Annotated in this window: 63 protein-coding genes (2 of these 63 only partly in view); 36 read left to right on the forward strand and 27 right to left on the reverse strand. The window is 62.6% G+C overall.

Translation table 11 applies throughout. The features are described from left to right. The 7 genes from CKO42_RS01620 to CKO42_RS01650 all read left to right on the forward strand — a co-directional run. Positions 1–477, forward strand: the final stretch of a protein-coding gene (locus CKO42_RS01620) for an AAA family ATPase (RefSeq protein WP_200237412.1). It extends 714 nt beyond the left edge of the window; only the last 477 of its 1,191 coding nucleotides appear in the window; its start codon lies beyond the left edge, outside the window; the stop codon is at positions 475–477. Next, positions 474–1,037, forward strand: coding sequence for a DUF4276 family protein (locus CKO42_RS01625; protein WP_200237418.1), 564 nt, complete (start codon positions 474–476; stop codon positions 1,035–1,037). Before CKO42_RS01620 ends, CKO42_RS01625 begins: the two co-directional genes overlap by 4 nt. Next, on the forward strand, positions 1,034–2,344 hold the full coding sequence (locus tag CKO42_RS01630; RefSeq protein ID WP_200237422.1) for an AAA family ATPase: 1,311 nt from the start codon (positions 1,034–1,036) through the stop codon (positions 2,342–2,344). The genes CKO42_RS01625 and CKO42_RS01630 overlap by 4 nt, the downstream gene beginning before the upstream one ends. A gap of 162 nt (positions 2,345–2,506) precedes the next feature. Beyond that, positions 2,507–2,752: a CopG family antitoxin gene (locus CKO42_RS01635; RefSeq protein ID WP_200237427.1), complete on the forward strand. Its 246-nt coding sequence runs from the start codon at positions 2,507–2,509 to the stop codon at positions 2,750–2,752. After that, positions 2,749–3,174, forward strand: a complete 426-nt coding sequence (locus CKO42_RS01640; protein WP_200237431.1) for an ATP-binding protein — start codon at positions 2,749–2,751, stop codon at positions 3,172–3,174. Before CKO42_RS01635 ends, CKO42_RS01640 begins: the two co-directional genes overlap by 4 nt. Further along, positions 3,147–3,500, forward strand: a complete 354-nt coding sequence (locus CKO42_RS01645; protein ID WP_200237435.1) for a hypothetical protein — start codon at positions 3,147–3,149, stop codon at positions 3,498–3,500. Before CKO42_RS01640 ends, CKO42_RS01645 begins: the two co-directional genes overlap by 28 nt. Further along, complete coding sequence (locus CKO42_RS01650; RefSeq protein WP_200237438.1) at positions 3,475–3,660, forward strand: hypothetical protein; 186 nt, start codon at positions 3,475–3,477, stop codon at positions 3,658–3,660. Before CKO42_RS01645 ends, CKO42_RS01650 begins: the two co-directional genes overlap by 26 nt. A 65-nt stretch (positions 3,661–3,725) precedes the next feature. On the opposite strand, the gene CKO42_RS01655 is transcribed toward CKO42_RS01650, so the two are convergent. From CKO42_RS01655 to gatC, 3 genes are all read right to left on the reverse strand, one after another. Continuing rightward, positions 3,726–5,174, reverse strand: coding sequence for a sensor domain-containing diguanylate cyclase (locus CKO42_RS01655; RefSeq protein ID WP_200237441.1), 1,449 nt, complete (start codon positions 5,172–5,174; stop codon positions 3,726–3,728). 170 nt (positions 5,175–5,344) lie between these two features. After that, positions 5,345–6,802, reverse strand: coding sequence for an Asp-tRNA(Asn)/Glu-tRNA(Gln) amidotransferase subunit GatA (gene gatA / locus CKO42_RS01660; RefSeq protein ID WP_200237445.1), 1,458 nt, complete (start codon positions 6,800–6,802; stop codon positions 5,345–5,347). Between the two features lie 5 nt (positions 6,803–6,807). Beyond that, a complete protein-coding gene (gatC, locus tag CKO42_RS01665) occupies positions 6,808–7,095 on the reverse strand; it encodes an Asp-tRNA(Asn)/Glu-tRNA(Gln) amidotransferase subunit GatC (protein WP_200237448.1) in 288 nt (95 codons plus the stop codon). Between the two features lie 640 nt (positions 7,096–7,735). On the opposite strand from gatC, the gene CKO42_RS01670 reads away from it, so the two are divergent. The 11 genes from CKO42_RS01670 to lipB all read left to right on the forward strand — a co-directional run bounded on the left by CKO42_RS01670 (position 7,736) and on the right by lipB (position 18,409). Next, entirely contained in the window at positions 7,736–8,782 is a 1,047-nt protein-coding gene (locus CKO42_RS01670; protein ID WP_200237453.1) for a rod shape-determining protein, read from the forward strand. Positions 8,783–8,839: 57 nt separating this feature from the next. Next, positions 8,840–9,757, forward strand: coding sequence for a rod shape-determining protein MreC (mreC, locus tag CKO42_RS01675; protein WP_207148630.1), 918 nt, complete (start codon positions 8,840–8,842; stop codon positions 9,755–9,757). Beyond that, positions 9,754–10,239, forward strand: coding sequence for a rod shape-determining protein MreD (gene mreD / locus CKO42_RS01680; protein WP_200237457.1), 486 nt, complete (start codon positions 9,754–9,756; stop codon positions 10,237–10,239). Before mreC ends, mreD begins: the two co-directional genes overlap by 4 nt. Before the next feature lie 96 nt (positions 10,240–10,335). After that, positions 10,336–12,201, forward strand: a complete 1,866-nt coding sequence (mrdA, locus tag CKO42_RS01685) for a penicillin-binding protein 2 (RefSeq protein ID WP_420844253.1) — start codon at positions 10,336–10,338, stop codon at positions 12,199–12,201. 15 nt (positions 12,202–12,216) lie between these two features. After that, on the forward strand, positions 12,217–13,353 hold the full coding sequence (gene rodA / locus CKO42_RS01690) for a rod shape-determining protein RodA (RefSeq protein WP_200237465.1): 1,137 nt from the start codon (positions 12,217–12,219) through the stop codon (positions 13,351–13,353). A gap of 51 nt (positions 13,354–13,404) precedes the next feature. Beyond that, positions 13,405–14,436 (forward strand): lytic murein transglycosylase B, encoded by a 1,032-nt coding sequence (gene mltB, locus CKO42_RS01695; RefSeq protein WP_200237466.1) that lies wholly within the window; start codon positions 13,405–13,407, stop codon positions 14,434–14,436. A 61-nt stretch (positions 14,437–14,497) separates the two neighbouring features. Beyond that, entirely contained in the window at positions 14,498–15,355 is an 858-nt protein-coding gene (locus CKO42_RS27830) for a septal ring lytic transglycosylase RlpA family protein (protein WP_338034828.1), read from the forward strand. A 49-nt stretch (positions 15,356–15,404) separates the two neighbouring features. After that, entirely contained in the window at positions 15,405–16,526 is a 1,122-nt protein-coding gene (locus tag CKO42_RS01705; RefSeq protein ID WP_200237468.1) for a D-alanyl-D-alanine carboxypeptidase family protein, read from the forward strand. Beyond that, the gene (locus tag CKO42_RS01710) at positions 16,526–17,386 is read left to right on the forward strand and encodes an aminotransferase class IV (protein ID WP_200237469.1); all 861 of its coding nucleotides are present in this window, start codon (positions 16,526–16,528) and stop codon (positions 17,384–17,386) included. The genes CKO42_RS01705 and CKO42_RS01710 overlap by 1 nt, the downstream gene beginning before the upstream one ends. 32 nt (positions 17,387–17,418) lie before the next feature. Next, positions 17,419–17,700 (forward strand): YbeD family protein, encoded by a 282-nt coding sequence (locus CKO42_RS01715; protein ID WP_200237470.1) that lies wholly within the window; start codon positions 17,419–17,421, stop codon positions 17,698–17,700. A 70-nt stretch (positions 17,701–17,770) separates the two neighbouring features. Beyond that, a complete protein-coding gene (lipB, locus tag CKO42_RS01720; RefSeq protein WP_420844254.1) occupies positions 17,771–18,409 on the forward strand; it encodes a lipoyl(octanoyl) transferase LipB in 639 nt (212 codons plus the stop codon). On the opposite strand, the gene CKO42_RS01725 is transcribed toward lipB, so the two are convergent. Next, on the reverse strand, positions 18,400–18,987 hold the full coding sequence (locus CKO42_RS01725) for a chorismate--pyruvate lyase family protein (RefSeq protein WP_200237474.1): 588 nt from the start codon (positions 18,985–18,987) through the stop codon (positions 18,400–18,402). The genes lipB and CKO42_RS01725 overlap by 10 nt on opposite strands. 272 nt (positions 18,988–19,259) lie before the next feature. Between CKO42_RS01725 and CKO42_RS01730 the strand changes: the two genes are divergently transcribed. After that, complete coding sequence (locus tag CKO42_RS01730; RefSeq protein ID WP_200237476.1) at positions 19,260–19,457, forward strand: alanine-zipper protein; 198 nt, start codon at positions 19,260–19,262, stop codon at positions 19,455–19,457. Here CKO42_RS01730 and CKO42_RS01735 read toward each other — a convergent pair. Beyond that, positions 19,436–20,434, reverse strand: coding sequence for a L,D-transpeptidase family protein (locus CKO42_RS01735; protein ID WP_242479044.1), 999 nt, complete (start codon positions 20,432–20,434; stop codon positions 19,436–19,438). The two genes, CKO42_RS01730 and CKO42_RS01735, sit on opposite strands and share 22 nt — an antisense overlap. 84 nt (positions 20,435–20,518) lie before the next feature. On the opposite strand from CKO42_RS01735, the gene CKO42_RS01740 reads away from it, so the two are divergent. Beyond that, entirely contained in the window at positions 20,519–22,621 is a 2,103-nt protein-coding gene (locus CKO42_RS01740; protein ID WP_200237478.1) for an elongation factor G, read from the forward strand. 22 nt (positions 22,622–22,643) lie between these two features. Here CKO42_RS01740 and CKO42_RS01745 read toward each other — a convergent pair whose 3' ends face one another. From CKO42_RS01745 to CKO42_RS01760, 4 genes are all read right to left on the reverse strand, one after another. Further along, positions 22,644–23,369, reverse strand: a complete 726-nt coding sequence (locus tag CKO42_RS01745; protein ID WP_200237481.1) for a YceI family protein — start codon at positions 23,367–23,369, stop codon at positions 22,644–22,646. Positions 23,370–23,514: 145 nt separating this feature from the next. Next, positions 23,515–25,020 carry a sensor histidine kinase gene (locus tag CKO42_RS01750; RefSeq protein ID WP_200237483.1) on the reverse strand — a complete coding sequence of 502 codons (1,506 nt, stop codon included), beginning with the start codon at positions 25,018–25,020 and terminating at the stop codon, positions 23,515–23,517. An 87-nt stretch (positions 25,021–25,107) separates the two neighbouring features. Further along, the gene (locus tag CKO42_RS01755) at positions 25,108–25,785 is read right to left on the reverse strand and encodes a response regulator transcription factor (RefSeq protein ID WP_200237485.1); all 678 of its coding nucleotides are present in this window, start codon (positions 25,783–25,785) and stop codon (positions 25,108–25,110) included. Positions 25,786–25,794: 9 nt separating this feature from the next. Further along, the gene (locus tag CKO42_RS01760) at positions 25,795–27,342 is read right to left on the reverse strand and encodes a Do family serine endopeptidase (protein WP_242479045.1); all 1,548 of its coding nucleotides are present in this window, start codon (positions 27,340–27,342) and stop codon (positions 25,795–25,797) included. A 356-nt stretch (positions 27,343–27,698) separates the two neighbouring features. On the opposite strand from CKO42_RS01760, the gene CKO42_RS01765 reads away from it, so the two are divergent. Further along, positions 27,699–27,887 carry a hypothetical protein gene (locus tag CKO42_RS01765; RefSeq protein ID WP_200237488.1) on the forward strand — a complete coding sequence of 63 codons (189 nt, stop codon included), beginning with the start codon at positions 27,699–27,701 and terminating at the stop codon, positions 27,885–27,887. A gap of 100 nt (positions 27,888–27,987) precedes the next feature. Then, positions 27,988–28,185, forward strand: coding sequence for a hypothetical protein (locus tag CKO42_RS01770; protein ID WP_200237491.1), 198 nt, complete (start codon positions 27,988–27,990; stop codon positions 28,183–28,185). 199 nt (positions 28,186–28,384) lie between these two features. Here the strand turns inward: CKO42_RS01770 and CKO42_RS01775 are convergent, their stop codons facing one another. The 3 genes from CKO42_RS01775 to CKO42_RS01785 all read right to left on the reverse strand — a co-directional run bounded on the left by CKO42_RS01775 (position 28,385) and on the right by CKO42_RS01785 (position 31,532). Next, a complete protein-coding gene (locus tag CKO42_RS01775; RefSeq protein WP_200237496.1) occupies positions 28,385–29,413 on the reverse strand; it encodes an MlaD family protein in 1,029 nt (342 codons plus the stop codon). After that, the gene (locus CKO42_RS01780) at positions 29,410–30,255 is read right to left on the reverse strand and encodes an ABC transporter ATP-binding protein (RefSeq protein WP_338034829.1); all 846 of its coding nucleotides are present in this window, start codon (positions 30,253–30,255) and stop codon (positions 29,410–29,412) included. Before CKO42_RS01780 ends, CKO42_RS01775 begins: the two co-directional genes overlap by 4 nt. A gap of 80 nt (positions 30,256–30,335) precedes the next feature. Continuing rightward, positions 30,336–31,532: an MlaE family ABC transporter permease gene (locus tag CKO42_RS01785; RefSeq protein ID WP_200237500.1), complete on the reverse strand. Its 1,197-nt coding sequence runs from the start codon at positions 31,530–31,532 to the stop codon at positions 30,336–30,338. Between the two features lie 461 nt (positions 31,533–31,993). Between CKO42_RS01785 and CKO42_RS01790 the strand changes: the two genes are divergently transcribed. The 3 genes from CKO42_RS01790 to CKO42_RS01800 all read left to right on the forward strand — a co-directional run bounded on the left by CKO42_RS01790 (position 31,994) and on the right by CKO42_RS01800 (position 34,783). Continuing rightward, on the forward strand, positions 31,994–32,890 hold the full coding sequence (locus CKO42_RS01790; RefSeq protein WP_200237503.1) for an ATPase: 897 nt from the start codon (positions 31,994–31,996) through the stop codon (positions 32,888–32,890). Between the two features lie 10 nt (positions 32,891–32,900). Beyond that, positions 32,901–33,977, forward strand: a complete 1,077-nt coding sequence (metA, locus tag CKO42_RS01795) for a homoserine O-succinyltransferase MetA (protein WP_200237507.1) — start codon at positions 32,901–32,903, stop codon at positions 33,975–33,977. 548 nt (positions 33,978–34,525) lie between these two features. Further along, positions 34,526–34,783, forward strand: coding sequence for a hypothetical protein (locus CKO42_RS01800; RefSeq protein ID WP_200237510.1), 258 nt, complete (start codon positions 34,526–34,528; stop codon positions 34,781–34,783). A gap of 105 nt (positions 34,784–34,888) precedes the next feature. Here the strand turns inward: CKO42_RS01800 and CKO42_RS01805 are convergent, their stop codons facing one another. Together CKO42_RS01805 and CKO42_RS01810 are read right to left on the reverse strand one after the other, a co-directional pair. After that, complete coding sequence (locus tag CKO42_RS01805; RefSeq protein WP_200237519.1) at positions 34,889–35,224, reverse strand: hypothetical protein; 336 nt, start codon at positions 35,222–35,224, stop codon at positions 34,889–34,891. After that, the gene (locus CKO42_RS01810; RefSeq protein WP_200237524.1) at positions 35,199–35,492 is read right to left on the reverse strand and encodes a hypothetical protein; all 294 of its coding nucleotides are present in this window, start codon (positions 35,490–35,492) and stop codon (positions 35,199–35,201) included. Before CKO42_RS01810 ends, CKO42_RS01805 begins: the two co-directional genes overlap by 26 nt. A 135-nt stretch (positions 35,493–35,627) precedes the next feature. Between CKO42_RS01810 and CKO42_RS01815 the strand changes: the two genes are divergently transcribed. Together CKO42_RS01815 and CKO42_RS01820 are read left to right on the forward strand one after the other, a co-directional pair. After that, positions 35,628–35,906 carry a ribbon-helix-helix protein, CopG family gene (locus tag CKO42_RS01815; protein WP_200237530.1) on the forward strand — a complete coding sequence of 93 codons (279 nt, stop codon included), beginning with the start codon at positions 35,628–35,630 and terminating at the stop codon, positions 35,904–35,906. Positions 35,907–36,188: 282 nt separating this feature from the next. Continuing rightward, positions 36,189–36,413 carry an antitoxin MazE family protein gene (locus tag CKO42_RS01820; protein ID WP_200237533.1) on the forward strand — a complete coding sequence of 75 codons (225 nt, stop codon included), beginning with the start codon at positions 36,189–36,191 and terminating at the stop codon, positions 36,411–36,413. A gap of 38 nt (positions 36,414–36,451) precedes the next feature. On the opposite strand, the gene CKO42_RS01825 is transcribed toward CKO42_RS01820, so the two are convergent. Beyond that, a complete protein-coding gene (locus tag CKO42_RS01825) occupies positions 36,452–36,751 on the reverse strand; it encodes a type II toxin-antitoxin system RelE/ParE family toxin (protein WP_200237537.1) in 300 nt (99 codons plus the stop codon). Then, complete coding sequence (locus CKO42_RS01830; protein WP_200237541.1) at positions 36,741–37,001, reverse strand: CopG family ribbon-helix-helix protein; 261 nt, start codon at positions 36,999–37,001, stop codon at positions 36,741–36,743. The genes CKO42_RS01825 and CKO42_RS01830 overlap by 11 nt, the downstream gene beginning before the upstream one ends. A gap of 96 nt (positions 37,002–37,097) precedes the next feature. On the opposite strand from CKO42_RS01830, the gene CKO42_RS01835 reads away from it, so the two are divergent. Genes CKO42_RS01835 through CKO42_RS01845 form a run of 3 tightly spaced genes read left to right on the forward strand, consistent with a single transcriptional unit; the run spans position 37,098 to position 38,479 of the window. Beyond that, complete coding sequence (locus CKO42_RS01835) at positions 37,098–37,466, forward strand: hypothetical protein (RefSeq protein WP_200237836.1); 369 nt, start codon at positions 37,098–37,100, stop codon at positions 37,464–37,466. Then, positions 37,463–38,092 carry an AlbA family DNA-binding domain-containing protein gene (locus CKO42_RS01840; protein WP_200237544.1) on the forward strand — a complete coding sequence of 210 codons (630 nt, stop codon included), beginning with the start codon at positions 37,463–37,465 and terminating at the stop codon, positions 38,090–38,092. Before CKO42_RS01835 ends, CKO42_RS01840 begins: the two co-directional genes overlap by 4 nt. A gap of 12 nt (positions 38,093–38,104) precedes the next feature. Continuing rightward, positions 38,105–38,479, forward strand: a complete 375-nt coding sequence (locus CKO42_RS01845) for an ATP-binding protein (RefSeq protein WP_207148632.1) — start codon at positions 38,105–38,107, stop codon at positions 38,477–38,479. A 30-nt stretch (positions 38,480–38,509) separates the two neighbouring features. Here CKO42_RS01845 and CKO42_RS01850 read toward each other — a convergent pair whose 3' ends face one another. Both CKO42_RS01850 and CKO42_RS01855 read right to left on the reverse strand, forming a co-directional pair. Beyond that, the gene (locus tag CKO42_RS01850; RefSeq protein WP_200237549.1) at positions 38,510–38,932 is read right to left on the reverse strand and encodes a type II toxin-antitoxin system VapC family toxin; all 423 of its coding nucleotides are present in this window, start codon (positions 38,930–38,932) and stop codon (positions 38,510–38,512) included. Beyond that, a complete protein-coding gene (locus tag CKO42_RS01855; RefSeq protein ID WP_200237552.1) occupies positions 38,932–39,189 on the reverse strand; it encodes a type II toxin-antitoxin system Phd/YefM family antitoxin in 258 nt (85 codons plus the stop codon). The genes CKO42_RS01850 and CKO42_RS01855 overlap by 1 nt, the downstream gene beginning before the upstream one ends. A gap of 131 nt (positions 39,190–39,320) precedes the next feature. Here CKO42_RS01855 and pglZ point away from each other — a divergent pair, with 131 nt between their 5' ends. Both pglZ and brxL read left to right on the forward strand, forming a co-directional pair. Continuing rightward, positions 39,321–41,750, forward strand: coding sequence for a BREX-1 system phosphatase PglZ type B (pglZ, locus tag CKO42_RS01860; protein ID WP_200237556.1), 2,430 nt, complete (start codon positions 39,321–39,323; stop codon positions 41,748–41,750). A 23-nt stretch (positions 41,751–41,773) separates the two neighbouring features. Continuing rightward, positions 41,774–43,819: a protease Lon-related BREX system protein BrxL gene (gene brxL / locus CKO42_RS01865; RefSeq protein ID WP_200237561.1), complete on the forward strand. Its 2,046-nt coding sequence runs from the start codon at positions 41,774–41,776 to the stop codon at positions 43,817–43,819. Between the two features lie 150 nt (positions 43,820–43,969). Here brxL and serB read toward each other — a convergent pair whose 3' ends face one another. The 8 genes from serB to hslO form a co-directional block, all read right to left on the reverse strand. Next, entirely contained in the window at positions 43,970–45,253 is a 1,284-nt protein-coding gene (gene serB, locus CKO42_RS01870) for a phosphoserine phosphatase SerB (RefSeq protein ID WP_200237566.1), read from the reverse strand. Positions 45,254–45,511: 258 nt separating this feature from the next. Further along, entirely contained in the window at positions 45,512–46,075 is a 564-nt protein-coding gene (locus CKO42_RS01875) for a hydrogenase maturation protease (RefSeq protein ID WP_200237571.1), read from the reverse strand. Next, positions 46,072–47,505: a Ni/Fe hydrogenase subunit alpha gene (locus CKO42_RS01880; protein WP_200237576.1), complete on the reverse strand. Its 1,434-nt coding sequence runs from the start codon at positions 47,503–47,505 to the stop codon at positions 46,072–46,074. Before CKO42_RS01880 ends, CKO42_RS01875 begins: the two co-directional genes overlap by 4 nt. A gap of 77 nt (positions 47,506–47,582) precedes the next feature. Further along, on the reverse strand, positions 47,583–48,212 hold the full coding sequence (locus tag CKO42_RS01885; RefSeq protein ID WP_200237581.1) for an NADH-quinone oxidoreductase subunit B family protein: 630 nt from the start codon (positions 48,210–48,212) through the stop codon (positions 47,583–47,585). After that, positions 48,209–48,940, reverse strand: coding sequence for a bidirectional hydrogenase complex protein HoxU (hoxU, locus tag CKO42_RS01890; RefSeq protein WP_200237585.1), 732 nt, complete (start codon positions 48,938–48,940; stop codon positions 48,209–48,211). Before hoxU ends, CKO42_RS01885 begins: the two co-directional genes overlap by 4 nt. A gap of 186 nt (positions 48,941–49,126) precedes the next feature. Next, positions 49,127–49,888 (reverse strand): DnaA regulatory inactivator Hda, encoded by a 762-nt coding sequence (hda, locus tag CKO42_RS01895; RefSeq protein WP_200237590.1) that lies wholly within the window; start codon positions 49,886–49,888, stop codon positions 49,127–49,129. A 9-nt stretch (positions 49,889–49,897) separates the two neighbouring features. Next, a complete protein-coding gene (gene wrbA / locus CKO42_RS01900; RefSeq protein WP_200237595.1) occupies positions 49,898–50,488 on the reverse strand; it encodes an NAD(P)H:quinone oxidoreductase in 591 nt (196 codons plus the stop codon). A gap of 177 nt (positions 50,489–50,665) precedes the next feature. Continuing rightward, the gene (gene hslO, locus CKO42_RS01905; protein WP_200237829.1) at positions 50,666–51,535 is read right to left on the reverse strand and encodes an Hsp33 family molecular chaperone HslO; all 870 of its coding nucleotides are present in this window, start codon (positions 51,533–51,535) and stop codon (positions 50,666–50,668) included. 399 nt (positions 51,536–51,934) lie between these two features. On the opposite strand from hslO, the gene CKO42_RS01910 reads away from it, so the two are divergent. Then, a complete protein-coding gene (locus CKO42_RS01910; protein ID WP_200237601.1) occupies positions 51,935–52,132 on the forward strand; it encodes a hypothetical protein in 198 nt (65 codons plus the stop codon). 79 nt (positions 52,133–52,211) lie between these two features. Here the strand turns inward: CKO42_RS01910 and CKO42_RS01915 are convergent, their stop codons facing one another. Continuing rightward, on the reverse strand, positions 52,212–52,517 hold the full coding sequence (locus tag CKO42_RS01915; protein WP_200237606.1) for an MTH1187 family thiamine-binding protein: 306 nt from the start codon (positions 52,515–52,517) through the stop codon (positions 52,212–52,214). Between the two features lie 62 nt (positions 52,518–52,579). On the opposite strand from CKO42_RS01915, the gene CKO42_RS01920 reads away from it, so the two are divergent. The 3 genes from CKO42_RS01920 to CKO42_RS01930 all read left to right on the forward strand — a co-directional run. After that, positions 52,580–53,056 carry a hypothetical protein gene (locus tag CKO42_RS01920; RefSeq protein WP_200237610.1) on the forward strand — a complete coding sequence of 159 codons (477 nt, stop codon included), beginning with the start codon at positions 52,580–52,582 and terminating at the stop codon, positions 53,054–53,056. Between the two features lie 107 nt (positions 53,057–53,163). Then, positions 53,164–53,436, forward strand: a complete 273-nt coding sequence (locus CKO42_RS01925; RefSeq protein ID WP_200237615.1) for a DUF6489 family protein — start codon at positions 53,164–53,166, stop codon at positions 53,434–53,436. A 99-nt stretch (positions 53,437–53,535) separates the two neighbouring features. Continuing rightward, positions 53,536–53,607, forward strand: the 5' end (the start) of a protein-coding gene (locus tag CKO42_RS01930; RefSeq protein WP_200237620.1) for a hypothetical protein. The gene runs 183 nt beyond the window's last position; 72 of the gene's 255 nt are visible here — the first part of the coding sequence; the start codon lies at positions 53,536–53,538; its stop codon lies off the right edge, out of view.

Raw genomic sequence — 53,607 nt, forward strand, 5'->3', positions numbered from 1 at the left:
GTGATGCAGCATCGCGTTCCCGGTATCAGCGATGTCGAGCCAGTCTTGACGCAAGATGGTCGTCTCATCTTGTGTTTTCAGGATGAGCAATTTACCGATCCTTTTATTGATCGCTATGTCTCCGATGGCACGATCAAGCTGTTTGCGTATCTGGTCTTACTGTATGACCCCGATCCGCATCCACTGCTTTGTATTGAAGAACCTGAGAATCAGCTCTACCCGACCTTGCTGTGGGAGCTTGCCGAAGAATTCCGCGCCTATGCCGAGCAGGGCGGGCAGGTCTTGGTCTCCACCCATTCGCCTGATTTTTTGAATGCAACACGGCTTGACGAAGTCTATTGGCTCATCAGGGAGCAGGGATCGACCAAGATCAAGCGTGCGCGCGATGATGAACAGATTGCCGCCTTCATGGCCGAGGGGGATCAGATGGGCTATCTCTGGAAGGAGGGATTCTTTCGGGGGGCTGGACCACAATGACACATTTGGTCTTCTTTCTTGAAGAGCCGTCGGCGAAAGAACTGTTGCAAGGGATTTTACCCAAGGTGCTGCCAGAGCAGTACACGACCCAATTCGTCGTCTTTGAAGGCAAGCAGGATCTGGAGAAGCGCCTACCCATCCGCTTACGGGCCTGGCGGTACCCAAAGAGTCAGTTCATCGTCATGCGTGATCAGGATTCCGGCGACTGCAAGGCGATCAAGTCTAGTCTGGTTGCGACCTGTTGCGCGGCGGGGCAGCCCAGTGCCCTGGTGCGGATCGCCTGTCGTGAGCTAGAGAGCTTCTATCTCGGCGATCTGGCAGCGGTGGGTCGTGCGATTGGTCCGCGGAACCTGGCCAAGCAGGATCGCAGCGCGAAGTATCGCGAATCGGATCGCCTGCCCAACGCGGCCCAGGAACTGAAGCGGCTTGCCCCGACCTACCAAAAAGTCGCCGGATCGCGTGCGATTGGTCGCGAGCTGAATCCGTCGACTAATCGATCTCGTAGCTTCAATGTGCTGATCACTGGAATTCAACGTCTTGCAGGAGCTGAACGATTATGATCATCAGCCAGCTCACCCTGACTAACTTCAGACGGTTCTCCGCGCTGAGCGTCGATGTTCATCCAGAGCTAACCGTACTGGTTGCTCCGAACGGTCAGGGCAAGACCACGGTACTTGACGCGCTTTCGATCCTGATCAGCAGTTTCGTGGGCGCATTCGATATGGGCAAAGCGCATGGATTCAGTGCCACGGATGCGCGCTACAGCAGCCAAACGCAGTCACCGGAGAGCGAGGAGCAATACCCGGTCCGAATCGAGGTTGACTTTCAGATCCCGCCTGTCCGCGCTCAGAGCCGCGAGTTGACCGGGCCGAAGAACCGCACCACCAGCAGGGATGTGGCTGAGCTGGTCCAGCACGGGAAGCAGATGATGGCGCAAGTGCGCAGGCTAGAGCCAGTGACTCTGCCCGCGATTGCGTACTACGGCACAAGCCGGCTGTGGAAACAGCACAAGCTGCTGGAACGCAACAAGGTGCTCAGCGCTAGCCGCTCCATGGGATATGAAGATTGCCTAACCTCGGCATCCAGTTACCTCCAGCTGCAGGTCTGGATGAAGAGCGCGACCTTGGCCGCTTTACAGGAGCAGCAGATGCCAGAGACCTATGCTGGGCAAGCCATCGGCGCGCAGATCAAGGCGATCCAGTCAACGGTTGAAGGTGTCCTAAAGCCCTTGGGCTGGAGTCATCTGCACTACAGTTTTTCGCATGATGAGCTGGCCATGCATCAGGCCGACAGCGCCATCCTGCCGGTCAGTTTACTCAGCGATGGGGTGCGTGCCTTGGTCTCGCTGATTGCCGATCTCGCTTGGCGCTGCGTTAAGCTGAACCCGCACCTGAGCATGGCGGCGCCGGCTCAAACGCCCGGTCTGGTCCTGATCGACGAGGTCGATATGCACCTTCATCCGGCCTGGCAACAGCAGATTATCGCCACCTTACGCGGCGCTTTTCCGCGCATCCAATTCATCGTCACCACGCACAGCCCCCAGGTATTGACTACCGTGCGGCGGGAATGCATCCGTCTGCTTGGTTTCCGCGATCGGGGCATCGCCGTTGCCACCGAGCCCAAAGCCTTCTCTTACGGCGAGCCGAGCCAGGATGTCCTGCAAGCCGTGATGCAGGTTGATCCGCAGCCACCAGTACCCGAAAAGGCCCTGCTCGAGGAGCTGACCGAATTGGTCGACCAGGGGTATTTTCGCAGCGAGCGCGCTTGTGAGTTGATCGAGATGCTCAAACAGCGCATCAACCCGCATCATCCACAAATTCAGAAGATCGAGCGCAGCATCCGCCGGCAGGAGGCGCTGCAACGGTGAGAATGATCCGCAAGGAAGGCGAGGGCACCTATCCCTTAACGCGGGCGCATCAACAGCCACCGCTCGATGCGGAGGCGGCCCAGCGACGATCTTTGAGTCTTTCGACGATGGCTCGGCAGACTTATTCCTGGCTGCCAGCCTGTACCATACCGGCGAGTGCACATGAAACACCTACCCAACACCGATTCAATCTCGGAGCTTGCTGAGTTTTGGCAAGCCCATGACCTGACCGATTTCGACGACGAGCTTGAAGAAGTCACAGCCCCCGTGTTTCAACAAGCAGACCGATTTCAAGTGCGTCTTTCCACCCGCGACGCCCGCGCGCTGCGCTCCAAGGCGCGCCAAGCTCAGCTCTCAGAGGGAGAGTTACTCTCACAATGGGCGCATGAACGCCTCGGTGAACGATGAGCCTCAAACCCTGGCGCGAGATCGCCCGCCCACACAAGGATGTCCTGCAAGGCACCTTCAAGCAATCCGAGTTCGCCGCTGACATCTCCCAAGTCGCCAACGGCACCGCACCACCCGAGTACCAAGACGCCGAGGCCTTCTTCGCCCGCACCTTCATCACCGAGGGCATGCGCCTGCTGCTGATCTCGGTCGCCCAGCGCCTGGCCGGGCAGGGCGGCGATCCGGTGAGCTGGTCGCCTTCCTGCGTCAGTTCGAGCCTGGCCAGCACTACCGCGCCGGCACCTTCGACTCCAATCTCAGCTTCATCCAAGCCCTCACCGAGGCACTCAAGGCCGTCCCTAACGCCCTCCTGCTCGCCTCGCTGCCGGAATCGGATCTCGAGATCGGCGGCAGCATGGGCCAGCACACCCTCAACGCGCTAGAGAAATACTTTGGACGGGTCGAATCGGTGTGGAAGCCGGTGGCCAGCGAAGATGCCTTCGAGATCGTCCGCCGGCGGCTGTTCGAGCACCCGGGCGAGCGCGCCGAGGTCGAGGGCATCGCGCGCCAGTTCTCCGACTTCTACCGCGCCCACAGCAGCAAGCTACCGAACGAGACCCAGTCCAACGTCTACTTTGAGCGCCTGTGCGCCGCCTATCCGATCCACCCCGAGGTCTTCGATCGGCACCCCGGCCAAGACGCAGTTCTACGGCAGCATCGAGGTCGATCCGGTCAAGGCAAAGATGGATTTCGCGCAGATCGTCGATGAGATCATCGAGCAGTTCACCGCTCGGGTCGGCGTGGACGTCAGCATCTCAATCGACATCCAGGCTAAGAGCACGACAGGGTTCGATGAGAACCTGCAGCGGACGATCAAGGAGAACTGTAGCGTGTTGAAGTTTGGCTCGGCGGAGTTTGAAGGGGAGTAGCGTGATCAGGATTTCGGCGACGTCAAAGCAAGCAGCAGGGATCGATCAACGGGGCCAGAGCAAGACTAGGCCGCTGCAACCACCTGATCACGCCCTGCGGCCTTGGCCTGATAGAGCAGTGTGTCGGCGTGCGCAAGCAGTTCGTCGAGACTGTCGCCCTGCTGGTAGGGAACGACGCCAATACTGAGGGTGACGGGCCGATTGCAATTGGGCACCTCGATCGACTCGCGTGCATCGCGACAGAGCCCTTCGGCCAAGCGCTCGGCCTCAGTGATCGGGCAGTCGCTGAGCAGCATCACGAACTCGTCGCCGCCCCAGCGCGCGACGACGTCGGTGCCGCGGCGTCGGGCTTGGGCGATGCTGGCGATCTGCTCGATCACCCGGTCGCCGGCAAGGTGGCCATGCTGATCGTTGATATGCTTGAAGCGGTCGATGTCGAACATCAGCAGCGACAGTGGCCGCTGTTGGCGCTCGGCATGCGCGGTGGCCTGTTTGTACAGGGTCTCGAAGTTCTGTCGGTTGTGGAGCCCGGAGAGTTTGTCGGTCGTCGCCAAGCGCTCGAGACGCCTCTGGAAGCGCCGCACACTGACGGCGCTGATCAAGAGTACGATCAGGGTGATGCCCGCGCCGACCGCGAGGTTGCGATAGAACGCGGTGCGCAGCGAGGCGAGCGCGCTGTGCTCGGGCTGCTCGACGATCAAGACCCAGTCCAGCTCGGGGATGTAGCGGTAGCGAACGAAGACAGGTCCCTGTTCACCGCTGTAGCGCAGTGATCCCTCCTCGCCACTGAGAATCTGCTCGGCGACGGCTCGAATCCCTTCCCGTTGGTAGATGTTGACAGTGCCGATCAGCGCTTCCTCGACATGGCTTTGGACCAGGCCGAGGCGGTTGACGAAGAAGATGTCGCGGTCGTAGCGCTCCTTGTAGCTAGCGATCAGGCTCGACATGGTCGCCACCTCGAGCCCTAGCCCGGTAATGCCGAGGTAGCGCCCGTCTTGATCCTGGATCTTGTGGTTGATGAAGATCGTCAGCCGGTGCTTGGCGGCTTCGTTGGTGTCGATGTCGACCCGATAGGCGCTGGGGTGTGAGCGCATCGAGAAGAACCATTGATCCTTCAGCGAGGTCGGCGTGACGGTCTTGAGGATGCCGTCGAAGTGGTAGTAGCGATGGCTCAGGTCGGAGACGACGAAGGCGGAGAAGACGTCGTATCGCTGCTGAATCGCTTGCAGATAACGCTGGACCTGCTCCGGGTCCTGCTCGCCGCTGGTCATCCAGTCGATGAGGAAGGTGTCGTGCGCCATCAGCGAGGCGATATAGATCGGGCGCAGGAGGCTTTCTTGGATGTCGGAGTAGATGTTGTTGCTGGTCAGCGGCAGGGTGTTGCGGACCAGCAGCTCGCGCAGGGCATCGCTGGAGACGCGCAGGCTGTAGAGGTTGACCGCGAGGAAGCCGGCAACCAGGATGGCGCCGAGGGTCAGGATCAGCCGGTTGCCGCTGTTGATGCTGAGGCGCATGCGGTTGATCCTAATGTTAGGGCCGTCAGCGGCAGTGCTGCGATGCTGACTTCACGGCGCAAAGCCTTGTGCGCACCGTTGCGGGTTGCGCGTTGTGCCCACCCAGAAGCCCATGTTTGGGCTAAATTTAGGGTTCAGGTTCGGACTGAGTTGGGCGCTCAATGGAAGTTTCAGCCGGCACTGAGGCTGGGCGTCATGCGATGCCAATCGGTCGCCTGCTGCAATCGGTGAGCAATGTTCAGCAGTCGTCCTTCTTGGAAGACGTCGCCGATCAGTTGCAGCCCGACGGGCATGCCATCGGCCGGTGCGACCGGGATCGACAGACCTGGCAGGCCGGCGAGGTTGGTGGCGATGGTGTAGATGTCGTTGAGGTACATAGCCACCGGATCATTGGATTTGGCACCGAGCGCAAAGGCGGTGCTCGGGGTGGTGGGGCCCATGATCACATCGACCTGCTCGAAGGCGTGGCTGAAGTCGTCGCTGATCAGATGCCGCAACTGCTGCGCTTTGAGGTAATAGGCGTCGTAGTAGCCGGCGGAGAGCACATAGGTGCCGATCATGATGCGGCGCTTGACCTCGGGGCCGAAGCCTTCGGCGCGGCTGCGCTTGTAGAGGTCCTCGAGATCCTTCGGCGCCTCGCAGCGATGGCCATAGCGGACGCCGTCGAAGCGCGCGAGGTTGGATGAGCACTCGGCCGGGGCGACGACATAGTAGACCGGCACCGATAGGGGGGCATTGGGCAGGCTGATCTCGCGCACGCTGGCGCCGAGCGCTTCGTACTCCTTGATCGCGGCCTCGATCGAGGCTGCGACACCGGGGTCGAGCCCTTCGCCGAAGTATTCCTTGGGTAGGCCGATCTTGAGGCCGGCGATGCTGTCCTCGAGCTGAGCGGCGTAGTCTGGCACCGGCTCCTTGGCACTGGTCGAATCGCGCTCGTCGAAGCCGGCCATGGCTTGCAGCACCAGCGCGGCATCGGCGGCGCTACGGGCAAAGACCCCGGCCTGATCTAGGCTCGAGGCGAAGGCGATCATACCCCAGCGCGAGCAGCGGCCGTAGGTCGGCTTGATGCCGGTGACGCCGCAGAAGGCCGCCGGCTGGCGGATCGAGCCGCCGGTGTCGGTGCCGGTGGCGGCAACACAGAGTCCAGCCGCAACGGCTGCAGCCGAACCGCCCGAGGAGCCGCCAGGCACGCGCTCGAGATCCCAGGGGTTGTGCACTGGTCCGAAGAAGCTGGTTTCGTTGGATGAGCCCATCGCGAACTCATCCATGTTGGTCTTGCCCAGCATCGGCATGCCAGCGGCCTGTAGGCGTTCGACGACGGTTGCGTTATAGGGCGCGACGAAGTTGTCGAGCATGCGCGAGCCGCAGCTGGTCTTGACCCCATTGGTGCAGAAGATGTCCTTGTGCGCGATTGGGATGCCGGTTAGCGGTCCGGCGGTGCCAGCGGCGAGCTGCTGATCGGCACGCTCGGCAGCGGCCAGTGCCTGTTCAGCGGTGACCGTGATATAGGCGTTGATCTTGGCGTTGAGCTGCTCGATGCGCTTGAGATACTGTTCGGTCAGCTCGCGCGCTGAGATCGCGCGCGCGCGCAGCGCAGCGCCGAGCGCGCTCATCGATTGATCATGCATTGGTGTCACTCAATTACCTTCGGCACCAGGTAGAGTCCGTCCTCAGTCTGTGGCGCAATCTGTTGGAACTGGTCACGGTTGTCCGTTTCGGTGACCTGGTCGGGGCGGAGTCGCTGCGCCATATGCAGCGGATGCGCCATGGGCTCGACGCCCGTGGTGTCGATGGCGCTCATCTGCTCGACGAGGTTGAGAATGCTGCTGAGTTCGGTGCTAAAGTGATCGCGTTCACCGTCGCTGATGGCGAGTCGGGCGAGGTGCGCGATCTTGGCAACGTCGCTGGTGTCGAGGGCCATGATGGAAATATGCCGGTTTGAGGTCTTCGGGGTTGAGGTCTCGGATGTCAGGCTGAGCCGGGTCAACGCGGCACGGACGCTCGCGAGATAGACGTTTCATGGTCCGGGCTGGCGACATAGGCGCAATCGTTAACGGGCCTCTCACGCGCTTCTCCGATGTGCTGCATTGTCTGGGGCGCCGCCGCGCCCTATGCGTTAGGTTCAGCTTTCACTGTCAAATTACCACAAGCCGCTGGTCCCCGGGCAGCCGAGCGCGGCCGAAATACCTGGCCCTTGTGGTTGGGTTTGGCCTCTCGGATAAAGGTTGCTCGTGCGGGCGGCCGATGATCCGCTTGCTCAGTGAAAGCTCCGTTGCTAGATTAGCGAACGTTTATGTCGCCGAAATTGCCGACAAGAAGCGACAATGTCTATCTCGAGAATCGCGCCGCTGCGGCTGAGCTATGCTGAACAGCATTGCCAAAGCCAACCCACACGGCGTGCTTCGGGTCCGAGCCATTCGACTCGATCAGCACACCGTCGGCGCCGAGATTTCCCTTTAATGGCCTAGATGCGACGATCCGATGCCGCCTGTTCAGCGGCGCCTTCATTTCACGCGCCGTCGTCGGGCGCATGCAGCTGATAACGCTGGAGTGAGCTACCGATGTTCCTGAGACGTATCCGAGGGCTGTTCTCGAACGATCTATCGATCGACCTCGGAACCGCTAACACGCTGATCTATGCTCGCGGGCAGGGGATCGTGCTCGATGAGCCGTCGGTGGTGGCGATTCGCCAAGATCAGGATGGGGGCCGCAAGTCGGTGGCTGCGGTTGGCGAAGAGGCTAAGCAGATGCGGGGGCGAACGCCGCAGAACATCGTTGCGATCCGGCCCCTCAAGGATGGTGTGATCGCTGATTTCACCGTCACCGAGAAGATGCTGCAGTGGTTCATTCACAAGGTACACGAATCTCGACTGATTCGACCCAGTCCACGTGTCCTGGTCTGCGTGCCCTGCGGCTCGACTCAGGTCGAGCGACGGGCGATCAAGGAATCCGCCTACGGGGCCGGCGCGCGCGAGGTCTATCTGATCGAAGAGCCGATGGCGGCGGCGATTGGTGCTGGACTTCCGGTCGATGAGCCGCAGGGCTCGATGGTGTTGGACATCGGTGGCGGAACCTCCGAGGTGGCCGTGATCTCTCTCAACGGGATCGTGTTCTCGAGCTCGGCGCGGATCGGCGGCGATACCTTCGATGACAGCATCATCAACTACGTCCGTCGCAATTATGGAACCTTCATTGGTGAGGCTACGGCCGAGCGCATCAAGCACGAGATCGGCACCGCCTTCCCGGGTGAAGAGGTGCTCGAGATCGAGGTCCGAGGTCGCAACCTAGCAGAAGGGATGCCACGCAGCTTTACTCTGAACAGCAACGAGATCTTGGAGGCCTTACAAGAGCCGCTGCATAGCATCGTCAGTGCGGTGAAGAATGCGCTTGAGCAAACGCCACCTGAGCTAGGTGCTGATGTCGCTGAACGGGGCATCGTGCTCACTGGCGGTGGCGCCTTGCTGCGCGATCTCGATCGGTTGATCTCGGAGGAGACCGGGCTGCCGGTGGTGGTGGCCGAAAATCCGCTGACCTGCGTTGCGCGCGGAGGTGGTAAGGCGCTGGAGATGATGGATCGACGCGGCCTCGAGGTCTTCTCGGTCGAGTGATGCTGTCCTTTTGTCGGTGAGTGTCGAGTCAACGCGGAGAGTCGTCCTATCAACGCGCTGTTCCATCATGGCCCCTCACCGCTATGGCGGTTATTGATCGCGGTCGTGTGTGCGTTTGCGCTCATGATCGCGGACGCGCAAGAACGCCATCTCGGATGGTTGCGCGCGACCCTCACCGTGGCCGTCTATCCCCTGCAATGGCTTGCAGCGCAGCCGAGTAGGCTCGCCCGCGACCTCGACTCCCAATTCGCGACAGGGGCTGATCTGCGCGAGCGCAACAGCTTGTTGGAGAGCGAAAACCTGGCGTTACGAGGTCAGATGCAGCGATTTTTGGCGCTGCAGGCTGAAAATAGTCGGCTACGCGATCTGCTCGGCTCTTCGTTCAAGGTCAGTGATCGTGTGCTGGTCGCTGAGCTGCTACAGGTCGAGCTCGATCCTTATCGGCAGCAGGTCCTGGTTGACAAGGGCACTGTCTCGGGTGTCTATGTAGGCCAGCCAGTCCTCGATGCGAATGCAGTGATGGGGCAGGTGGTGGTTGCCAACCCGCTCACGGCGACGGTCCTGCTGATCACCGATGCCGACCATGCCTTGCCGGTGCAGATCAATCGCAATGGGCTGCGCACCATCGCCACGGGCACCGGTCGGGTTAATCAGCTGCGTCTCCACCATTTGCCGAAGAATGCCGATGTGCGTGTGGGCGATCTCCTCGTCACCTCTGGCATGGGCGGCGTTTTTCCGCCCGGTTATCCCGTCGCGCAGATTGTCGAAGTGGCCGATGATCCGAATAGCCCTTTCGCCACCGTGCAAGCAGTGCCGACGGCACGTCTGGATCGCAGCCATGAGGTGCTCCTAGTCTGGACTCTCGATTCGGTTGCTGCGCCTGGTGAGCCGGTGCAGGGACTGGGTGGCAGTGCGCAGCCGGCGGATGCCGCTGACGCTGCTGACGCCGCAACATCGGCGGATAATCGCTCATGAGTGCCTTACCACGGGCCGGCCTGTTCTTGCTCTTTACGCTGGTTGCCGCGCTGACGCTCACCATCCTACCGATGCCAAGCTGGGCGAGCGAGTTCCGTCCGCAGTGGGTGACCTTGATCCTGATCTACTGGTGCCTGGTTCGACCGACTCGGTTCGGTGTCTTTTCCGGTTTTTCGCTCGGCATCGCGCAAGATCTGGTGTCCGGCGCGCTGCTTGGCGAACATGCGCTGTCGCTCTCGGTGGTTGCCTATTTGGCCGGCGAGCTGCACCGGCGTATTCGTGCCTTCCCGCTGTCGCAGCAAGCGGTGGCGGTTTGGCTGTTGTTGTTGATCGAGCGCTTGCTCTCACTGTGGATCTTGGGTGCAACGGGTCAGCCGACGCCGACCCTGGCTTATTGGCTGCCGACCTTGGTCGGCCTGCTGCTTTGGCCCTGGTTTAGCCTGCTGCTCGACCGGCTGCGGCTGTCGGCGCGGTTAGCCTGAAGCCCTGCTAACGTGAAAAAAACGCTTTCTATTGTGGGGCGGCGCCGCGCGCTGAAGTGCGGACGCATCTGCTGAGTCGAGACGATGCTGGGAACGATGTTTGAAGACCGCCGCGGGGAGAAACGCCTGTTTCGGGGGCGGGCGATCCTGCTGGCGGTGTTGGTGGTGCTCAGTCTGGCACTGATTGCAGCGCGGTTATTTCAGTTGCAGGTCGTGCGGCATGAGCACTTTACGACGCTCTCCGACGATAACCGCATCAAGATTCAGCCCATGCCGCCGACGCGGGGGCTGATCTACGACCGCAATGGCGTGCTCTTGGCGGATAACGTGCCCTCTTATGCGCTCACTATCGAGCCAGAGAAGGTCGAGGATATCGACGCAACCATTGCTGAGCTGTCTGAGCTGGTGCCGATCTCGGAGCTCGACCTCGAGCGCTTCGAGCGACTCTTGCCGCAACGCCGGCGTTTCGAAGGGGTGCCGATCAGACTCGACCTCAACCAGGCCGAGCGTGCCCGGTTTGCGGTTCAAGGTCATCGCTTTCCTGGCGTTGAGATCGCCGCTGAGCTGTCACGTTATTACCCTGAAGGCGCTTATACGAGCCATCTTGTGGGCTATGTGGGGCGTATCAACGAGCAGGAGTTGGAGCAAATCGACCGCTCGGACTACGCCGGCAGCAACCACATCGGTAAGGTCGGGGTCGAGAAGTACCACGAGCAATGGTTGCATGGCCATGTTGGTTACCAACAGGCGGTGGTCAATGCGCGCGGGCGCGTGCTAGAACAGCGTGAGCAGAAGACGCCGGTGCCGGGGCGTGATCTGCATCTGTTCCTCGATATGGACCTGCAGCGCGATGCTGCCGCCGCGTTGGGAGATCGCCGGGGTGCGGTGGTTGCCATCGATCCAGAGACAGGTGGCGTGCTGGCGATGGTCAGCTCGCCGCGCTACGACCCCAATCCGTTCGTCGGCGGTATCGGGTATAAGGCCTATGCGGAACTGCGCGATGACATCGATCGGCCACTCTATGATCGCGCCGTGCGCGGTCAGTATCCACCGGGGTCGACCGTCAAGCCCTTCATCGCGTTGGCGGGCCTGGCGACGGGTGTGACTACGGCCAGCCAAGGCAAATACTGCGGTGGCTACTTCCAGCTGCCTGGGCATTCGCACCGCTACCGGTGTTGGCGGCGTGGTGGCCATGGCAGCTTGGCGATGGAGGATGCGATCGTCCAGTCCTGCGATGTGTACTTCTATCGGCTCGCGCACGACATGGGGATCGACCGTCTTGATGACCTGTTGGCCGAGTTCAATTTCGGCCGCCCAACCGGTGTCGATATTGCCGGCGAGCTGGGCGGACTGCTGCCTTCGCCGGAGTGGAAGCAGCGTGTGCGCAATCGTCCTTGGTTCCCAGGTGAGACGCTCATCGTTGGCATTGGGCAAGGCGCCTTTCTGGCAACGCCGTTGCAGCTTGCCGCGGCGACGGCCGCCATTGCCAATGGCGGCATGTTCATCCAACCGCGTATCGTGAGTGCGACGCGCGCTAGCCTCGGTGCACCCTTGGAGCCGACCCAGGCCCAGCGCCGGCCAATACCGGATCAGGACCCGGCGCATTGGCAGACCATCATCGATGCGATGACCAATGTGGTCGAGGGTCGACGCGGTACGGCGGGCCGCATTCGGACCAATGCCTATCGCATCGCCGGCAAGACCGGCACCTCACAGGTCTTCACGGTTGGTCAGAACGAAACCTATAACGAGGCCGAGGTCGCGGAGCGCATGCGCGACCATGCCTTGTTCGTCGGCTTTGCGCCGATTGAGGAGCCGCGTATCGCGGTGGCTGTGATCGTCGAGAATGGGGGGCATGGGGGTGCGACAGCTGCGCCAATCGCGCGGGCGGTCATGGATAGCTGGCTACTCGATCAACGCGTGCAGGCTCCGAGTGATGCGGACGATGGTAACAGTCCTTGACGGTCACCTTTACCGATGTCTAAACAGACGCATGTTGATATTGAGGCTGGTCATGACTCGCTCGATCGGGGCTGGCTGAACAGGCTTCATATCGATCTACCGCTGCTGTTGTTATTGCTGCTGCTCTCTGCTTTCGGGCTGCTGATGCTCTACAGCGCCACCGGTCAGTCGGCAGGACAGGTTGAGCGGCAAGCCATCCGGCTCGGTCTCGCACTTGTGCTCATGATCGGTATCGCGCAGCTGTCGCCGGCTGTGCTGCGCCAGTGGTCGGTGCCGCTCTACCTTATTGGCTTGGCGCTGCTCGCGGCGGTGCTGCTGTTTGGAGACCAGAGTAAAGGCGCCCAGCGCTGGCTCGACCTCGGGTTTTTGAGGTTTCAGCCGTCCGAGGTGCTCAAGCTTGCGTTGCCGATGATGCTGGCCTGGTATCTGTCTTTGCGGACGCTACCGCCGCGCTTGCTCGATATTGTCGTCGTAGGCCTGTTGATCGGGCTACCGGTGTTTTTGATCTTCAAGCAGCCAGATCTTGGCACCGCCCTACTGGTAGGCAGTGCTGGGGTGGCGACCTTGTTTCTGTCCGGTTTGCGCTGGCGCCTCATTCTGAGCTTAGTCGTGCTTGCCGGGGTCGCAGCGCCCCTGCTCTGGTCCTTGATGCACGATTACCAACGCCAGCGTGTGCTGACCTTTCTCGATCCTGGCTCCGACCCCTTGGGTGCTGGCTACCACATCATTCAGTCGCAGATTGCGATTGGCTCCGGTGGGATTCACGGTAAGGGTTGGCTGCAGGGCACCCAGTCTCAGCTCGAATTCCTGCCGGAGCGTTCGACTGATTTCATCTTCGCCGTGATCGGCGAGGAGCTTGGTCTCTCCGGCATCATTGTGCTCATGCTGCTCTACCTGGCGGTGATCCTGCGCGGGCTCAGCATCGCGGCTCAGGCGCAGGATGCCTATAGCAGACTCTTGGCAGGCTCGATCACCATGGTGTTTTTCGTCTACCTGTTTGTGAACATGGGGATGGTGACTGGGGTGCTGCCTGTCGTTGGCGTGCCTCTGCCGTTGATCAGCTATGGTGGCACCTCGTTAGTCACACTCATGTTTGGCTTCGGCATCTTGATGTCCGTGCAAACGAGGCGGAAATTGCTTCAAGCAGAGTGAGTTCCGGCATATACTCAAGCTTGTTTCGATCCACTGATGCGGATTCCTCAGATGCCGACTCCCCAGTGCGCCGGGCGGCTTCGTGCCTTGGCAACCCTGCTGATGGCCTCGCTGCTCACCACCCCGCTCGCCGGTGTTTTGGCGGACTCGGGGCCGGCGAGCTACCTCAGCGAGCGCGACCGCTTTATCGACGAGATGGTTGCGGAACAGGGGTTCGACCGATCGGAGCTGACGGCCTTGATGGCCGGGGCGCGTTATCAGCAGTCGATCGTCGATGCGATGAATCGGCCTTACGAGGCCAAGCCTTGGGGGCAGTATCGCGCCCTGTTCGTGACGCCGGAGCGCATAACAGGCGGGCAGCGTTTCCTTGCCGAGCATCAGGCGCTGCTCGCTCAGGTCGAGTCTGCGTATGGTGTGCCAGCCGAGATCATCACAGCGATCATCGGCATCGAGACCAATTACGGCGGCACCCTGGGCAGCCATCGCGTGCTCGATGCGCTGAGTACGCTCGGCTTCGCCTATCCAAGACGGTCAGCGTTCTTTCGTAAAGAGCTGAAAGAGTTTCTTCTGCTCGCGCGTGAGGAGGCGGTTGATCCCGTCACTGTGCTCGGCTCCTATGCCGGCGCGGTTGGCAAGCCGCAGTTTATCCCCTCTAGCTATCGTGCCTATGCGGTCGATCTCGATGGCGATGGCCAACGCAATCTTTGGGACAGCGATGCCGATGTGATTGGCAGCGTCGGCGCCTATCTCGCTCGGCATGGCTGGCAACGGGGTCAACCAATCGCCTCAGCCGCCACCTTGACAGGTCCACTGAAGCCCGGGGTAGAGGTCGGCGGCAAGCGGCCGGTTGTGCCAGGCTTCACTGTGGCACAGCTCGAAGCAGCCGGGGTTGAGCCGGAGCAGACGCTTGACCCGGGCGCGCGTGCCGCCCTGATCGAGCTCGATCGCAATGGACCCGAATACTGGATTACGCTTGACAACTTTTACGCTATCACCCGCTACAACCACAGCAATCTCTATGCGCTCGCCGCGCTGGAGCTGAGCCGGGCGATTGCGCCAGCAGAGAGTTCACCAGGGGACTGAGATGCCGACGACAGCCGTTCTGAACTGCCTTCGCGTATCGCCAGCACCAGTACCAGCATTGGTGGCGAGGCTGGCTCTGATTTCTGGCCTGCTGGTCGCATTGGCCGGCTGCAGCAGTGCGCCTAAGACCGCCTCCACCAGTGCACCCAAGACCGCCGGCACCGGTGCCCCCGCTCTAGCAATGGACGTCCTGCCGAAGGTCGAGCCGAAATCACGCTACGGCAACATGGGCACCTACGTCGTCTTGGGTAAGCGCTACTACACAAAAGCCAGTAGCCGAAACCACGTCGAGCGCGGGCAGGCCTCCTGGTATGGCAAGAAGTTTCATGGCCGCAGGACCTCGAGCGGCGAGCGCTACGATATGCACCAGATGACGGCGGCGCACAAGAGCTTACCGTTACCGACCTATGCGCTGGTCACCAATCTCGAGAACGGCCGCAGCGCGGTGGTCAAGGTCAACGATCGCGGGCCGTTCGTCGGCAATCGCATCATCGACCTCTCCTATGCGGCAGCGAAGCGTCTGGATATCGTGAATGCGGGCACGGCGCATGTGGAGGTCCGCTCGATCGATCCGCGCGATCATGGTAAAGGCGCAAAGGAGCTGCTCCGGCTTGCCTCGGCCGATGTCGGCAGGCAGCAGCGCGCTAAGCCCTCGTCGGCGGTTGTGGCTCGAGACGGCGGGCCGATCTTCTTGCAGGTGGGCGCTTTCGGCAGTCGCGGCAATGCAGAGCAGCTGCAGAGCCGGTTGGCTCGTCGCGTCGAAGAGCCGGTTTTAGTCCGCGCTGCAGCGGTGGGTGGTGCGTCGACGCCGTTGTACAAGGTCCAGGTTGGCCCGATACGCTCGCGAACCGATGCCGATGCGCTCGGCCGGCGACTCGCCGCGCTGGGCATCGATAAACCCGTGTTAGTCGTTCGCTAGGTGCCGATGAAGGCTGCCGTCGCGCGCACGAGCAGGTAAACTCACTGGCATGCGTTACCTAATCTCTATCCTCCTCCTCAGCCTTGTCGCCACGTTGGCACAGGCCGAGCCTCCGCCGATCCCTGAGCTTGGTGCCGAAGGCTACCTGCTGGTCGATTACGACAGCGGAGCGGTGCTGGCGGCGGCGAATGCCGAGAGCCGACTCGAGCCCGCGAGTCTGACCAAGATCATGACCGCTTATGTGGTGTTCTCGGAATTGGCGGAAGGCAATATCGCCCTCGACGACCTGGTGCTGATCAGTGAAAAGGCCTGGCGGACTGGCGGCTCGAAAATGTTCATCGAGGTCGGCAATCAGGTTGCGGTTGAAGACCTGCTGAAGGGCATGATCATCCAGTCGGGCAATGATGCCAGTGTTGCCTTGGCCGAGTATGTCGCCGGTAGCGAGGATAGCTTCGCCGGCTTGATGAACCAGCATGCGGAGCGGCTCGGGATGACCCAGAGCAACTTCACCAATTCCACCGGCTTACCCGACCCGAATCTGTATACGACCCCGAAAGACATTGCCCGCGTCGCTGCGGCAATGATTCGCGACTTTCCGGATTACTACCGTTGGTATTCGGAGCCGGAGTTTACCTGGCAGGGGATCACGCAATCGAACCGCAACAGACTGCTCCGCCAGGGCGTTGGCGTGGATGGCGTGAAGACCGGCCACACTCAGGCAGCCGGCTATTGTCTGGTCTCATCCGCCAAGCGCGATGGCCAGAGGCTGATTGCTGTGGTGATGGGGACCAAGAGCGATTCGGCCCGCGTTGCCGATAGTTTGGCACTGCTGAACTATGGTTTCCGGTTCTTCGAGACCCATCACCTCTATCCAGCTGGCGAGCCAATCGAGTTGTTGCGAGTCTGGTCCGGCGACCCACCGACGGTGGCGGTTGGGCCAGCAACGGATGTCGCCGTTACCATTCCGCGTGGAAGTTTCGATCAGCTCTCGGCGCAGCTTGAGCCGATCCCCACGCTGAACGCGCCGATTGCCGCTGGGCAGCAGATCGGTGAGATTACGCTGATGCTCGAGGGCGAAGAGATCAAGCGCCAGCCTGCGGTTGCACTAGACGCGGTTGAGCGCGGCGGCCTGCTGCGTCAGGCCGCTGATTCAGTATTACGGCTGTTTTGATGAAAGAGCTCTATCTCAACGGGGCCTTTGTGGCACCGGAACAGGCGATGATCTCGGTCATGGATCGCGGGTTTCTGTTTGGCGACGGTGTCTATGAGGTCATCCCCGCCTATGCGGGCAGGCCGTTGCGCGAGCTTGAGCATCTTGAGCGTCTGCAGAATAGCCTGCAGGGCATTGGGCTGGCGCCGCCGTTATCGCCCTCGCAATGGTCACCCATCTTCCGGCGGTTGTTGTCCGAGACGCCCACAGCAGACCAAGCCCTCTATCTGCAGATCACGCGCGGTGTGGCGCCGAGTCGCGACCATCGCTTCCCGAACGCGCCGGTACCGACGGTGCTGGCGATGGCGAAGCCGATGAAGCAGCGAGATCCGGCGGTCGCTGAGCGCGGCGTCGAGGCCGTGACCCGCGACGATATCCGCTGGCTGCGCTGCGATATCAAGGCGACGGCGCTCTTGGCGGCGGTGCTCTTGCGCCAGTCGGCCGAAGAGGCTGGTGCCGAGGAGGCGATCTTGGTGCGCAACGGCCTCGCGCTAGAGGGGTCGACCAGCAACCTGTTCATCGTGCGTCAAGGGCGCCTGATCACACCGCCAAAGGGGCCATTGCTGTTGGCCGGGATTACGCGAGACCTCGTGCTCGAGCTGGCCGCTGTCGCCAAGATCCCCTGCGAGGAGCGCGACATCACGGCCGAGGAGCTGCGCACGGCGGACGAGGTCTGGATCAGCAGCTCCACACGCGAGGTAATACCGGTAACGCGGCTTGACGGGGTGCCAATCGGCTCCGGCCGCCCGGGACCCTCGTGGCAGCGAATCGATCGCTGCTACCAAGATTTCAAGGCCGACCTCAGGCGCGCTGCTGCCTGATGCTGCCTGATTGTTTGCAGCCCGAGGCTTCGATGACCGACACCAGCTCCAATCAAGACGAGACCCTGTTGCGCTTTCCTTGCCGCTTCCCGATCAAGGCGATGGGACGCACCGAGGCTGGCATCGAGGCCATCCTGATCGAGATTATCGAGCGTCATGCGCCTGATACGAGCAAGGATGAGCTACGCTCGAGGCCTAGCCGCAACGGCAATTGGATCTCGGTAACGGTCGAGATCGAGGCCCATAGCAAGGGTCAGCTTGATGCCATCTACCGCGAGCTCTCCGAGCACGCCCAGATTACCTGTGCCTTCTGACGCGACCTACGATGTTGGGGCAGGGCCGGAGCTGAGTCAGCATGAATCCGCGCCTCAACCAGACTCGCTCGTGCTCGCTGCGCCACTGCCTCCCCTGCGCGTGCGCTGGCTAGGGCAAGGCTGCGACTACCACGAGATCTGGGCCAGGATGCGCCGTTTCACTGATGAGCGCGGGCCGCAGACTGATGACGAGCTTTGGCTGTTGGAGCATGCGCCGGTCTTCACCCTAGGGCAGGCGGGCTTACCGGATCATCTGCTGGATCCTGGCTCCATTCCCACTGTGCAGTGCGATCGCGGCGGCCAGGTCACCTATCACGGCCCAGGCCAGTTGGTCGCCTATCTGCTGTTGGATTTGAGGCGAGCGCGTATCGGCGTGAAACAATTGGTGCATCTGCTCGAGCAGGCTGTCATTGACCTATTGGCCGATCATCAGGTCGTTGCACAGCCCCGCCCCGACGCGCCGGGCGTCTATGTCAATGAGGCGAAGATCGCCTCTGTCGGTCTGCGTGTGCGTCGTGGCTGCTGCTATCACGGCGTTGCGTTGAACATCGATCTCGATCTGGCGCCATTTGCGCGCATCAACCCCTGCGGCTATCCGGGCCTCGTCGTCACCCGAACCCAAGATCTGGGGATTTCCCTCAGCGTCGATGCTGCGGGCCGGCAGTTGGATGCCCAGTTCAACCGCTTATTGGGCCGGCCCTACAGATAGAGGGCGAGCGGAAAGATCTCGCTGATTAGGATCACCGGTTGGCCATCGATGATGATGCGATAGGTCCGAAACAGCGCCCGTTCTCCATCGACCGACGTTGGCTCGACGCCCACTTCCATGACCTCGCGAAAGCTTTCGAGCCCGCTGTCGCGAATCAACACGCCGATGCCGATCTCGCGGTTGACCAAACGTTCTCTGAACGACGGGGGAATCAGCTCGAAACGGATAACGGAAAAGGCACGGGCAAAGTGTTTGTTGCTGTCGGTGCCTCGCAGGAGTGCCTCGCGCACCATGACCTGGTCGCCAGGGTCGACCTCGATCCAAGGGATATCGGCAGCCGCTTTGATGAACTCTTGGCGGAGCGTATCGACCACGACTGGCTCCCAAAAAAAGGCCTCGAGCGCCTTAGTGACGGTGCCGTCTGTGACCAGGAGCGCCCTTAGGAACGGCGGCAAGGTCTCGATCGGCAAGGGTGCGCCTTCTTGGCAGCCGATGGTGCCGTTGCGAACGAAGCCTTGGCAGCGAAACGGGTTGGGGCCGCTGTTGGGCAATGGGCGGCGGTAGTAGCGGTCGACCAAGTCCGGTTCCTCTAGTGGATTCTGATGTGTCGGTTGGGGAGTTTTCCCCACAGCTGAGCAATAGCCTAACGGCTTGACTTTCGTGCAACCAGCTAGCCCAGCGTCTTGTTCCGTGCTCGGTGCAGCCCCAACCTCAGTACTTCTGTTGTAAGTGGCAATAACAAGACGCTGTTTGGTTCTGCTAACATCAGGCTGCGAGGGTGCGGAAATGGCCCTCGGTCTGTGCTATAAACCAGTTGCCGTCCGGCAAAATCAAGAACGGAGAATTACCGATGACCAAGAAATTCAAGCTCGCCTCCCTGTCTGCTGCTGCGCTGCTGAGCGCCTCCCTGCTTGGTGGCTGTGCCACCGACCAGGAGGCGCGTGATATGGCTCAAGCCGCAATGGACGCTGCCAACGCGGCTCAGGCTTGCTGCGAGGCCAATGAGGACCGCATCAACCGCATGTATCAGAAGATCATGTCGAAGTGATGCCAGCTCTTTGAGCCTTGCCGGCCTCCGACGACCTGTGGGAGGCCGGTATTTTCCTGCTGAACCCGTTTTACCTCATCCCAATCGATCACCACCCCATTGCCTTTAGCGATTGATGGTGGAATGATCTCTTCCACTGCTCGCGGACCTGTCCCCTCCAGCCGGCTGACTTCCAAAAACAGCTGGTCTCCAAGCCATCCCACCTTGTATGGCTGATCGACAATGGTCACCGGGGTGCCAACCTCGACCTGACCGAACAGATACTCGATATCTTCCGGAAACATTCGCGTGCAGCCTGAGCTGACCGGCATGCCAACGCCCCAGGGCTTGTTGGTGCCATGGATCAGATAGCTTGGATTGCTAAGCCGCAAGCGGTAAGCGCCGAGCGGATTATCCGGGCCAGCAGGGACCACTGCCGGTAGAGTTTTACCGTTCTTGGCATACTCGGCGCGAATCGACGCAGGCGGTGTCCAGGTTGGATTCTCCGTCTTCTCGATGATCCGGTAGCTGCCAACCGGTGTCTCCCAGCCGTCGCGGCCGATGCCGATCGAGAAGGTCTCAACCTCGGTTGGTGAACGGTAGTAGTACATGCGCCGTTCGGCCAGGTTCAAGACGATGCCGTTGCGCGGGGCATCCGGCAAGACATGACGATCTGGCGCCAGCACTGCGGTACCTTCACCGGGGAGCCATAGATCGACATCGGGATTGGCCTGCTGCATCTCATCGACGCCGAGTCCATGGTGGCGGCCGATATCGAGAAGCGTGTGCTCGCTCTTCGCCTTTACATAGAACGGGGTGCCGATGACACTATCGCTTGGATCGATGAGCCGATAAACCTTGGCCAGGGCGGGCGCTACTGGTAGCGCGCTGAGGCTGATGAGGGTGACAAGCCAGATGATGGGACGCAGGCGGCGCTTGGCGCCGGTGCGCCGATCTGGGTCCGGCGGGTTCATGGGATGGACGGTATCGATCGTCATCTGCTGGACTCCAAAACTGATGACCTGCTCCAAACGTTGGACCAGGAAGTCTGCCAAGTATTCAATTCAGGTCGATGGTGGTTCATGAGTCAATCCAGTCAGCATTCCCGCAGCCCTAAGCAGGGGCAGACCGCGACAGCGCTCGATCGGGTGCGCAACATCGGTATTGCCGCGCATGTCGATGCGGGCAAGACCACCTTGACGGAGCGCATCCTGTTCTACGCCGGCGCTTCCCATAAGATCGGCGAGGTGCATGATGGCGCAGCGCACATGGACTGGATGGCCGAAGAGCAAGACCACGGTATCACGATCACCGCGGCGGTGACGAAGGCGCCCTGGCGCGATCATCTGCTGCAGATTGTCGATACTCCCGGCCATGTCGATTTTACCATCGAGGTCGAGCGTTCGATGCGCGTACTTGATGGGGTTGTTCTCGTCTTGGACGGCGTTCGCGGCATCGAGCCGCAGACCGAGACGGTTTGGCGGCAGCGTTGTCGGTTTGGGTTGCCGGTGCTGTTCTTCGTCAACAAGATCGATCGGCCGGGGGCGGACTTTCTTCGGGTTCTGGATGCTATCCGGGAGCGGTTGGATGTGGAGCCGGTGGCGATGACGGTGCCGCTGGCCGAGGAGCAGGCCTGCATCGACCTACTACACCGGCGCCTGTTACGGTTCGGCGGCGAGCAGGGCGAACAGGTCTCGGCCGAACCCTGCCCGGAGGCTCTCTGGGCACCAGTCGCTGAGCTGCACGAGGCCCTGTTGTTGGCTGCTGCTGATGCCGACGATACCCTGGCCGATCTGGTGCTCGAAGGTGGCGAGCCGGAGCCCGAGGTCGTCCTCGCGGCACTGCGGCGTGGCACCCTGGCCGGACGGATCTTTCCCTGCTTTGGCGGCAGCGCGCTGCGAAACCTCGGTGTACAGCCGGTGATGGATGCCGCCGTCGACCTGCTGCCGGCGCCGCTCGATCGGCCCGCCGCGGTCGCGCGGCAGCCCAATGGAGAGGCCGAGACCGTCGCGATCAGCGCCAAGGGGCCTCTGGTTGCGTTGGTGTTCAAGGTGCAGCTGTGGGATGGCCGTCGCCACTGTTTCACGCGCGTCTACCGCAACCGGCTCAAGGTTGGCGATACGGTTGCCTTCAAAACCGCCGATGGTCGCGTGATCAAAGAGCATATCGCGCGCATCTTCGATGTCGACGCCGGGCGCAAGACCAAGCTGGATGAGGCTGGGCCGGGGCAGATCGTCTTGATCGCTGGTTTACGCTATGCGGCGACCGGCGACACCCTCTGCGACCCCGACCATCTGGTGGCGCTGGAGCGGATCGAGGCGCGCCAGCCGGTACTGAGTCTGGCGATTGAGCCAGCTGCTGGTACTGACGAGGACAAGCTGCTCGAGGTGCTGGACAAGGTGGAGCAGGAAGATCCAACGCTGAGGGTCGAGGAAGACCCTGAGACCGGCCAGCGTCTGCTGCGCGGCATGGGCGAGCTCCATCTGCAGATCGTGCTTGAGCGCTTGGAGCGCGAGTTTGGTCAGAAGGTGCGCACTGGTCGGCCGGCGGTTGCGGTGCGTGAGACGATCATGCGCAGCGGGCGCGCGGAGCAGCTGCATAGCCGCCCGCCGAGCCCGGATGGAAAACAGCCCGAGTTGGCCGCCTGGGCCCTGGTTGAGGTCGCGCCTCAGGCCCGCGGTGCAGGCAACCAGATTCGATGCCATCCGCGTCTGCGGCCGGAGAGTGCAGCCCTGTCGCTGGAACAACAGCAGGCTTTGCAGGAAGGGCTCGAGGTCGGGCTGGCCAGTGGCGTGCTGCAAGGCGCGCCGGTTGATGACGTCAGTGCGACCTTGGTGGAGGTCGAGCTGTTCGGCCAGCAGAGCACGCCGGAGGCCCTGCAGGCGACGACGACGCGCGCCCTTGCGCGTGCGCTGTCTGAGGCGGGACCGGTTGCGCTACATCCGGTGATGCGGGTCGATGTGGTGGTGCCGGAGGCAAACCTCGGTTCGGTGCTTGGTGACCTGCAGCAGCGGCGCGCTGCGATACAGGCCACCAAGACCGGTCAGGAGAGCGGTGACGACTCGGCGAGCATCAGCTGCGAGGTTGCACTCGAAGCCCTGCTCGGCTACACCACCGAGCTGCGCAGCCTGACCCAAGGGCGCGGCCAATACAGCATGCAATTCGAGCGCTTCGACGTCGTTTGAAGCGACGTTATCTGAAACGACGTTATCGGGCAGCGCCAAATAGCGCGGCGACAGCCTCTTTCTGTTCGCTGCTCATCGCTTCGACGATCTCGCGATAGGCCTCATACTGGGCCATGGTCTCCGCGCTCGGCGCGGCCGCTGCGCTGTCATCGGCCGATGTCGGGCTGTCGAAGACCATCACGAAGGTCACCGGCACGGCGTTGCTGATGCTGTCAAGACCGGCGATCTCACGCAGCTTCTCGACGCCTTCGCCCAGGCCGAATTTGGCCGCATCGAGCACCACCGGCTCCGTACTTGCGACCATCAGGGTGTCGTCATCGAGCTTCGCGGCTTGCATCTTCAGGATCAGCGGCTGGGTCTCGCCGTGGAGGCTGAGGCTGCTCTCGGCCACGACCTCGATCATGTCACCGGGCTGCATCGCAGCGATCTGGGCCGGATCGATCTTGGCGCTGAGGGTGGCATCGCTGTACTGCGTGGTCTTGAACAGCATCTCGCGCATGCGTTCGTTGCGGATCGGGATCAGCGTCTCGACGCTATCGAGGGTGGTGTCGATGACGGCTTGGCCCTGGTCGTTGATGCTGCCCGCAAGTTCGGTGAAATGATGGACCTCGCCGATGTTGCCGGCCTTGATCGAGACGAACGCGAGATGCGAGCGCTCGGGGTTGAGTGTCCAGGTGTCGGCGACGGCTGTCGCGATGCTGGCACTGACGAGACTGATCGCGAGCAGGGCGGTGGTCAGGCGATTCATCTTCAAGCTCCTCTGGATGATAGGTCTTCGGGTAATCGATCTCTGAGTCCATGCTGTTTGGCGGCCGGGCCATACCAACCAGCAGACTCCTATTAATGCGACCGCCGAGCGCCGATCCCAACGTCTCGAGGGTCCGAAAGGGCGCTCAAACCGGAGAAGATGGCCGTCCAGCCGCGGAGGGGGTGGTCTGCGTCTTCGCCTGTTTTGGTAGGCGCAGCCGCACCCGAAGCCCGGGAGCCGCGTCTTCCAGGCTGAGCGCAGCGCCATGCAGCTGGGCGACGGCTTGGACCAGGCTCAGGCCGAGTCCGTGGCCGGGCGCTGCGCGGCTCTCGTCGATGCGGAAGAAGCGTTGTAGCACCTTGTCGCGCAGCTCCGGCGGGATACCAGGGCCATCGTCAGTCACACTCAGCTCGACGCTGGTCTCGCTGCAGACAGCGCGGAGCCGGATCTGGCCGCCGCTCGGGCTGTGCTTGATGGCGTTGTCGACCAGGTTTGCGATCGCCTGAAATAACAGATCGCGGTCTGCATGCAGACGGCAGGGACTGTTCTCGGCAACGCCTTCGACCTGGATCGTTTGTAGCGACTCGGCCGCGAGCGGCTCATAGAGCTCGGCGACATCCTGCAACAACGGCAGCGGGTCCAGGTCAGCGAAGGCCGCGCGGCGGCTACCGGCCTCGATCCGGGCGATGCGTAGCAGTGCGTTGAAGGCGCTGAGCAGCTCGTCGGCGTCGGCGATCGCGACCTCGACCTCGGCGCGCGCCTCGTCGCTGAGGTCGGCTCCATGCAGCAGCTCGAGCCGATTGCGCAGCCGCGTCAGTGATGTGCGCAGATCATGGGCGATGTTGTCGGAGACCTGACGGATGCTGAGCATCAAGGCCTCGATGCGCTCGAGCATCCGGTTCAGGTTATCGGCCAGCTGATCGAAGTCGTCGCCCGTGCCTGCGCTCGGGACGCGGCGGCTGAGATTGCCCTGCATGATCTCGCGGCTGACCTGATTGACCACGTCGAGCCGGCGCACGATACCGGCGCCCATCAGCCAGCCGCCGAGCAGCGCCAGGCCAACGGTGATGGCGAGCCCCCAAGTCATGGCGTCGAGGATCAGCTGGCGGATCGCGGTGAGTTCGCGGACATCGCGGCCGACCAGCAAGCGCAGATCCCCGCGCAGCCGAAACACCTTGGCGCGCGTCTCATGTTCGATGGTGACGTCCTCGCCCAGTGATTGGCGGGCACGAAACCGGACCCATCCGCCCGCATCCGGCGCGACCTGCGGCCAGCTGTCGAGATTGCCGATGATCGGGTTGCCGCTCGGAGCGGTCAGGAGGTAGATCGAGGCCCCTTGCGGGTCACGCGCAATACGCTCGGCGATCACGGTTGAGAGCCCGGCTAAGCCGCGGCGTCGATACTGCTCAGCCAGGCCTTGGATCTCGGCGCCGATGGTGGCATCGGTCTGCCGTGCCATGTAGCCGGCGGTTGACCAGTAGATGAAGCCGAGCAGAATCGCCACAGAGACGCCGACCAGCAGCATGTACAGCAGCGCGAGCCGGAAGGTCGAGCTGGTGAGGATGAAGCGCGACGACAGACGCAGTCGACTCAGGCTTGGGCCGAGCTTGCGCTTCGTGCCTTGGCGCAGCTGCTCGGCTGTTATCGCCATGGGGGGTGATTCGTTGCCATCAGCTGTGCAGGAAGGGCAGGCTGCTGGAGCGCGTGCAGGCGATCATCCGTGCGCTCGCCGACGCCACTAGTCCGCACGGAGCATATAGCCGGCGCCGCGGACGGTTTGCAGCAGCGGTTGATCAAAGTCCTTATCGATCTTTGCCCGCAGCCGGCTGATGTGGACGTCGATCACATTGGTCTGGGGGTCGAAGTGATAGTCCCAGACGTTCTCGAGCAGCATCGTTCGGGTCACGACCTGGCCGGCATGCCGCATCAGGTACTCGAGCAGCTTGAACTCGCGCGGCTGCAGCGCGATCGGCTGTCCGCCACGATGCACCTGACGCTTGAGCAGATCCAGCTCCAGATCAGCGACGCTCAGGCTGGTTACCGGGGCATCGCCGGGGGCTGAGCGCCGCATCAGGGCCTCGATACGCGCATGCAGCTCGGAAAAGGCGAAGGGCTTGACCAGGTAATCGTCGCCGCCGGCACGCAAGCCCTCGACGCGATGGTCGACCTCGCCAAGCGCGCTCAGGATCAGCACCGGCGTCGGATTTCCCGAGGCACGTAAGGTGCGGATGATCGCGAGTCCTTCCAGCTCTGGCAGCATGCGATCGATCACCATCACGTCATACGCATTGCCGGCCGCTAGGAACAGGCCGTCACGGCCGTTGTCGGCCAGGTCAACGCTCGCGCCCATCTCGCCAAAGGCCTTGGCGAGATAGCCGGAGAGTTGAGGGTCGTCCTCGATAACCAGCACACGCATGGCCGTCGATTACCCAATCGGAACCGCGACGAAACGCTGCTCACCGTCCTGCTCGACGCGCAGCAAAACGGAGGGCCGTTCCGCAGCCGCGGCCTGCTTGACCGCCTCGACTACCTGGCTCGGCTGGGTCACGGGCTGCTGGCCGACCATCGAGATCAGGCTGCCTGCCTTGATGCCAGCCATCTGTGCGGGGCTGCCCGGCGCGACCTGGGCCACGAGGACGCCGCTGGCATCCGCAGCGAGCCCCCGCTCGGCGCGCAGCTCCGGGGTCAGCGGTGCCAGATAGAGACCGATGCGGGGCTCGTCGCCGGCCGGCTCGTTGCCGCTGGCGGCCTGTGCCATGTCTTCACTCGGCATCTCACCGATGGTGACAGGCAGCGTCAGGGTTTGGCCTGAGCGAAATAAGACCAGGTTGATCTGCTCGCCGGCATCGATGCCAGCGATCAGCTTGGTCAGGTCGCGGTACTCCTCCATGCGCTCACCGGCGGCCTCGAGGATGACGTCGCCGCTGCTGATGCCCGCGGCCTCTGCCGGGGTGCCGGCGATGACGTCTGCGACCAGCACACCGCGGGTCTCGGGCAAGCCCAGGCTGGCTGCGATTTCTTCAGTCACAGGCTGGATTTGAACGCCCAGCCATCCACGGTCGACACGGCCCTTGGTCTGCAGATCGGCGATGATCTCAGCGGCGGTCTCGGCTGGGATCGCGAAACCGATGCCGATGTTGCCGCCGCTCGGTGAGAAGATGGCTGTGTTCACCCCGATCACGACACCACGGGCATCGAACAGTGGGCCGCCGGAGTTGCCGCGGTTGATCGGCGCGTCGATCTGGATGTAATCGTCATAGGGGCCAGAGTTGATGTCGCGCCCGCGTGCCGAGATGATCCCCGCGTTGACCGAGCCGCCCAGGCCGAATGGGTTGCCGACCGCCAATACCCAGTCGCCGACGCGGGCGCCGCGGCTATCGCCGAAGCGCACGTGCGGCAAGGCATCGGTGGTATCGATCTTGATCAGAGCCAGGTCGGTCTTGGCATCACGACCGATCACCCGTGCCTCGTATTTCTCGCCGTCGTTGAGCGTCACCTCGATCCGCGAGGCGCCATCAACCACATGGTTGTTGGTCACGATATGTCCTTCGGCATCGATGATGAAGCCAGAGCCCTCGCCTTCGCGTTGGCGTGGCATTGGCGTCGGCATCTGATCGAGACCACCGAAGCGCTTGAAGAACTCGTACAGCGGCGAGCCCTCGTCTGGCATCTGGCCGTCGGGGAGCGACAGCGTCTGCTGCGATTCTTGCGCGACCGTGACATTGACGACCGCGGGTGTCACCCGCTCGACGACATCAGCGAAACTGGTGGGCCCGGTTGGGGCGGCCAAGGGTGCGGGCACCGATTCGGCATGGACGGTCTGAGGCGCTAGACCGGCCGCTGAAGCCAGCACGATCAGGCTGATGGTGGCCGCGAGCATGGCGCGGCCGGTGAGTCTGGGCGCTGCGAGCACGACGGCTGATGCCGGGGTTGACCGCGGCTCCGTCGCTCTCAAGGGTTGAGTCGAAGGCATGCGAGGGCTCCTGAGTGGACGCTGCGAGTAGAGGCCCGCAGCGAACTGCGGTGCTCAATGACATGTTGCTGAGTGTTGGGAGTTAGGCTTTACCGCGCGGTTGCCGGTGGGTTACCGATTGTTAATCTACAGGCTGGCTTCGGTTGGCTTGCTTGCGGTGCAGCCGATTCGAGCGCTGGGCGGTTATCAGTCGCACGCTCGGTCTGCGAGTGCGACAATGCTGACGCGCGGTGGCTCTTGCGCGCTCTGCAGAGTCGGCCGTGTCTCTAACCGTCAACGATCAATCATGCCGGCGCATCGACGAACCCTCGGGTGCTCGCTGGTGCCTCTGGCGGACCGGAAAAGGGGGAGATGAGATGACAAGCCTCGAACAGGTGGAGATCAGCAAGTATCACAACGAACTCGTGCACGATGTCCGACATCTGGTGCAGAAGTATGGCCGGATCATGGGCTGGGAAGTGCCGGAGCTCGATGAGGCGGAGGCGAGCAAGTTGATCTTACAAGCCTTGAAGAACGCGCTCGCTGACGTCGAGCGTGAGCAATAGCGTCGGGCGCAGCTGGCTGCTGCTGGTGATCATTGCGAGCGTCTTGCTGGACGCTTGCGGTTCGCCAGTCGCGAAGCCACGCTGTCTGCCCGAGATTGGGATGACAACAGAAGACTTGGTGGGTTGCGGCTGTCGCCTCATGGATTCCGGGAATCTCGGCTCCGCTGGCGTCGTGCGCTCGGAATCGAATCCGATGGTGCAGACCATCATCGTGGTCAATTATGTCTGTCCAATGGGTCGCCAAGGCCTGGCAACGGTCTCAGTCGTGAATGGGGTTGCCGGAGAGGTCTTCTACTGAGGATGAGGCGACTGGAGATCGGTCGATAAACGACGATCTTGATGGGTCTCAGTAGTGGTCTTAGTAGTGGTCTTAGTAGTGGTCTCAGCACCAGTAGCGCGGAAGAAGCGCAGCGGTTTCACCGATCGAGCGTCAATCTTGGTCGGCTCAGGTCGCCGTGAGACATTGCTGCATCTGCGTCATCGCTTGCCCTGCAATATCATCGCTTGCCCTGCAACAGGGACTCGGGGTGGCGCTCAAGGTAATCGGCCAGCGAGCGTATCGAGTTGGCGGCTCGAGTCGCGGTCGCGAGCAACTGGTCCAGCTCGTAACGCGTCGAGGAGCCCTCGCCGGTGAGCTGGCTGATCGAGTTCATCGCAGCAGCAGCCTCATCAAGAGCGGTCTGAGCTGAGTTCGCCAGTGGGTCGACCTTGGCCTCAACCCGGCTTGCGACTGCGGTGACGGTCTGGGTGGCTTGCGAGAGCTCTCGGAGCAAGGGGGCGGCATCGGTGCGCAACGTCTCGGCGAGCTGCTGGTACTCGGTCAGGGTGGCGTTGGCGCGTTCGCTGAGAGGCGCAATCTCCCGATCGATCTTGTCGATAAACGATGCGATGCCGGCCAGGGCCTGATCCAGATTGTTTAGGGCCGAGCCTGTCTGGTCGGCGCTGAGGAGCCTGTTGATCGCCTCGAGCGCCTGCGTGGCGGTGTCCACGAGCTCGTCCAGATGCAGATTCTCGAGCATCTCTTGGACCCGATCGCGCGTCGCGGCGATGGCTGGCACGCGAATGGTCCCATCCGGGCTCGGCGGATAATCCCGCTTCGGCAGGTCTGGGTTCAGGCTCAGGGTGACCAGGTACTGACCGGTGACGAAGCTGACCGATTCGAGCTGTGCACGCAGACCACGCTCGTCGACCAGGCGCTGCACCAGCTCGCCGGGCTCAACGCCTTCGAGATCGCCAAGCACATGGATGGTGTTGGGCCAGACCTCGTAGCGCACTGGGATGCGAAAACTGTCACGATCAGCAATGTAATCAAGCCCAATCTCAACCACCTGGCCGATCGGCACTCCTTGGAATTGGACCTGGGCGCCGACGCTCAGTCCTTGCACCGAGCCCGGGAAATAGGTGACCAGATAGAGGCGCTCGCGCAGCCAGGCACCACTGCTGAAGACCAGGATGCCGATAACGACCAACGCGACGGCACCGAGGACGAAGCCCCCGATGATGGTGGGGTTGGCCTCACGACTCATGACTCGCCCCGGCGCAGAAAGGCGCGCACCTCGTCGATCTCGCTATGGTCGCGCAGCTGTTTGGGATGGCCGGTGGTGAGCATGCTGTGGGTCTCGGCGTCGAGAAAGACGGCATCGTCGCCAATCAGGAAGAGGCTGTCGAGGTCGTGGGTGATCACCACCATGGTTGTTCCGAGGCTGTCGCGCAACTCAAGGATGAGGTCATCGAGCCGACGGGCCGAGAGTGGGTCGAGGCCGGCCGAGGGCTCGTCGAAGAAGAGGATATCCGGGTCGAGCGCCATCGCGCGCGCGACCCCGACCCGTTTGCGCATGCCGCCGCTGATCTGACCCGGATAATAGCCGCCAAAGCCAGCCAGGCCGACCAGGGCGAGCTTGTACTCGGCCAGCTCGCTGATCTGTTGCTTGGAGAGCGGCGTGTATTGCTCGAGTGGCAGTGCAATGTTCTCCTCCAGCGTCATCGAGCTCCAGAGTGCGCCGCTTTGATACATGACCCCAACCCCGCGCAAGAGTTGGGTCCGAGCCTCTTCCGAGACCTCCCAAAGGCTTTGATCTTGTAAGAACACCTGGCCTTGTCGGGGTGCGAGTAGGCCGGTGAGCGCACGCATCACCGTACTCTTGCCGCAGCCGCTGCCACCCATGATGATAAACACATCGCTGCGGCGGATGGCGAAGCTGAGCCCCTGCTGGACGATGGTGGGGCCGTAGCCGAGCGCGACGTCCTCGAGGCGGATCGCGACTGAAGCGTCATCTTCGCGCGGCGCCTGATCGTCTTCGGAGGCCAGTGCTTGCGTCTGGGTATCGCTCGGCGTTTGGGCCTCGGCTTGGGGCATCGCTTGGGGCACAGCTTGGGACTCAGCTTGGACCTCAGCTTGGGGCTCCGTTTGGCCTTGAGGCAGCTTGGAGTCTGGGGCAGCTGGGCCGTTCATCCAGAGAGCCCTATGGCATCGAAGATAACGGTTAGGACCGCGGCAGCGATGACGATGAAGACGATGGCAGTGACCACCGCCGAGGTGGTGGCCTCGCCAACGGCCGCCGCGCTGCGCCCGCATTGCATGCCGCGCAGGCAGCCCGAGGCGGCGACGATGGCGCCGTACACCGTAGCGCTGATGAGGCCCTGGATGATGTGGTTCCAGCCGATCGCTGCCTGGGTCTGGACTAGGTAGGCGGTGAGGGTGACGCCGCCGACCACGGTGCCAACGAAGGCGCCACCGAGGATGCCGAGCAGGTCGGCATAGAGGGTGAGCAGCGGGGTCATCAGGATCAGCGCGACCATCCGAGGCAGCACCAAGAATTCCATCGGTGGGATGCCGAAGGTGCGCAGGGCATCGATCTCCTCATTGACCTGCATGGTGCCGATGCGCGCGGCGAAGGCGGCGCCGGTGCGGCCGGCGAGGACGATGCCGGTGATCAGCGCGCCCATCTGGATCACGGTCGCCAGCCCGACCAGATCGGCGACATAGATGCGGGCGCCGAACTGGGCCAGCTGCTGATCGCCGATATAGCCCAGGATCATGCCGACCAGGAAGCTGACCAGGCTGACGATGGGAAGGGCGTCCGCGCCCGATTCTTGGATGATGACCCAGAGCTCGGAACGGCGATAACGCGCGCGGCCGGCGACGAAATGGCGCACGGCGATGGCGCCTTCGCCAAAGAAGGCCATGATCTCGCCGGTGGAGCGCACCAGGTCGGCGATATCCAGCCCCACCCGCGCGAGGAAGCTGGGTCCACGGTCATGCTCGGGTTCATCCGGCGGGGCGGTGAGGCTGGCCATCTCGAGCAGGCTGCGCAGGCCTTCTGGCAGGGCGCTGGGGTCGACGTGGATGTTGCGCTCTGCGCACAGCCGTTCGACCCCGGCGACATAGGTGACTAAGGCTGAATCCCAGTCGATCAGCGCGCTGGTCTCGAAACTGAGCTCGCGTGGCTGGCTGGCCGCCTTCGCGTCATCGTCGCTGCCGCGATCGATCAGGGCAGGGAGGTCGGAGAGTCTCGGGATGCGCTGATCGAGTCGCCAACGCCCAGCCAGGCGCAGGGCGATGCCACTGTCAGGGCGATTGACCAGCGTGATTGAGGGGGCGGACTCAGGCGCGTGGTCGTCGGTAGCGAGGGGTACAGTTGGCATCCGGTCGTGAAGGCGGCTTGGGTGATTGGCCGGTAGGATTCGTCGTCAGGCGGACCGATCGAGAAACCGGAGCACAGCCCCGGTGAATTCCGCAGCGTCTTCAAGCGGCAGGCCATGGGCCAGCGCCGGCTAGGATCAAGGGTGGTGGTCGCTCGTCCGCGGCGGCTGCTGGTTCATGAAGCTCGAGGTAGAGCCTGATATCGTCACGCTGCAGGCTCGGCATGGGCGTAGTGCTCATTGGTTCAACGATGGATTGCTCCAGGGCATCGGCTCCAGTATAGGCGAGAGATTGGGGGCTGAAGAAGAGCCAATTCTTGGGTTGGATAAACCCAGTTGCTTGCCGTCTCTGGTGGCCGAGCAGGTGGATCGCTTATAGTTTCATGTTTTCCGCGAGCCGGCTTTGAGCCTCGGGTTCGCGTTGGTCTTGCGCCTTATCGCCCCGCTCTATCGAGGATCTCGCTGTGAAGCTGACAATCGACGAATTTCGCCATTGGCAGCACCGCTGTGTCACGCTGCTGGGCATGTCCGGGGTCGGCAAGACCTATCTCTCCGGCCTGCTGCGGCGTAACGACTGGTTCCACTATTCCGGCGACTATCGCATCGGTACTCGTTATCTCGATGAGCCGATCCTCGACCTGATCAAGCTGCAGGCGATGCAGGTGCCCTTCCTGCGCGATCTGCTGCGTCGCGATTGGGTCGCGTTCCAGAACAAGATCCAGGTCGATGACCTCGGCCCGGTGCTGAGCTTCGTCGGTCAGCTGGGTGATCCGGACAAAGGCGGCCTGTCGCTGCCTGAGTTCAACCGCCGCCAGGCCCTCTATCGCGATGCCGAGATCCGGGCCATGCAGGATGTGCCCGAATTCATCCGCAAGGCACGCGAGATCTACGGCTACAGCCATTTCGTCAACGATGTCGGCGGCAGCCTCTGTGAGCTTGAAGACCCCTCGGTGATCGAGCTGCTGGCCCAACACAGCCTGATCCTCTACATCCGCGTCCCGCAGGCCGATGAGATCAAGCTGATCCGTCGCGCCCAGGCCGATCCGAAGCCGCTCTATTTCCGCCCCGCCTTCATCAAGGCCGCGGTCAAGGATTATCTGCACGAGCAGGGGCTCGATTACGTAGCTGATATCGATCCGAACGACTTCACCCGCTGGGTCTTCCCGCGGCTGTTCCATTCACGCGTGCCGCGCTACGAGGCGATCGCGCGCCCCTTCGGCTACACCGTTGAGTCGACCGAGGTGGCCGCGGTGCGCGACGAGCAGGATTTCCTGACCCTGATCGAGACCGCGATTGCGCGCACGCCGCCGTTGGCCCCGGACGAGGAAGCGCAGGCCCTCAGCGGCCTGGATGCGGTTTAGGGCTGAGCCGATGCCAATCGTTGCCCACAATAACCTTCCGACCTTCGACCGCCTACGTGCCGAAGGGCAGAATATTCTCGAGTCCGACTGGGCGATCCATCAGGATATCCGCGAACTCCATGTTGGCTTGCTCAACATGATGCCGGATGCTGCGCTGGCGGCGACTGAGCGCCAATTCTTTCGGCTGGTTGGGCAAAGCAACCAGATCGCGCAGTTCTATGTGCATCCGTTCTCGTTGCCGGGTCTGCCGCGCGGGGAGAAGGCGCGAGCGCATATCGAACGTTACTACCAGTCGTTCGAGGCGGTGCGTGAGCTCGGGCTGGACGCGCTGATCATCACCGGCGCGAATGTGAGCGGCCCGGATCTTGCCGAGCAGCCATTCTGGTCGCCGTTGATCGAGGTGGTCGACTGGGCCTTCGAGCATGTCACCTCAACCCTCTGCTCCTGTCTCGCCACCCACGCCGTGATGCAGTTCCGCTATGGTCAGCGGCGTCAGCCACTGCCGGACAAGCGTTGGGGCGTCTATACGCATCGCGTCGTCGATCATTCGCACCCGCTGATTGATAGCACCAACACCCTGTTCGACGTCCCGCACTCTCGCTTCAACGAGGTCAGCCGCGAACAGTTTGAGGCAGTTGGGGCAAAGGTGTTGGTGGAGAGTGATGAGGCCGGTGTGCATCTCGCCACCAGCCCAGACGGGCTGCGCATCGTCATGTTTCAGGGGCATCCTGAGTACGACACCATCTCGTTGCTCAAGGAGTACAAGCGCGAGGTGGATCGCTTTGCGACGGGCGCGCGTGAGAGCTATCCGCCGTTCCCGGACAACGTGTTCTCGCGCAAGGCGGCGGCGGTGCTGGATGAGCATCGCCACTTGCTGCAACGGGCACTCGATCGGGGCCGCGAGCCGCCGAAATTCCCGGAAGCGCGCATCGCGGAGGATCTCGATAACACCTGGCGCGACACCGCCGAGGGTGTCGTTGGCAATTGGTTGGGGCTGATCTATCGAGTCACCCATAACGACCGTCGGGTCCCCTTCATGGACTGGGTCGATCCCGATGATCCGCTGCGGATGCTGACCCGCCCCTGAGCTCGTCTCTGCATTCAGTGGTCGTGCAGGCTCTACTGCGCGATTCCTGTGTCCGTTTTGCTAACGATTCTTGCCGGACAGCAGCGCTCCAATTGGGAAGCGGTTGATGAGCCCTTTCTAAGCACAACGTCCCTGCCGTTGTCGTCCTTTTCCTAGCGGACCGCGCTTGCTCGCGGGTCATTGAGCGCCTGCTCCGGTCGCTACCTACAGGCCTTAGCCTGTGATGGGTCGTTTAGCGGGGCTTTGGCTGGGCTGTGCGTCGGGCGTTTGTTGCGAATTTGCACAAATGATTCAAATTTGCAACAAAAGCATGAAAAACCGGCGAGTTATCAAAAATGCGAGTAGCTGCGCACTTTTTTTGTCAAACACCAGTTAGACTTTTGCTTGTCAAGTGGCATTTGCGCTCCTAGACTATGGGGTAAGAGACCGCCAGACGCACTTTTGCGACATGCGCGGTTTTGACGTTCGGGAAATCCCCGATGCAGCGGTTAACCTTACGGCCCTGCTCGGTTTTTCTGGATGAATCAACAAATTCAGCAGGTTGAGAGATGTTTGACGAACAAGAGCAGGTCATCCGTTACAAGTGGGATTCTTGGACGGGCTCTGGCTACCGCTTACGCTATGATGCAGCGGATCAGGCCCACAGCTACCACGTTGAGGACTGCAGCAACCATGTCGTGATGGACGACTACGGCTGCTCCGATCTCGACGAGGCCTTATTGGTGCTGAACCGCTTCTTCAGCATCGACGAGTCGGCCGAGCGCAACCGGATTGCCAAATGGCTGCCGAATCAGCGGCTGCAATAGCAGTGAGGGGATCTTCGCGCAGCGCCTACTGCCCGGTGCGGCACCACGCCATGCTGTCGTCCGAGTCTTGGTAGCAGGCCCTGCGAACCGACCCTGACCGCTGATCTAACGCCCAAGGACGCGGGCGCAACGCATCAAGGCCGCTTCGAGCGGCCTTGATGCGTTTTGGGGAGGATGGTCTCCAACTTCAAAATCCTCGAGACCTTCTTCGGCAATTTCGGCCATGCGCCCGAGCAGCCCAGCGTCTGGATCAGCGGCTTCTACGGCAGCGGCAAGTCCCATCTGGCCATGATGCTGCGTGCCTTCTGGGTCGATGTCGGCTTCGAGGACGGCGCCGCGGCGCGTAGCCTCGCCAAGCTCCCGACCGAGATCAAGGACCACCTGCGCGAGCTGAGTAACCAGGCCAAGCGCCATCTCACAACTGCGGAGCCAACTGCGCATCGTCCAGCTCAGCCAGCGCGCGACCCTGATCCAGCACAGCCAGGACTGGCAAGCCACCGGCGAGCAGATCAGCAAGCGCTGGCCGAGCTGGACCCAGCTGCAAACGCTGCTCTCGCACGCCAAGGATCTGGCGCCTTACCAGGCGCTGGCCGCCGAGGCCGAGCTGGCCGACTGGCTCGCCGAGGCCGAGGCGCGTATCCGCGCCAAGCTCGAGGATGGGCCGGTGATGATCTGACGGGCGCCGAGCCTCACCGATGAGACACATCATGCCAATCATCGTCGATCTCTAGGACAACCTGTTGCATGGTGCCCAAGCGAGCATGAGCTTGGCTCTGGGGTAGCCATCTGCACCCGTCCATGCCTATCCTTGAGCGACATTGGCCCACGGCGAGGATTAGAGAGGATGGCCGCAATATCGCTCAAATTGCCCGATGACCTGGTCGAAGAAAGTACTCGACTTGCCAACAGGCTTGGAATCACACAGGCGCAATTGATGCAGCAAGCGCTTCGGCATGAGCTCACGCACATCGAGCGTGAGCAGGAGCGGCGCGCGATGGCGTCCAGCTTGCGCGCGATGCGCGACGATCCAGACTACCTTGTGCAAGCGGATACACTCGATCAGGAGCTCGCGGAAGTCATTGTTGATGAACCGGAGGCTTGGTGGAACGGCCATTCCCACTGACCCGCGGTGCTGTCCACCTGGCTCGGCTCGATCCAGCAAAGGGCGCTGAGATCGATGCGATCCTGAACCGTCTAGAGCGGATGCTTGGCCGGTGATGAACTGCCAGGTTATTGTTGTAATCTTTCCACGCCGTGGACAATTTGCACCGATGTCATCCCGATCGGCAAGCGCCTGGTGAGATCGCCAAAGGTCGGTGTCCGTGACAGCAGTTCGTTGGAGACCGGCGAGGATCAGGATCTGAAGCTCGGCGTTGCATGTAACGCAAACATGACGGAGGGAGCGATGGCATCTACAGAGGTCAACGCACGCATCCAAAGACACCGCGAGGCGCTGCGCCGGGCGGGGCTGCGTCCGGTACAGATTTGGGTGCCCGATACGCGCCGGGCAGGCTTCGCGGAGGAATGTCGCCGACAGTCTCGCCTTGCGGCCCAAGCGGATGGCGCGGACAGCGAGATGCAGCATTGGATGGACGAAGCCCTCACCGATCTCGAGGGCTGGACCACATGACGCGCGGCGACCTGGTGAGCATCGCCCTGATCAGGTCATCACGACGCTGAACCGCCAGGCAGCGGGGGCACCCGCTGCGCCGTATGCAGCAGGGTCAGGATCTGGACCTCATCGCCCTTGACCCGATAGACCGCGATGTAATGCCTGTGGAGCACCAGTTCCCGAGTCCCATAGATGCGGCCCGACTTGCCGAGTGGATGCTCAGCGAGAAGATCAACCTTCTCACGCAATTCACGGACGAAGGATGTGGCTCGAGTCGGATTGTCTTGGGCGATATAGGCAGCGATCTCATCCAGCCGGCGCAACGCCCGACGCGTCCAGCGCAGCTTACGCGCCATACTTGGCGAACACCGCGTTCACCTCGGCGTCACTCGCGAACTCACCCTGGTCAGCCTCGGCCAGACCCGCTTCGATGTCTTCCACTTGCCAGCGTTGCGCCTCCAGATAGGTCGACAAGGCCTCGAGTGTGATAAAGCTCTTGGTGCGCGCCGTCGCCTGAGCCAGGGCTTCCAATTGCTGATAAACCCTCATCGGCACCCGCACATTGAGGGTCCGCGAGGGCGTATCTTGCTGAACTGTTGGCGACATTGGCGTTTCCTGCGTTGACTGTGTTACATCGTAGTTTGCGCAACATGGCGAGCGAGTCAAGACATGCAGATCACAAGCACCAAGGAGCACACCCCCATGGACCCTCTCGCTAAACCCCTGCGCCCACAGCTCGAAGACGCCATCGTCAAGGCCCGCGACCTAGCCGAGCAGGCCGCCCAAGCCGCCCAAGCCGCGCTGCAGCATCTCGGGGTCGGCGACGCCGACGCGCCTCCGCACCTCACCGACAGCGAGCGCGCCCTGCGCCGACGCCTGCGCGCCCATGGCCGCGAACTCGGCGTGCTGCGTGCCAAGCCGAACATCAAATGGACCAAGGACCGCGGCAAGGACGTCGAGAGCGCCCCCTGGTTCCCGGTCTTCAACAGCGAGCGCATCAACGATCATCATCTGACCCTGGTCGAGAAGCGCGCGGCGCGCGCTCAGCTCGCGGAGGGTGCGGTCAGGTGATCTACGACACCCAAGAGGAACTGCTTGCCGCCATCGCTGCCGGCGAAGATACGCTGCTGGAACTCAAGGAAGTGGTCTTCAAGAGCGACCAGGTCCGGTTTGCCGGTGAGTCGGGGCGGGCGCCAAAGGTGATCGCCGAGGTCTTCGTATCGATGGCGAACACCAGGGGCGGACTGGTGGTGTTCGGTGTCGACGACCGGGGTGAGATCATCGAGCGGCGCTTTGGACGCCCGCTGGCCGATTCCGCGCTGTCCTACGAGCGATTGCTCGGCAATCTGAAGCTTGCCGTGCAGGACGATGACGGCGCCTGGCGGCCGACCAATATCGGCCTGCTGCTGTTCTGCGACCGTCCCGATCAGCATCTGGGCGGCGCCTATGTGGACCTGGCCGTCTACGACCACCCGGTTGCCGATGGCAATACGCGGGATTCCAAGCGCGTCACGGGGACAGTGACCGAGCAGATCGAGTGGGTGCTGACCTACCTGCGCACCAGCCCGATGATCAGCGCCCTGTCCCGCAAGGACGCCCTGGGCCGCATCGACAAGCCCGCCTACAGCGAATTCGCGTTGCAGGAGGCGGTGGTCAACGCGCTGGCGCATCGCGATTACGAGATCACTGGCGCCTAGGGCATCCTCACCCTGTTCCCAGATCGGCTCGAGATCCGCAACCCCGGCGGGCTGCACAACAGCCTGACCGAAGAGAACCTCTACGCGGGCTGTCAGCCGGTGCGCCGCAATCAGATCCTGGCCGGTTTTCTGCGCGACTACGAAAGCTCGGCCACCGGGCGCCGCGACATGGAGACCCGCGGCGAAGGCTTCCTGACCTTGGTCAGCAGAAGCCTCGCGCTCTCCGGACGCCGACCCGAGCTGGTCAACATGGGTGGCGCGGTCAAGCTGACGCTGTTTGCTGCGCGGCCGGATGCGACGGATGAGCTGCTCCGCTCACCGGCCAACGCTGAGCATCTCGCCCGATCCATTGCTCAGTACCAGCAGGGGAAGACCTCTGAAGACTGACAGGACAGCGCCGCTCGTCTTGCGGGTCATTCACCCACTGCTCCAAGGATTGTGCAGGGCAACGCCGGTGCCAGCGAAGTCGCGGGTGTTGCGCGTGACGACCGTGAGACCTCGGATCAAAGCGGTTGCGGCGATCAAGGTATCGCGATCGGGGCGCGGGTCGGGAACCTGAAGCGCGGCGCAGCAACGGGCGATCTCGGTATCGACGGCGATGATCCGGCCGGCAAAGCCGTCGATGACTTGTCGCTCCAACCAGGTGCGCAGCAAGGCGCCTTGGACTGGATCGCGACGCTCGCGAAGCCGTACGCCCAGTTCCAGCTCTAGCACTGTGATCACGCTGAGGAACTGCGCGTCGGCGGGCACGCCCGCAGCCCAGGTCAGCACGCCGGGATCGGCCTTGCCGGTGCGCGCCTTGCGCAGCTCGGACACCAGGTTGGTATCGAGCAGGTACATCAGTCCAGCTCGGCTGCAACAGCCAAGGGTCTGTCGAGCCGGGGCGGCTCGAAGTCGACGGCCTCAGCATCGGGCATGGCGAGCAGATCGACCAGGCTCTGGTCCGCGCCGCTCAAGCGCCGATAGTCCTCGATGCTGAGCAGGACATGCGAGGGCTGGCCGCGGTCGGTAATCATCACGGGACCGTTGCGAGCGGCTTTCTTCGCCTTACTGGTCTCCTGATTGAATTCGCGGCTGGTGAGGGTGGTGATGGTCATCTTGGCCCCGGATGGTTAATGTAGTAACGTGGCTAGTATAGCCCTTCTGCATCTGCTGACCCGGCGCATCAACGAGATCGAGATCTCTCCGCATGATCCAGAGCTCACCTAAGCGCCCCAGCGAGGCACCGATGCCTGAAACCGTCCTAGACCACTTGCTGAGCTCGCTACGCAACGCCGCGAACATCAGCCGCGCCGAGCAGGTGCGCCCGGCGGCGGTGCTTTGGACCGATCACGAGGGTCAATGGCAAGGAGTTGCCGAGCGGCTGCGGCCGTTGCTGCCCGAGCTGCTGATCCTCGGCGACTATGCGCCAGCGGAACGCCGCGGCCCGGCGATCTGGATCAAGTGCATGTTGGCGCGCACGCTGGACGAGGCGGACTGGCCCGACCACGCGGTGCCGATCCTCTATCTGCCCGGCGTCTCGCGCACCGATCTGCGTGCCATCGAGAGCTGCCCGCGCGAGCTGCAGCCGCTCGCCGAGCTACAGTATCGGGGGCTGTTCTGGAGTCAGCTCAACGGCCGCGATTGGACGGTCAACGCCTTTCTCTCCAGCAGCCGTGGGCTGCTGAAACTGGATATCTCAGGCGATCAGGCGACCCAAGCGGCCATGCATCGGGCGCTGGATGTGGTGCTCGACACGCCCATTGCAGACCTTCAAGGCCGGCGGCTCGAGGCGTCGGATTTCGACGCCCTGCTCAGCGCTGACCCCATCCGCGATCTGTTGGCCTGGATGAACGACCCGGAGACAGCGGCCAAGGACTGGCAGGGCGCGCGCTGGGATGCCTTCCGCAGCCGCTGCAAGGCGGACTGGACGCTCGATCCGCAGGCCGACGGTGCGCTGGTCGCCGCGGAGCGGTTCAGCGAGGGGCAGCGGCAATGGGATGCGGTCTGGGAGCGGTATCGCAGCGGTTGGCGTTCCTTTCCGACACTGATCGAGCGGCTGCGGCAGGTCGCGCTGCCGCTGCATCGGGATCTCTTCACCGATCTTGGTCGCTACCCCAGGGCCAACGACGAGGCCGAAGACCAGCTCCGAGTCGATCTGCTGAAGCTGGCCGGCGTCCATCAAACGGAGGCCATCGCCAAGCTGAAGGCGTTGGAGAACGCGCACGGACCTCGCCGGCTCTGGTTGTGGGCGGAGATGGGCCAGGCGCCCTTGGCCCGAGCGCTAGAGCCCTTGTCCCAATTGGTGGGGTTGATCGCTGAACCCTGTGGTGGGCAGCAGCTGCAGGATCTGGCCACTGCCTACCAACAGCGGTTTTGGCAGGTCGATGCGGCGGCCCGCCGCGCGCTCGCCTGTCTGGGAGCCGGGTCGCGGGTCAAGGCCGACACCGACGCCGTCAGCGCCGCGCTGCAAGCGGTCTATGTGCCCTGGCTGGACCAGACCAATCAGCACTTCCAGGATCTGGTGCGCAAGGACGGCTATCCGGGGTCGACGCTGGTCAAGGAGCCGGTCGGCACCTACCAGGCCGGCGGCGAGTGCTGGCTGTTCGTGGACGGGCTGCGCTATGACGTTGCCCAGGATCTCGCCAGCGTACTGACTGCCGATGCCTTGGAGGTGAAGATCGACAAGGCCTGGGCGCCAGTGCCCTCGGTGACCGCCTCGGGCAAGGTCGCCTGCTCGCCGCTGGCGCATCTGGCCAAGGGGCGGAGCACGGACCAGGATTTCGTGCCCAGTCACGCCACCCAAGACCGACCGCTGGACACGGACTTGCTACGCAAGTTGCTCAAGGAGCAGGGCTGGCAGGTGCTCGGCGGCAACGAGACCGGTGATCCGACGGGCCGCGCCTGGACCGAGTTCGGCGACCTCGACCACTATGGCCACGAACATGGTCTGCGGTTGGCCCGCGAGATACCGTCGATGTTGGACAGCATCCGGGAGCAGATCCGCTTCCTGATCGATGCCGGCTGGAAGCAGATCCGCATCGTCACCGATCATGGCTGGCTGCTGGTGCCGGGCAAAATGCCGAAGACGGCGCTGCCGAAGTTTCTGACCGCGACACGCTGGGGCCGATGCGCGGCGCTGACGGACAGCGCTCAACCGACGTCGCTGACGCTGACCTGGAGCTGGTGCCCGGATGTGCGCATCGCGATGGCACCGGGGATCAACAGCTTCATTGCCGGACAGGAGTACGCGCACGGCGGCTTGAGCCTGCAGGAGAGCCTGATCCCGGTGTTGCGGGTGACGCGGCCGAGGGGCGTTGCCGATGAGCCGTCGATCGAGATTCTGGAGGTCAAGTGGACGCGGTTGCGCTGCGCCTGCGTCGTCAGGGCCTCCAGCGCTGGCGCGTCCGGCCAAGATGGCCTCGCCGCGCAAGGTCTGACGGCGCCGGGGCAGATGCCGCAGGCGCTGACACCAACGCAGGCATTGCGGGTCGATCTGCGGCGGAAGGTCAATGATCCGGCAACTAGCGTGGCCGGCGGTGGCAAGCCGTTGAAAGGCGGCAAGGCCTCGCTGGTGGTCGAAGACGATGAGCTGGAGGGCGAGGCGATCTCGCTGGTGGTGCTGGATGATCAGGGCCGGGCTGTGGCCAAGGCCGCAACTGTGATCGGCGGAGACTGAGGTGATCGGAGGAGACACATCCCATGCAGCTCGATGATCTCGACCGCAAGGCCGCTGAGCACTTCGAGGGCTATCTGGTGCGCAAGGATCTGGTGCGCCAATTCAGTCGCCAGTTCCCGGTGCCGACCTATGTGGTGGAGTTCCTGCTCGGGCGTTACTGCGCAACGACCGATGAAGAAGAGATCAACGAGGGGCTGGAGATCGTCCAGCGCCAGCTCGCCTCGCGCACCGTCAAGGCCGGGGAGCAGGAGTTGTTCAAGGCCCGCGCGCGGGAGGAGGGCAGCGTCAAGCTGATCGATCTGATCAGCGCGCGGCTGGATGCGAAGACGGATTCTTATCTTTCCAACCTGCCCAGCCTGCAACTGCGCGACGTGCGGATCGATCCGAAGCTGTTGCGCGAGCATGAACGCCTGCTCACCGGCGGCTTCTATGCTGAGGTGACGCTGGGCTACGACTCCTCGATTGCTCAGGAGGCCCATGGCCGTCCCTTCGGCATCGACAGCCTGCGTGCGATCCAGCTCTCCAAGCGCGATGTATTAGAGGTGCTGGCCAAGGCGCGGGAGGCCTTCACCACCGACGAGTGGAAGGCGTTGCTGCTGCGCAGCGTCGGGTTGGAGCCGGAGCAGCTCAGCGAGCGGGCCAAGGATGCGCTGCTGCTGCGTATGGTGCCGTTCGTCGAGCGCAACTACAACCTGGTGGAGCTGGGGCCGCGCGGCACCGGCAAGAGCCACCTCTTTCAGCAGGTCTCGCCTTACGCTCATCTGATCTCAGGCGGCAAGGCGACCGTCGCCAAGATGTTCGTCAACAACGCCAACGGTCAGCGCGGGCTGGTCTGTCAGTACGATGTGGTCTGCTTCGATGAGGTCTCGGGCGTGTCCTTCGATCAGAAGGACGGTGTCAACATCATGAAGGGCTATATGGAGTCCGGCGAGTTCAGCCGCGGCAAGGAGAGCATCCGGGCGGACGGCTCGATCGTCCTGGTCGGCAACTTCGAGGTGGATGTCGAGCATCAGCAGCGCATCGGTCATCTGTTCGGCCCGCTGCCGCCAGAGATGCGCGACGACACCGCGTTCATGGATCGCATCCATGCCTACCTGCCGGGCTGGGACCTGCCGAAGATGCAGCCGAGCCTGTTCACCGATCATTTCGGGCTGGTCAGCGATTTCCTCTCCGAGTGCTTGAGCCGGCTACGCATGGAGAGCCGGTTGCCGCAACTGCAGGGCAGGGTGCATCTGGGCGGCGCGCTCAGCGGCCGCGACATCAACGCAACCAACAAGACCGCGAGTGGCTTGCTGAAACTGCTCTACCCATCCGCTGACACGCAGGTCTCCGACGCAGATCTAGAGTGGGCCGTGCGCCTGGCGTTGCAGGTGCGACGGCGGGTCAAAGAGCAGCAGAAGCGGATTGGCTCGGCGGAGTTTCGCAACACCCACTTCAGCTATCTGCTCGGCGAGGAGGGTGTCGAGACCTTCGTCGCCACGCCTGAGTTGTCGAGCGAAAACAGTATCGGTGCCGACCCGCTGGAGCCGGGTCAGGTCTGGACGCTGAGCCCCGGCGGCCTGGATGAGCATGCCGGTCTTTATCGCATCGAGGTCAGCGAGGGGCCAGGCAACGGGCTGCGCATCCTGAACAAGCCGACCCCGCCGGCGTTTCAGGAGTCGGTGCGCTACGCGCAGCAGAACCTCTACGCCCGCGCGGCACAACTCGTCGGCGATCGCGATCCCAGGGCGCACGAGTTCTCGGTCCAACTCCGCGTCTTCGATGCCGCCAAGACCGGCAGCCAGGTCGGTGTCGGTGTGTTGATCGCCTTGTGTAGCAGCCTGCTCAAGAAGCCCCTGCGCGGCGGCCTGGTCGTGATCGGCGGGATCAACCTCGGCGGCTCGATCGAGCCAATCCACAACGCGGTGACCCTAGTCGAGATCGCCGTCGAGAAAGGCGCCCAAGTGGTGCTGATGCCGGTGTCGAGCCGACGCCAACTCTTCGACCTCTCCGATGACATGGCGACGAAGGTCGATACCCAGTTTTATCAGGATGCACGCGACGCCCTGCTGAAGGCATTGGTCGAGTGATTGCGTCATGCGCATTAGCGCCAAATGTCGATCACGGCGACTCACCGTTTAACGTGAATCTCACGCGATTCATGTTCCGGGGTGGCGCCGCGCCATGAGCGTTAGGGCAAGGCTCTCTAGAGATCAGCCCTGAGGCTGGCGAGCCGTTCTTTACACCCTTCCCAAGGCCTCCAAGTCCCGATCGCGCATGCCGATCAGATAAAGGATGCCGTCCAGCCCGACGGTGGCGATGGAATGACGCGCCTGCTCCTTGACCAGCGGCTTGGCGTGGAAGGCGATGCCGAGGCCGGCGATCGAGAGCATCGGCAGGTCGTTGGCACCGTCGCCGACGGCGATGACCTGCTCCAGCCTGATACCTTCGCGGGCGGCGATCTCGCGCAGCAGCTCGGCTTTACGCTGGCCGTCGACGATGCGGCCGGTGACGCGGCCGGTGAGTCGGCCATGCTCGAATTCGAGCTGATTGGCGTGGACGTCATCGATGCCGAGCCGGCGTTGCAGATGTTCGGCGAAGTAGGTGAAGCCGCCGGAGAGGATCGCGACCCGGTAGCCGAGCTGTTTCAAGGCGCCGATCAGGCGTTCGGCGCCATCGGTGATTGGTAGCCGCTCGGCGATGCCGGCGAGGACCGATTCCGGCAGCCCCTCCAACAGCGCCATCCGGCGGCGGAAGCTCTCGCTGAAGTCGAGTTCGCCCTGCATGGCGCGCTCGGTGATTGCGGCGACCTGGGGGCCGACACCGGCTGCGGTGGCGAGCTCGTCGATGACCTCGGTCTGGATCAGGGTCGAGTCCATGTCGAAGCAGACTAAGCGTCGGTTGCGGCGGAAGATGTCGTCTTCCTGGATGGCGATGTCCACATCGAGTTGGCTGCCAAGCTCGAGGAAGCTGGCGTGCAGCGTGCCGACATCGCCAACTGGTCCTTTGAGCCAGAGCTGCACGCAGGCCGGGCGCTGGGGTCTGTTGGCATTGGCGCTGACAGCGACGCCAATGTCGGTACGAGTAAGGTCGACAGCACCAGTAGTCCGGCGCGTGATCCGACCAGAGACCCTGGAGATCTGCTCAATGTTGAGTTGGTTCTGCGTCACGACAGCGGCGACCTGTGCGATCTGCGCCGCGCTGATCTCGCGGCCAAGAAGCGTCAGGATGTGGCGCGCCTGGCCCTGTTCAGCGACCCAGTCCTCATAGGCATCGGCGGCGACCGGGGTGAAGCGCACATCGAGTCCGAGCTCATGGGCACTGAACAACAGCTCTTTGAACACCGGACAGCCGGCCGGCTCTTCCGGTAGCTCTACCAGGAGGCCGAGGGCCAGTGTGTTATGGATCACCGACTGGCCGATGTCGAGCACGGTCACGTCGTAGCGCGCCAGCACCTGCGTCAGGGCCTTGGTGATGCCTGGCTTGTCACTCCCAGAGATGTCGATTTGAACGATTTCGCGCATGAGCGTTGCTGTCTCCCGGTCTCGGCACGGGTCTCCTGTCATCCGAGCGCAGCTTAAGTATCGTGGAAGGTCGAGCGCCGTTGGCTAGGCTTAGACCTTGCCTGTCTGGATCATGCCAGATAGAGCAGATCTCACGCGAAGCCGCGAAGCCACGAAGTTGCAAAGTGGCTGTCCATTTTCTACTTCCCGATGATCGCCCAACACTAGCCCTCAAACCGGGAAGAAGTTGATGGGCAGCGTCTAAGTCGTATCAAGCTTCTAAGTCGGATCAATCAGTGACATGACTTCGGCGATCATCGGCTCTAACGCCTGCTGCGCGGTTTCGCTCAGGGCATAGCAGGCATAGCCCCACTCGGCGCCGCCGCCGGAGACCAGCCAGGCCTCGGGGGCGCGCTGATAGAGCGCCTCGCACCAGGCAAGCAGCTCGCGCGGGTCATGGAAGTGCGCCATGGTCGAGAGGGCGGTTCGGTCTGGCGATAGGCGGCGGCGTCTGACCTGCCCGGGCGGGGTGTCGATCGCGGCGTCGACGAAGATGACGCGCTCGGTGCGTGCCAGGTCGTCGACAAGCTCGGCGGTCAGGATGTGGCGCGCTTGGACCTCGACCGCTCCGGTGGGCGTCTCGGTCTGAGCCCGCGGCTGTGCGCTCAGCTGTGGCTGCTTGCCAAAGTGCTCCTGGAGTCGATCGGCAACCAACGGCCCGAGTGCGTCATCGCCGCGGATCGGGCTACCATAGCCAATCACTAGCGCCCGCAGCGGTCGTGCTTCGGTCTGCTGCTCCTGCTGCTGTTGGGCGCTTTCGACAGTCGCTTGACCAATGTTCATGCGTCGCGCACCAGCCGGTCGATCACAGCCCCAGAGGCATCCTTCAGCTCGATGCTTAGCGGCATCTGGCCAAAGGCATGCGAGGCACAAGACAAGCAAGGATCGTAGCAGCGGATCACCGCCTCGACCCGATTCAGCATGCCTTCGCTGAGCTTGTTGCCATCGACATAGGCATCGGCGACCTGCTTGATGCTCTGGTTCATCGCCAGGTTGTTGTGGCCGGTGGCGATGATCAGATCGACCCAGTTGATCAGGCCGGCCTCATCGATCTTGTAGTGATGCATCAGGATGCCGCGCGGTGCCTCCGAGACGCCGATGCCCTCGTCGCGGTTGCCGCGCGCATGGGCGCGAACCCGCGTGTCGAGGATGCTCGGGTCCTTGAGTAGCCGCTGCATCATCTCGATCGCGAAGATAATCTCGACCAGGCGCGCGTAATGGTAGTGGAAGCTCGAGCGCACCGGCCCCGAGTCTTCCTGCAGCATGTGGAACTCGGCCAGGGCGACATCGGCGAACGGCGTGCCGCAGCTCTCGGCATTGTTGAGCCGGGCGAGCGGGCCGACCCGATAGATGCCGTTCGGGTAGCCCATCGGCTTGTAGTAGGGGAACTTCATGTAGCTGAAGTCTTCGACCGCTTCGCCGATGATGCGCGGGTAGTCGGATGGCGGCACCCTGTCTTCAACGATCCGGCCTTGCGCGTCTTTGATGCGGATGAGGCCGTCGTAGTGTTCGAGCTGACCCTTGTTCGAGACCAGCGACAAGAACATCGTTGGCATGGTGCCGAAGTGCTCGGCCTCATCCTTGAACTTGGGCACCATGGTCTTGAACAGGCCATAGGTGTCCTTAGCGATGGTCAGTGCTTCGGGCAGCATCTTCAGCATCGCTTCACGCTTGTCGCTGTCGAGCGGTTCGCTGACGCCGCCCGGCACGACCCAGGTCGGATGGATCTTCTTGCCGCCGAGGATCTCGATGATGGTCTGGCCGATCTGGCGCAGCTTGATGCCCTGCTTGGCCAGCTCGGGGTCTTTGGCCATGACGCCGAAGATGTTGCGTTTGACGGGGTCGGAGTCCCAGCCGAGCAGCAGATCCGGTGATGACAGGTGGAAGAACGACAGCGCATGCGATTGCAGCAGCTGCGCTAGGTTCATGATCCGGCGTAGCTTCTCGGCCGTCGGCGGGATGGTCACTGCGAGCAGGTCGTCGCAGGCCTTGTTCGAGGCGAGCAAGTGACTGACTGGGCAGATTCCGCAGGTGCGGGCGGTGAGTGCCGGCATCTCGCGGTAGGGGCGGCCCTCGCAGAACTTCTCGAAGCCGCGGAACTGGGTCAGATGGAACTTGGCGTCTTCGACCTCGCCGCTGTCGGCGAGCTGCAGCGAGATGCGGGCGTGGCCCTCGATGCGGGTGACCGGGTCGATGCTGATGGTTCGGCTCATGGTCGCTTAGTCCAGGGCGTCAGGCGTTGTTGGGGTTGTCAGGGTCTGGGCGCGGATGTAAGACGCGTGGCCTGAGCTCAAGCGCCGAATCGGGTCATGCGCAGCGGCTCCGGCACGCGACCTTCGAGCAGCTCGCTCAGCACGTAATGGATGGTGTCGGCCTGCGGCGGGCAGCCTGGGATGAAGACGTCGACATCGACCACAGCATGCACCGGCAAGACGGTCTGTAGCAGGGCTGGAACGCCTTGGGTTGGGATCTGCGGATGGATGTTCACGTTCTCGAGATAGGCGCGCTCATAGACGTTGTCGAGCTTGAACGCATTGCGCATCGCCGGGACATTGCCGTTCACCGCGCAGTCGCCAAGGCTGACCAGGAGCTTGCAGCGCTCGCGGAACAGCTTTGCCTTGTGCAGGTCTTCTTCGTTGCTGATCGAGCCTTCGATGATGCCGACATCGACCTGCTCGGGCAATGTCTTGCAGTCGACTAAAGGGCTATAGACGATGTCGATCTTCTGTGCCAGCTCGACCAGACGCTCGTCCATGTCGAGGAACGACATGTGGCACCCAGAACAGCCGTCCAGCCAGATGGTTGCGACGGTGACCTTGTTCCCGCTGCTGTTGGTGGCGGTGCCGAGCGGTGCTTGGGTGTCGGGGGTTGGATGGGCAGCCTTTGAGCTGGCTGCTGTGGCTTCGGGCTGAGCGCTCATCGTGCGGATCTCCGTCGAGCAAGAATCGGCAGGAAGTGCTGATCTTTGACCATCTCACCGACGGAAGTGCCCTGTTTGACCAGGGCGCCGGTCGGGCAGACTTGCACGCACTTGCCGCAGCTGGTGCAGGTGTCACTGTCGCCCCAAGGCTTGGCGAGATCGGTGATCACCTGGCAGTCGCTGCCACGGCCCATCACATCCCAGGTGTGGGCGCCCTCGATCTCGTCGCAGACGCGCACGCAGCGGGTACAGAGCACGCAGCGGTTGTGGTCGACACGGAACATCTCATGGGTGCTGTCGACCGCGTAGCCGTGATTGCGGTAAGGCATGCGCACATGGTCGACGCCGCAGCTGTTGGCGAGCCATTGCAGCTCGCAATGGCCATTCGAGACACAGACCGAGCAGACATGATTGCGCTCCGCGAACAGCAGCTCGACCAGGGTGCGCCGATAGCGCTGCAGCTTCTCGGAGTTGGTGGTGATCTCCATGCCCTCGGCGACGCGCGTGGCGCAGGCGGCGAGAAGTCGGTTTTGACCGGCCACCTCGACCATGCAGAGGCGACAGGCGCCGACCACCGAGAGCCCCTCCATCCAGCATAGGCTGGGGATCGGGATCTTATTCTCGCGGCAGACTTCGATGATGGTCTCGTCTTCGCGCGCCGACAGATCTTGACCGTCGATTCGGAGCGTGACGACGCGGACACTCGGTTGTGTAGCGATGATTGGCATCGGTCTTCCCGTATCTGGCGAGGAGAGGGTGTGCTGTGAAAGCGGTGCTGCGTTAGGCCGAAGGCCTGACGATACACGACCGCTGCGACGGACGCATGTCTGAGCGTGGGTTGTTAAGCCATGCGATGAGCGGTGTTACCGTGCAACAAGCGCCTCATCGTCCGGGGTGGCGACGCGCCATGGCCGTTAGGCCCGATCGGACTCGTTTGATGTTTGCTCAGCGGTGGAGTCGCTGCCTGCATGCTCGAGTCGCTCGAGGAGTCGGCCGATCGATCGGATCGAGGGTTGTCGCTGCTCGGCCAGCGCGGTGCGGTCGATCTCGTCGAGCAGGGCAGAGAGCGCCCCTGGATCGCGTGGGCAGCGGCTGAGGATGTAGCTGATCATCGCGTCGCCAAAGCGCAGGCCGCGCTGCTCGGCGCCAATGCGCAACAGTTCTGCGCGGCCGGCGTCGCTGAGTGGCCGCAGGTTGTAGCTGGGGCCGGCGGCGAGACGCGAAGCGAGATCGGGCAGTCGAATGCCGAGCCGGCCCGCAGGCTGGCGTGCAGCCGCGAGCAAACGTCGGCCGGCATCGCGCACCCGGTTGTAGAGATTGAACAGCGCCTGCTCCCAGGCGGCATTGCCGGCGATCGCCTGCAGGGCGTCGAGCAGAATGGCATCGCGCTGCTCGAGGTCATCGAGCACGGCCGGTGTTAGGCGGGGCGTATCCAAGGGTAAGTACACGACGCCGAGCCCGCGTTGGCGGACCTCGCCAGCGGCGCAGACCAGCAGCTGCGACTTACCGCTCGCGGCGGCGCCGTGGAGGTAGATATAGGGCTCGCCGCTGCAATCAGCCCATTGCCGAACCGCGGCCAAGGCGGCGCCGTTGCCATGGGCGATGAAGCCATCAAAGCCGCGTGGCTCGGGCTGGCGCAGTGCGAGCGGGAGCTGCGGCGGATACCGCTCTTGCACCGTGATATCTCAGCGGTTCAGGGCCGCGGCTGTGGTGGCGAGGCGGCGACCAAGCGCCTGACAGAGATCGCGCTCGATCTCGTTCAGCGGTTGATCGTTATTGATGCCGGCGACGTGTGATGGCCCGTATGGTGTGCCGCCGGCCTGGGTATGGACCAGCCCGGTCTCGCTGTAAGGCAGCCCCATCAGCAGCATGCCGTGATGCATCAAGGGCAACATCATCGACAGGAGCGTGGTTTCTTGACCGCCATGGAGGCTCGAGGTGGAGGTGAAGACGCCGGCAGGCTTGCCACTCAGGGCGCCAGAGAGCCAAACCGATGAGGTGCCGTCGAGGAAGTATTTCAGCGCGGCGGCCATATTGCCAAAACGTGTCGGGCTCCCAAGCGCGAGCGCGCTGCAGTCGCGCAGGTCGTCGAGCTCTGCATAGGGCGCGCCAGACTCTGGGATCGAGTCTGCAGTTGCCTCGCACACCGTGGAGACGGGCGCAACAGTACGCAACCGCGCCTCTAGTCCGACCTCCTCAGAGCCGCGCGCGATTTGTCGCGCCATCTCGGTGGTTGCTCCGTAGCGGCTGTAATAGAGGACGAGCAGATAGGGCATGGATGGATTCTCGCGCATGCAGTCAATAAAAAGGGTTGTGGCCGCTAAAACGGCGGACTGGGCGGCGTACTGGGCAGGATACCATGGGGCTATCCTGTTGCCGTTTTCGCGACCGTTTGCCGACCGACCGATAAACGCCCTCGGGGGCACTGTCGCCGCGCGCTCTGGCTGTCGCCTTTAATGTTGCGCCGGCGGCGTGGTTGCGTTGACCACGCCGGTAAACAGGCTTCTGGCATCGACGGCATCGAAACGATAACCGCGATTACAGAATTCGCAGGTGACCTCGATGAGGCCTTGTTGGGCGATGATGTCGTCGACTTCGTCGCGCCCGAGGGCGCGCAGATTGTCGGCCACCCGCGTGCGCGAGCATCCGCAGCGGAAGGCAACAGGCTCTGGCTCGAACAGGCGCAGGCTTTCTTCATGGAACAGGCGTCGCAGCAGATCTGGCGTCGATTGCTGTAGCAGTTCACGCGGCTGAACGGTGTCAGCGAGCATCACTGTGCGGTTCCAATCGTCTTCATCGTCAGTTGGACCTGGCAGGCGCTGTAACATCAGGCCGGCCGCGCGCTTGTCGCTGACCGCGAGCCAGAAGCGGGATGGCAGTTGTTCGGAGGAGGCAAAGTAGCCCTCGAGCGCAGCGCCGATCCCAGCCCCCTCGAGCGGCACGATGCCCTGGTAGCGATCGCGATTTTTGGCGTTAATGGTCAGGACTAGCTGCCCTTTCCCAAACAGCGCTTGCAGGTCGCCGGCTTCGATCTCGCCCTCCCAGCGTGCGAGTCCCCGTACCGTTCCCTCATGTGTGGCCTGAGCGACCAGGGTCCGAATCGGACCTTCACCCTGCGCCTGTAAGATCAGCGAGCCTTCGAGCTTCAGTGTTGCGGTGAGCAGTAATACCGAGACCAGGGCCTCGCCGAGTGGCTGCTTGACGGCTGCTGGATAGGTGTGACGCTCGAGCACCGCCTGCCAGGCTGCATCAAGTCGGACGAGCTCGCCGCGCACGCGCGAACGCTCGAACACGAAGCGGTGCAAGGAATCGGTTTCGGACAGCATGCTGGCTCCACCATCGGTTGAACGGGGGCCCGGCTCGCATGAGCAGGCGGGCGTCGATCAGTCAGTTGACATCACCATTATGGGTGCTCAGGCACTCAGCGGGTACATCCGGGGCTGTCTTGACCCCTAGGTTGGCGCCTCGGGCGCCTGTGTGGGGCCATGTCATGTGATCTGGTCTGGTTGCGCAAGTTGTAGAAAAGCAACTTAGGTTGTTTGCTGTTGTGTTTTCTCGTCATCTGTCGGCAGCCTAGGGGTTTCCGTTGTTACCGGCTGTAACAATCGACGGTTGTTCGCAAAAAATTGTGACAATCGCTGAAATATGGGGTGTTATCGCTTGCTTAATATTTAAGCAGATACTAATGTTGAGTCAACACTTGTTGTATGGAGGGTACAAATATGTTGCCTCTCTCGATTGGTATCGCGATTGCTGTCGGGTTCGCTGCGTTGGCCGGCTCGACCTACGGATTCGATGAACTCTTCAGCGGTAGCTGGCTACTTTTGGTGGTCTGGGGTCTGATTGCCGGGCCGGTCCTGATGTTCGTTGCGGGCAGCGAAGATCGCAACAGCTCTTGGCGACGTAGACCCAAAGCCTGAGCCCACCCCGCTGGTCGTCAGGTGACGGCCGCCGACCACTTCCTTGCGCATCGGAGCGCATGCGATGGATCGCATGCGCTCACCTCCGGAGGCGCGCCTCAACGCTGGCCGTTTTTTGTGCGAGGCGCCCCGTTGGGCCTTCGCGAATATCGAGCTTGACTGTGGCATAGACTCGCTTGCAGCCGGCGGCGGCAAGCAGAGCCTGCGCCCGCTCGATCAGGCTCAAGGCGTCTCCGAGCGTATTGGTCTCGAACAGGGTGCCCATGGCCGTTAACTGGTAGCTGTGGCCGCTGTCTGCGATCAGGTCGACCACTGAGGCGACGAAAGGGCTCAGGTGCTCGGCCTCGCCGACGGGGAAGATACTGAAGTCTACGAGAACAGACATCGATGTGCCTCTGGCGTTAAGCTTGCTTCTGGTTGGGCCTATCTTTGCCGCGCTAAGGATCGATGACAAGCATTCAAACAACAGACTTTGATGTCGGTGCCGACCCTGACTGGGATAGCCCGCTCAACTTCAAGCTGACCCCGGAGCTGATCGTGCATGCGCTGATGGAGACGGCCTCCGCGGTGCATACCGGCTGGGAGAGCTGTGTCGACGAGGATGCCATCCTGTCGCAGATCGCGGCCATGGATGATGCCGGCGATAAAAGTATCCGTCTGGTCGAGCAGGAGATGCTCGATGAGCAAGATCAGACCGCGTCTTGGCATGATTGGACGCTTGAGGTTCGGGTCGGCGCGGTGCTGACGGTGGGCCATTGGCAGGTGCGTTCGACGGCGCCGCCGCTCGACTGGGAGTGGACGGCGGCCGCCGCCGAAAGCGCCTTTGAGCGCGCCTGCGTCCTACTTGGCCGTCGGGTTCGTCGCGGCTTGGTGGTGGAGGAGCCGATGCGGCCTGAGTTGCCACCGCGCTCGAGCCGACATTGATTCGAGCCGACACTGATTTCTGGGCCATCGTGCGGACCGCCACTGCGGCCACGGCGTTGCTTCGGCCATGCCCTGGCTGCTGAAATTGCTTCTGGAGGATGAATTAAGTGAAGTTTCAAATCGACGTCGAAATGACCCCTGCCGAGTTACGCAAACTGATGGGGCTGCCGGACCTCGAGGCGCTGCAGCAGCGGATGCTCGACGATATTCAGGCCCGGATCGAGCAGGGCGTGGAGGGCTATGACCCGATGGAGTTGATGCAGCCCTATCTGAAGACCAGCCTTGCCGGCATGGATATGATGCAGCGGCTGTTTGCTGCAGGAATGGGGGCGGCTGCGGCTGCGGGAAAGAAACAGACGTCGGGCTCCGGCGGCGACTGAGTGGCGCGTGCAGCGATACCTGGAACTAGGCGTGTCGCACCTGCAGGGGACGAACAATAAGCTCGGCTCTAGGGCCGGCCACCGCGAGGGGAGAATGAGATGTCTCATCGACTGCTGATCCTTGGCTGTAGAACGATGCGCGACGGCGTGGTCGTGTCCTTTGTCTTCTTC

The organism is Lamprobacter modestohalophilus (assembly GCF_016583905.1).
Lineage (GTDB): Bacteria > Pseudomonadota > Gammaproteobacteria > Chromatiales > Chromatiaceae > Lamprobacter > Lamprobacter modestohalophilus.

Excerpts from the sequence above, each read along its gene's own strand:
- hoxU (WP_200237585.1), bottom strand. The coding sequence starts at position 48,940 with ATGCCAATCATCGCTACACAACCGAGTGTCCGCGTCGTCACGCTCCGA.
- CKO42_RS01770 (WP_200237491.1), top strand. The coding sequence starts at position 27,988 with ATGACAACAGAAGACTTGGTGGGTTGCGGCTGTCGCCTCATGGATTCC.
- CKO42_RS01910 (WP_200237601.1), top strand. The coding sequence starts at position 51,935 with ATGTTGCCTCTCTCGATTGGTATCGCGATTGCTGTCGGGTTCGCTGCG.
- pglZ (WP_200237556.1), top strand. The coding sequence starts at position 39,321 with ATGCCTGAAACCGTCCTAGACCACTTGCTGAGCTCGCTACGCAACGCC.
- CKO42_RS01630 (WP_200237422.1), top strand. The coding sequence starts at position 1,034 with ATGATCATCAGCCAGCTCACCCTGACTAACTTCAGACGGTTCTCCGCG.
- CKO42_RS01750 (WP_200237483.1), bottom strand. The coding sequence starts at position 25,020 with ATGGCGATAACAGCCGAGCAGCTGCGCCAAGGCACGAAGCGCAAGCTC.
- CKO42_RS01785 (WP_200237500.1), bottom strand. The coding sequence starts at position 31,532 with ATGCCAACTGTACCCCTCGCTACCGACGACCACGCGCCTGAGTCCGCC.
- CKO42_RS01765 (WP_200237488.1), top strand. The coding sequence starts at position 27,699 with ATGACAAGCCTCGAACAGGTGGAGATCAGCAAGTATCACAACGAACTC.
- serB (WP_200237566.1), bottom strand. The coding sequence starts at position 45,253 with ATGCGCGAAATCGTTCAAATCGACATCTCTGGGAGTGACAAGCCAGGC.
- CKO42_RS01830 (WP_200237541.1), bottom strand. The coding sequence starts at position 37,001 with ATGTCGCCAACAGTTCAGCAAGATACGCCCTCGCGGACCCTCAATGTG.
- CKO42_RS01755 (WP_200237485.1), bottom strand. The coding sequence starts at position 25,785 with ATGCGTGTGCTGGTTATCGAGGACGACCCTCAACTCTCCGGCTATCTC.
- metA (WP_200237507.1), top strand. The coding sequence starts at position 32,901 with ATGCCAATCGTTGCCCACAATAACCTTCCGACCTTCGACCGCCTACGT.
- CKO42_RS01915 (WP_200237606.1), bottom strand. The coding sequence starts at position 52,517 with ATGTCTGTTCTCGTAGACTTCAGTATCTTCCCCGTCGGCGAGGCCGAG.
- CKO42_RS01710 (WP_200237469.1), top strand. The coding sequence starts at position 16,526 with ATGAAAGAGCTCTATCTCAACGGGGCCTTTGTGGCACCGGAACAGGCG.
- CKO42_RS01800 (WP_200237510.1), top strand. The coding sequence starts at position 34,526 with ATGTTTGACGAACAAGAGCAGGTCATCCGTTACAAGTGGGATTCTTGG.
- CKO42_RS01640 (WP_200237431.1), top strand. The coding sequence starts at position 2,749 with ATGAGCCTCAAACCCTGGCGCGAGATCGCCCGCCCACACAAGGATGTC.
- CKO42_RS01815 (WP_200237530.1), top strand. The coding sequence starts at position 35,628 with ATGGCCGCAATATCGCTCAAATTGCCCGATGACCTGGTCGAAGAAAGT.
- CKO42_RS01655 (WP_200237441.1), bottom strand. The coding sequence starts at position 5,174 with ATGCGCCTCAGCATCAACAGCGGCAACCGGCTGATCCTGACCCTCGGC.
- CKO42_RS01625 (WP_200237418.1), top strand. The coding sequence starts at position 474 with ATGACACATTTGGTCTTCTTTCTTGAAGAGCCGTCGGCGAAAGAACTG.
- CKO42_RS01920 (WP_200237610.1), top strand. The coding sequence starts at position 52,580 with ATGACAAGCATTCAAACAACAGACTTTGATGTCGGTGCCGACCCTGAC.
- gatA (WP_200237445.1), bottom strand. The coding sequence starts at position 6,802 with ATGCATGATCAATCGATGAGCGCGCTCGGCGCTGCGCTGCGCGCGCGC.
- CKO42_RS01745 (WP_200237481.1), bottom strand. The coding sequence starts at position 23,369 with ATGAATCGCCTGACCACCGCCCTGCTCGCGATCAGTCTCGTCAGTGCC.
- brxL (WP_200237561.1), top strand. The coding sequence starts at position 41,774 with ATGCAGCTCGATGATCTCGACCGCAAGGCCGCTGAGCACTTCGAGGGC.
- CKO42_RS01645 (WP_200237435.1), top strand. The coding sequence starts at position 3,147 with ATGGGCCAGCACACCCTCAACGCGCTAGAGAAATACTTTGGACGGGTC.
- CKO42_RS01825 (WP_200237537.1), bottom strand. The coding sequence starts at position 36,751 with ATGGCGCGTAAGCTGCGCTGGACGCGTCGGGCGTTGCGCCGGCTGGAT.
- wrbA (WP_200237595.1), bottom strand. The coding sequence starts at position 50,488 with ATGCCCTATCTGCTCGTCCTCTATTACAGCCGCTACGGAGCAACCACC.
- mrdA (WP_420844253.1), top strand. The coding sequence starts at position 10,336 with ATGTTTGAAGACCGCCGCGGGGAGAAACGCCTGTTTCGGGGGCGGGCG.
- CKO42_RS01885 (WP_200237581.1), bottom strand. The coding sequence starts at position 48,212 with ATGAGCGCTCAGCCCGAAGCCACAGCAGCCAGCTCAAAGGCTGCCCAT.
- CKO42_RS01855 (WP_200237552.1), bottom strand. The coding sequence starts at position 39,189 with ATGACCATCACCACCCTCACCAGCCGCGAATTCAATCAGGAGACCAGT.
- CKO42_RS01715 (WP_200237470.1), top strand. The coding sequence starts at position 17,419 with ATGACCGACACCAGCTCCAATCAAGACGAGACCCTGTTGCGCTTTCCT.
- CKO42_RS01835 (WP_200237836.1), top strand. The coding sequence starts at position 37,098 with ATGGACCCTCTCGCTAAACCCCTGCGCCCACAGCTCGAAGACGCCATC.
- mltB (WP_200237466.1), top strand. The coding sequence starts at position 13,405 with ATGCCGACTCCCCAGTGCGCCGGGCGGCTTCGTGCCTTGGCAACCCTG.
- mreD (WP_200237457.1), top strand. The coding sequence starts at position 9,754 with ATGAGTGCCTTACCACGGGCCGGCCTGTTCTTGCTCTTTACGCTGGTT.
- CKO42_RS01705 (WP_200237468.1), top strand. The coding sequence starts at position 15,405 with ATGCGTTACCTAATCTCTATCCTCCTCCTCAGCCTTGTCGCCACGTTG.
- CKO42_RS01775 (WP_200237496.1), bottom strand. The coding sequence starts at position 29,413 with ATGAGTCGTGAGGCCAACCCCACCATCATCGGGGGCTTCGTCCTCGGT.
- CKO42_RS01880 (WP_200237576.1), bottom strand. The coding sequence starts at position 47,505 with ATGAGCCGAACCATCAGCATCGACCCGGTCACCCGCATCGAGGGCCAC.
- CKO42_RS01805 (WP_200237519.1), bottom strand. The coding sequence starts at position 35,224 with ATGCGCAGTTGGCTCCGCAGTTGTGAGATGGCGCTTGGCCTGGTTACT.
- CKO42_RS01735 (WP_242479044.1), bottom strand. The coding sequence starts at position 20,434 with ATGACGATCGATACCGTCCATCCCATGAACCCGCCGGACCCAGATCGG.
- gatC (WP_200237448.1), bottom strand. The coding sequence starts at position 7,095 with ATGGCCCTCGACACCAGCGACGTTGCCAAGATCGCGCACCTCGCCCGA.
- CKO42_RS01650 (WP_200237438.1), top strand. The coding sequence starts at position 3,475 with ATGGATTTCGCGCAGATCGTCGATGAGATCATCGAGCAGTTCACCGCT.
- rodA (WP_200237465.1), top strand. The coding sequence starts at position 12,217 with ATGTCTAAACAGACGCATGTTGATATTGAGGCTGGTCATGACTCGCTC.
- CKO42_RS01850 (WP_200237549.1), bottom strand. The coding sequence starts at position 38,932 with ATGTACCTGCTCGATACCAACCTGGTGTCCGAGCTGCGCAAGGCGCGC.
- CKO42_RS01730 (WP_200237476.1), top strand. The coding sequence starts at position 19,260 with ATGACCAAGAAATTCAAGCTCGCCTCCCTGTCTGCTGCTGCGCTGCTG.
- CKO42_RS01740 (WP_200237478.1), top strand. The coding sequence starts at position 20,519 with ATGAGTCAATCCAGTCAGCATTCCCGCAGCCCTAAGCAGGGGCAGACC.
- CKO42_RS01635 (WP_200237427.1), top strand. The coding sequence starts at position 2,507 with ATGAAACACCTACCCAACACCGATTCAATCTCGGAGCTTGCTGAGTTT.
- CKO42_RS01820 (WP_200237533.1), top strand. The coding sequence starts at position 36,189 with ATGGCATCTACAGAGGTCAACGCACGCATCCAAAGACACCGCGAGGCG.
- CKO42_RS01760 (WP_242479045.1), bottom strand. The coding sequence starts at position 27,342 with ATGCCTTCGACTCAACCCTTGAGAGCGACGGAGCCGCGGTCAACCCCG.
- CKO42_RS01670 (WP_200237453.1), top strand. The coding sequence starts at position 7,736 with ATGTTCCTGAGACGTATCCGAGGGCTGTTCTCGAACGATCTATCGATC.
- CKO42_RS01810 (WP_200237524.1), bottom strand. The coding sequence starts at position 35,492 with ATGATGTGTCTCATCGGTGAGGCTCGGCGCCCGTCAGATCATCACCGG.
- CKO42_RS01875 (WP_200237571.1), bottom strand. The coding sequence starts at position 46,075 with ATGAACATTGGTCAAGCGACTGTCGAAAGCGCCCAACAGCAGCAGGAG.